This is a genomic window from Gammaproteobacteria bacterium (assembly GCA_034522055.1).
GTDB lineage: Bacteria > Pseudomonadota > Gammaproteobacteria > JAABTG01 > JAABTG01 > JAABTG01.
Map to the genome: position 1 here is coordinate 1 of JAXHLS010000004.1, position 55233 is coordinate 55233.

Below are 55233 nucleotides of genomic sequence, written 5' to 3' on the forward strand. Positions count from 1 at the left end.
CGTCGTCCGGGGCCAATATTCTGAGGGCGATGGTAAGGGAATCGCCCTCACCCGGCCACCGGCCCGTCCTGTCGCTATGCCCGTCCCGGGTATCGGCCTCGCCGACCAGCACGAATCGTTGATCCGCGTCACGTCCGCCAACATGGGCGGTGGAGGTTTAAGGAGATTGGAATATACTGAAATTCCACATTGTAGTATGTGAAGACCTGCCCATGTCCCACACGGGCGCCTGCCGGGAGGTCCCATGTCCGAGTCCCGCACCCTGATCATCGATGGCAACGAGGCCGCCGCCCGTATCGCCTACCTCGCCAGCGAGGTGGTGGCCATCTACCCCATCACCCCCGCTTCGCCCATGGGGGAACTGGCGGATCAGTGGGCCGCCGAGGGCCGGCTCAACCTGTGGGGACGGGTGCCGCGGGTGGTGGAGATGCAGAGCGAGGGCGGTGCCGCGGGCGCGGTCCACGGGGCCCTTCAGGCCGGAGCGTTGACCACCACCTTCACGGCCTCCCAGGGCCTGTTGCTGATGATCCCCGATATGTACCGCATAGCCGGCGAACTCACGCCCGCGGTATTCCACGTGGCGGCCCGCAGCCTGGCGGCCCAAGCCCTGTCCATCTTCGGGGACCACAGCGACGTCATGGCGGCGCGCGCCACGGGCTTCTCCATGCTGAGTTCGGGCTCGGTGCAGGAGGCCATGGACCTGGCCCTCGTCGCCCACGCCGCCACCCTGGCGGCACGCATCCCGGTGGTCCATTTCTTCGATGGCTTCCGCACCTCCCATGAACAGAACACCGTACATGCCATTCCCCTGGGGGTGGTGCGCAGCCTGCTGGACGAGGAGCAGGTGCGGGCCCACCGCCGGCGCGCCCTGTCCCCGGACCATCCGGTGATCCGCGGCACCGCCCAGAACCCGGACGTCTATTTCCAGGCCCGGGAGACGGTGAACCCCTACTACGAGCGCTTCCCCGGAGTGGTGCAGCACACCATGGACCGGCTCCAAGCGCTGACCGGCCGCGCCTACCGGCTGTTCGACTATCGTGGCGCACCCGACGCCGAGCGGGTGCTGGTGGTCATGGGCTCGGGGGCCGAGGCGGCCGAGGAGGCCGTGCGCTGGCTGGCGGCCCGCGGAGAGTGGGTGGGGGTGGTGAAGGTGCGCCTCTATCGGCCCTTCGCCGCAGACCACCTCATCGCCGCCCTGCCGCCCACCGTGCGGCGCATCGCGGTGCTGGATCGCAGCAAGGAGCCCGGCGCCGGCGGCGAGCCCCTGTACAAAGATGTGGTGACCGCCGTGGCCCAGTATGTGGCCGCCGGCGGCAGCCGTTTCGCCGCCATGCCGCGCATCGTGGGCGGGCGTTACGGCCTCTCCTCCAAGGAGTTCACCCCGGCCATGGTCAAGGCGGTGCTGGACGACCTGGCGGCCCCGCAACCCCGCAACGATTTCACCGTCGGGATCCATGACGACGTGGGCCACCACAGCCTGTCCTGGGACCCGGAATTCGTAACCGACGCCCACGATGGTCAGGTGCAGGCGGTGTTCTATGGTCTCGGCAGCGATGGCACCGTGAGCGCCAACAAGAACACCATCAAGATCATCGGCGAGGACACGGCCCACCACGGTCAGGGTTACTTCGTCTACGACTCCAAGAAATCCGGCGCCGTCACCGTCTCTCACCTGCGTTTCGGCCCCCGGCCCATCGCCTCGCCCTATCTCATCGGCGACGGCCAGGCGGACTTCGTGGCCTGCCACCAGCCGGTGCTGCTGGAGCGCCTGGATGTGCTGGCCAAGGCGGCGCCCGGGGCGGTGTTCCTGCTGAACAGCCCCGTGCCGCCGGAGCAGGCATGGGACGGCCTGCCGCGGGGCATGCAGGAGCGCATGATTCGCCTCGGTGTCCGCTTCCATGTCATCGACGCCTATGGCACGGCCCAGGCGGCGGGCCTGGGGCGGCGCATCAACACGGTGATGCAGGCCTGCTTCTTCGCCCTCGCCGGGGTGTTGCCCCGAGACGAGGCCGTGGCGCGCATCAAGGCGGCGGTGCAGAAGAGCTACGGCGCCCGGGGCGAGGCCTTGGTGGACGCCAACTTCGCGGCCATCGATGGCGCCCTGGCCGGGCTTCACCAGGTCCCCCTGCCGGCGGCGGCCACCGGCCCGGAGCGGCTGTCCGGGCCCATCCCCGCCGCTGCCCCGGACTTCGTGCGCGACGTCATCGGCCCCATCATCGCCGGGCGTGGCGACGACCTGCCCGTCAGCCGCCTGCCGGTGGACGGCACCTGGCCCACCGGCACCGCGGCCTGGGAGAAGCGCAACCTGGCGCCGGAGATCCCGGTGTGGGACGCGGATCTGTGCACCCACTGTGGCAAGTGCCCCCTGGTGTGTCCCCACGCCGCCATCCGCAGCAAGGTGTTCCCCGCCGCGGCGGCGGCCGGCGCACCGGCGACCTTCAAGCACGTACCGGTGAAGGGTAAGGATTTCCCTGCGGACATGGATATCAGCTACCAGGTGGCCCCCGAGGACTGCACCGGCTGCGGCCTGTGCGTGGAGGTGTGCCCCATCAGCTCCAAGGAAAAAGCGGAACACAAGGCGCTGAACATGGCGCCCCAGCCGCCCCTGCGCGCCGCCGAGGCCGCCAACTGGGCCTTCTTCCTCGGCTTGCCGGAGTACGATCGTCGCGCCATCAAGTGGGCCACCATCAAGGGCTGCCAGCTGGCCCGGCCCCTGTTCGAGTTCTCCGGCGCCTGCATCGGCTGCGGCGAGACCCCCTACCTCAAGCTGGCCACCCAGCTCTTCGGCGACCGCATGCTGGTGGCCAACGCCACCGGCTGTTCCTCCATCTACGGCGGCAACCTGCCCACCACGCCGTGGACCGTCGATGGGGCCGGGCGCGGGCCCGCGTGGTCCAACTCCCTGTTCGAGGACAATGCCGAGTTCGGCTTCGGCTTCCGGCTGGCGGTGGACAGTCTCGCGGCCCGCGCCCGTGGCTTGGTGGAGGGCTTGGCCAATCGCCTGCCTGCCGGTCTGGCGGCGGCGGTGCTGGAGGCGACCCAGGGCGACGAGGCGGGTATCCAGGATCAGCGGCAGCGGGTGGCGGGGCTGCGCCGGGCCCTGGCCGACGTGGACGGCCCCGAGGCCCGGGAGCTGGAGCAGCTGGCCGACTACCTGGTGAAGAAGAGCGTGTGGATCGTGGGCGGCGACGGCTGGGCCTACGACATCGGTTTCGGTGGCCTCGACCATGTGCTGGCCCAGGACGACGACGTCAACGTGCTGGTGCTGGACACCGAGGTCTATTCCAACACCGGCGGCCAGATGTCCAAGGCCACCCCGAAGGGCGCCGTGGCCAGGTTCGCCGCCGCGGGCAAGCCGGGGGCCAAGAAGGATCTGGCCCTCATGGCCATGGCCTACGGCCACGTCTACGTGGCCACCGTGGCCCTGGGGGGCCGGGACGTGCAGACGGTGCGCGCCTTCCTGGAGGCCGAGTCCTATCCGGGACCTTCCCTCATCCTGGCCTACAGCCCCTGCCTGGCCCACGGCATCGACCTCGGCCGCACCCTGGAGCGCCAGGACCTGGCGGTGCGCAGCGGCCACTGGCCCCTGCTGCGCTTCGATCCGCGCCGCGCCCAGGCCGGCGGCAACCCGCTGCAGTTGGACTCCAAGGCGCCGGAATTGCCCTACGAGGCCTTCACCGCGACGGAGAACCGCTTCAGGACGCCCCCCGGCCAGTCCGCCGCCGCTGCGGCGCGCCTGGCCCGGGAGGCTCAGCAGGTCGTCCTCGACCGTTATCGCCGCTACCGGCAGTTCGCCACGGCCCTGGGCCGGGGGCCGGACGAGGACGGTGACGCCCCGTGAGTGGGAATCCAGGCCGGGTCTGCATCACCCTGCCCAGGCGGGTCGCGGGGGCGGCGAAATCAGGAGCCGCCGCGGCCTCTGATGGCCGCCCCCGGTCAGAAGAAGTAACGCAGCCGCAGCTCGGCGCGCCAGTCGTTCTGGCGCTCGCCGAACTCGCTGTCGCGGCCGCCGGCCAGCAGGCCGATGCGCCCCCGCAGTTCCACGTTCTCGAGTCCCGCGTACACCACCTCGGGGATGACGGAGGCGCTGGCGTCGTGCAGGTTGACGATGGCGGTGAGGCCGGCGTTCCAGTACAGGGCGTCGAAGGGTTCCTTCTGGGATACCTTCAGATACACATAGTCCCGCATGGCCTGGGGCCGGCCGTAGCCGGCCTCGAGGGCCCCGCGGGCGGCGGGGCGCAGGGCCGGGTCGTCGCTGGCGGAGCGCGCGAGGGCGTAGAAGCGGCGCATCTCCTGCGATGAGTAACCGGCCCCGTTGTGATAGTACTCCGCGATCCACGTGGTCTCGGTGGCGGTCAGGTAGCGCAGGCCCAGCAGCCAGTCCGCTCCCTCGGCCTCTCGCGGCCGCAGGCGGTTGGCCGGGTCCAGCACCGGGCGCCGGCGCTCGTGCTGCCACGCCACTTCGCCGTGGATGGCGAAGTGAGGGGCGAGGTTGCGGGAGAAGTCGAGGCCGACGGCATCGGGGCGGCTGTCGCCCGTGCGCACCATCAGGTCGATATCGGTGTCGCGGTAGAGCAGGTACAGGCGCGCCGCCAGGTTGGTGTCGTCGGTGGCGCCGAAGTCGTCGTTGAGGGTGCCACGCACCGGCAGGGCGAGGGCGGTGAGGGACAGGGTCTGCAGCGGGCCGCCGGCGCTCCTCACGTACTCCACCGCGGCCACCTTGAAGCCCTCCCGGGCGAGGTCGGGATCGGTGGCGTCCTTGGCGCGCTCCACGAAACCCACGGTGGTGAAGGCATAGCCCTTGCCCCAGCGCAGGGCCCGCTTGCCGAGGCTCAGGGTCCAGCGGGGGGCGGGCCGGCCCTCCACGTAGCCCTCGTAGAAGGCGGCGTCATCGGTGCTGCCCGCCACGTCGTCCAGGGCCTCGGCGTGGAACAGGCCCTTGAAGGTGAGGCCCTGGAGCCGGTAGAGGCCGGAGACCTCCAATACGCCGCGGTAACGCCGGCCGGCGGCGGGGGCGCCGGCGGGAAAGCGCAGGGCGGAGAGGGCCGCCCCGTCGTCCAGCTCGATGTGTTCGGCACTGCCCTGGAAATAGCCGCCCACCTCGTAGGGTTGCTTCTGGTAGCGCCCCATGTCGAAGCTGAAGTCGGCGGCCGGCGCCGCCGCGGCGGCGGCGATGCAGGACGCCAGCGCGAACCCCTTCATCAGCGCAACTCGCCCACCCTCGGCATGTAATCCAGGGTGAACACCTCGTCGGCCAGCTCCCGGGGGCGGATGCCGTCGAACAGCATCACCGACTGGTAGCCCCGGTAGAGGGGGCTGTCGGTGACGAGGCGGGCGGGACGCACGATGCCGTGGCCGAAGTCCTTGATGTCCCCATAGCGCAGGGTCTTGATGAGCAGGCCGCTGGCGGCGTAGGCCTCGATGGTGACGGGCACTCCCGTGGCCTTGTCCACCCACATCTTGAGGCGGTCGTAGGCCACCGCCGGACCGCGCGCCTCAAGGTCGAGCAGGTAGTGGGTGTCGTCCTCGCCGGCGGGCGCGGCGGTGTATTCGGTGCCGAACTCCAGGCGCATGATGTCGGAGTTGTTGAACACCCCGCCCACCACCGATTGCAGGCTGGTGATGCGGATGGGCTTGCCGACGTTGGGGATGTACAGCCACAGGTTGTCGCCGAGGCGCAGGGTGGTGCGCCCATGCTCGCTGGGCGGGTCCAGGAACAGGGCCACCATCTTGTCCGTGCCCTTCTTGACGGTGTAGAGGACGAACTCCTTGCGGTCGCCGTCGGGCTCGATGTTGATGAGCTTGCGGTACATCTCGTAGGCCGCCGGCGCCATGCGTTCATCCACGCCCGCCAGCACGGCGGTGGCGTCGTAGGCCAGGGCCGCCGGGGCCAGGCCGACGGCCAGCAGCCACAAAAGGGTCGCACGCAACATGGTCTCGTTCCTCATACGTGGCGCAGGGCGGTGATGGGGTTCATGCGCGCCGCCTTCCACGCCGGCTGCAGGCTGGCCAGCCCCGCCGTCACCACCACCATGAGGCCGATCCACAGCACCTCCGTCGCCGCCAGGACCGGCGCCAGGACGATGTGCTGGCGGCCGAAGGCGAAGGCCACCGGCCACAGGTTGAGGGCCTGGACCAGCAGCACGCTGACGGCGGCGCCGATGACGGTGCCCATCAGCCCCAGGAGCAGGCCTTCGGCCACGAACAGGGCGAGGATACGATGGGGCGGCGTGCCGATGGCGGCCACGGTGCCGATCTCGCGGATGCGCTCGTACACCGCCATCACCATCACGTTCATGATGGCGATGAGCACGATGCCCACCAGCATGATGCGGATGAAGAAATCCAGCAGGTCGATCATGCGCGCGATGTTGGCGAAGGGTGACAGCTGGTGCCAGCCATGAACCTCGAACTGGGGCTGGCCGCGGGGATTCACCAGGGTGTCCAGGCTATCCCGCAGCCGCGCCGCCACGGCGTCCACCTGGTCGATGTCCGCCAGCCGTACCGCCAGCTCGTTGACCTCGGGCTGCTCCAGGCGCAGCAGGGTGCGGGCATCGTCCATGTGCAGGTAGCCATCGCGCCCGCCGGGGCCGGTCACCGCCTCCAGCACCCCCTGCACCAGGAAGGTCTGGCCGTTCACCGAGCCGTCGGCATTGGTGGCCACCAGCACCACGGTGTCGCCCGGGGCGATCTTCATTCCCTTGGCCAGCAACTCCGGCAGCAGCAACGCTCCCGGGGCCACCAGGCCATCCTCCAGGCGGCCGGCCACCAGGCGCTCGGCCAGGGCGGGCATGGCGGCCGTCTCCCGCTCGGGCAGGATGCCGTTCAGGCGTATGCTCGTGGTCTCGGTGAAGTTGCTCAGCATGGCGCCGAAGCGGAGCCGTGGCGCCGTGGCCACCACCTCGGGCATGGCGTCCAGGGCCTCCTCGATCTTCTTCAGGGCCTGGGGTTTGATGTTGAGGGTGAGGGGCAGATTCTCCAGGGACGCCACGTAGCCCTTGCGGTGGACCTGCAGGTGGCCAAGCATGGCATCGGTGATCTGGCCCACCATGAGGGTCTTGAAGGAGCCGGAGACCGCCACGAACAGCAGCACCGCCACGACGCCGAGGACGATGAGGCTGGAGGTGAGCAGGGTGCGGCGCCAGTAGCGCCACAGGTTGCGGGTGGCCAGGGCGAGAATACGGCTCATGATCCTGCCCCGTGGTGGTCGGCCAGGCGCCCGTCCTCGAGGGTGAAGACCGTCTCGGCCTCGCCCACGATCTTGGTGTCGTGAGTGGAGAAGATGAAGGTGGTGTCCAGCTCGTCGCGCATCCGTTTCATGAGTTCGAGAATGCGATAGGCGGTGGCGTGATCCAGGTTGGCGGTGGGCTCGTCCGCCAGCACCAGCCTGGGCTCGGTGGCCAGGGCCCGGGCCACCGCCACCCGCTGCTTCTGGCCTCCGGAGAGTTGATCGGGGCGCTTGTGGCCCTGATCCGCCATGCCCACCGCCTCCAGCAGTTCGGCCACGCGGGTGTGGCGCCGGGTCGCCGGCCAGTCCAGCACCATCTGCAGCGGATAGGCGATATTCTCGGCGGCGGACAGCACCGGGATCAGATTGAAGTCCTGGAACACGAAGCCGAGATGGCGGCCGCGAAAGTCGGCGGCGGCGCGCCGGCCGAGGCCGGCCACATCCGTATCCAGCACCGTCAGGCGGCCGCCGCTGGGCTTGTCCAGGCAACCGATGAGGTTAAGCAGGGTACTCTTGCCGCTGCCGGAGGGCCCCACGAAGGCCACGAAGGCCCCGGCCGCGATGGTGAACCCTACGCCCCGCAGGGCGGGCACGTCCACATCCCCGACCCGATAGGTCTTGGTGAGGTCGTGGGCGGAAACCAGATCCATGGCGTTACGGGTCTCGAAGGTTGCGTGCCCCAGTCCCGGAATTCTTCCCCGGCGGGCACGTATCCACTCCGGAGAAATCCTTAACCGACATCGCCGCGGTTCAATCCCGTGTGGGCGGATACCCATGCCGGGCGGCTATTTACATTCCATCACCGCGACAGCCCCTCACCTCACGGTGGCCGAGGCATGAAAACACCGGCCTTGGCAGGTATGGCGCAGTTATCCCGTAACGGAATTGCAGTATAGATCCACGACTCCGGGCAAAGTAGCGATATCTTGCTCTTGCATTTGGGGTCAGAGTAAAAACTATTACCGACGCGCGCGCCTTGTCTTCGGCCCTCGCTTGAGGGGGATCATCCTCCGGCCGCTGAGCCGCTCAATTTCATCTCTGAACCTATCGTTCCCAAGGGCCATCCCGCTATTCGTGGCGTCCCGGATCGCTTTAGTAACCGCCGGCTCCAACTCGCTGGGGAACAAACGCCGGTAGGTATCGGCCCGCTCCGCCACGGTTGTGCCGAGCGTCTGGTAGGCCGGGTGAGGCGTCCACAGCTTGGCCGGATGTCCAAGAGCGTTAGCACGATAGCTGGACCAGGAGTAATCCTCCGGAGTCGCCACCATTCCAGCACGTACCGGGTTTAACTCAATGTACCGCTGGCAGACCAGCAGATATGAATCGGTCTCAACGACGCATGACTTGTAGCGCCCCTCCCACAGCGTCCCCGTCCTTTGATTGGCGTGGTTGAAGTACCGTACGTATTGACGGCCGAGCGTCTGCATCAGGCGGGGCACTCCATCGGCGGACACGGGGGTCACCAGCAGGTGCACGTGGTTTGTCATGAAGACCCAGGCATGAATGGCCACGGTATTCTTTGCCGCATACTCCTCGAGCCAGCGTGCATAGGCGGCAACGTCTTTCTCCGAGGCGAAGCATGCCTGCCGGTTGTTGCCGCGCTGGATGATGTGAAGGGGAATGCCTGGAATACAAACCCTCGGTAACCTTGCCATCTCTCGTCCCTGAAAATTTGCGTGCCCCTTCTGTTTATCAGGACTCTCAGTGCGCCGGCAAGTTTTTACTCTGACCCCAAATATGCTGAATAGGCGGCTGCCCCAGGAGGGTGCCTGGCTTCGGCCGGGCAGGGCCTTTTTGGGGCAACGCCGCCGGCCGCTCCTGCGGCGCTGGCGGGCCCTGCGGTCGATCATGTGCTGGTGCGATTATTGCTTCCAGGATGTTCAGCTCCCCCTTCGAGGGCGAATCGTGGCGCTGGATGACTCACGCCTGTAGACAATGGGATTGGTGCCGAAAACAGCTTCATGACCGGTAGATAATGGAATACAAATATGCTTATGATCCTCACTCTCCCAAGGGCCCATCCTGGTCGTCCGCAAGGATCCTATGACTGATCGAAGCAAGTCCCTGGTGGTGGTGTTCGCCGCCGCCCTGCTGCTGTGGTTGTTGCTGACGGCCAGCCTGGCGTGGCAGGAGTTGCTGGTGGGCGTCGTGGTGGCCCTCACCGTCGCCCTGGCGACCCGGGACCCGGGCGGTTTCTTCGCCGCCCTGCGCTTCGAGCCCCGGGCCCCGCTCCACGCCGTGCGTTTCCTGGGCACCTTCCTGGTGGCCCTGGTGCGGGCCAATGTGGACATGGCGCGCCGCGTCCTCACGCCGGCCCTGCCTATCCGCCCGGCGGTGGTGAAGGTGCGCACCGGGCTGGCATCGGAACTCGGCCGCCTGCTGCTGGCCAACAGCATCACCCTGACCCCCGGCACCCTGGCGGTGGACCTGGAGGGGGACGAACTGCTGGTCCATTGGGTGGATTGCCCCCCGGGGACCGACATGGAGGGCGCCACCCGCCACATCGCCGCGGGTTTCGAGCGCCACCTGGCGGGGTTCGTGCGATGACCGAGCCCATGGTCCTGCTGCCCCTGCTGCTGGTGGGCGCCGGGGTGCTGCTGGCCCTGGGGCGGCTGGTGGCGGGCCCTACGGCGCCCGATCGCGTGGTGGCCGCGGACACCATCGCCGTCATCACTACGGCGGCCATCGTGCTACTGGCGGCGGCCTTCGACAGCGCCCTGTACCTGGACGTGGCCCTGGTCTACGGCGTCCTCGCCTTCGTCGGGGTGGTGGCCATCGCCCGTGCCATCGAGGGCGGGCCATGATGACCTTCCTGGGCAACCTGTTGCTGCTGGTGGGGGGACTGTTCTGCCTGCTGGGGGCCCTCGGCCTGGTGCGCATGCCGGACGTCTACAACCGCATCCAGGCGGGCACCAAGGCAGTCACCATGGGCTCCCTGTGCATACTCGCCGGGGTGGGCCTCCTGTATCCCACCTGGTGGCCCAAGCTGGTGGCAGTGGCCCTGTTCATCCTCCTCACCAACCCCGTGGGCTCGTCGGCCATCGCCCGGGCCCTCTACCGTTCGGGGATCCGGCCCTGGCACAAGGCCGGGGAGGAGGAATCCTGATGTTCTGGCTGCTCCTCGGCATCGTCGTCCTCATGCTCACCAGCGCGGTGCTGGTGCTGGTGCTGGACAACCTCCTGGCGGCCCTGGCGGCCAGTTCCGTGGTGTCCCTGGCCCTGGCCCTGGTGTTCGTGATCCTGCGGGCCCCCGACGTGGCCATGACCGAGGCGGCGGTGGGGGCGGGGCTCAGCGCCCTCATCCTCGTGCTGGCCCTGCGGCGGCTGGGGCTGGTGGCGGTGGGCGGCACCCGGGACGGGGAGGGCGGCGATGCCTAGGTTCGCCACCGTGCTGTTCCTGGCGGGTTTCGCCTTCCTGCTGTTCACCTTGACCCTGACCCTCGGCTTCGGCGAGCCGCCCATGCGCGCGGGGCAGGGGGTGCTGGACCAGGCGGTGGCGGGCACCGGTGCCGCCAACGCGGTGAGCGCGGTGTTGCTGGGCTTCCGCGGCCTCGACACCCTGGGGGAACTGAGCATCCTGTTCGCCGCCGCCACGGCCGGGGGGCTGGTGCTGGGCCGCCGCCGGCCGCCCGCGGAGGGGGCCCCCGCGGGCACCATCCTCCAGGCGGGCACGCGGCTGCTGTTCCCTCTCATGCTGGTGGTGGGCTTCTACATCGTCCTCCACGGCCACCTGACGCCGGGCGGCGGCTTCCAGGGCGGCGTCATCCTGGCCGCCGCCTTCTTCCTGCCGCTGCTCGCGGGCACCGGCGCGGGCCCGGACCATGGCCTGTTGCGGGTGGTGGAGGGTCTCGCCGGCACCGCCTTTATCCTCATCGGCCTCGCCGCCCTGTGGGGCGGCGGCGTGTTCCTGGAGCCCCTGCTGGTGCGCCCGGAGGCCCTCCACGAACTCTTTTCCGCCGGCACCCTGCCCCTGTTGTATCTCGCCGTGGGCCTCAAGGTGGGGGCGGAGCTGGCGGGGCTGCTGGCCCACATGGCCCATGCCGGCGGGGGGGAGGCCTGATGGACGCCTACATCGGCCTGGTGCTGTTCGTGGGGGCCGCCGGCCTCATCGCCATCGGGGTGGTGGGGATCCTGCTGTCCAACCATCTCTTTCGCATGGTGCTGGCCCTGGTCATCGCCGAGGCCGGGGCCAACCTCATGCTGGTGCTGGCGGGTTACCGCTGGGATGCGGTGGCGCCCATTCTCCAACCGGGGGTCGCCGCCCAGCCCATGGTGGACCCCATTCCCCAGGCCCTGGTGCTCACCGCCATCGTCATCGGCGTGGGGGTGCAGGCCCTGGCCCTGACCATGGTCATCCGCATCCGCGAGACCTACGGCACCCTGGACATGGCCGAGGTGCGGGCCCGCATGGAGGCGGACCTGGCGGCGGCGTCCGGCGTCGAGGTCACGGGGAGTTCCGAACGCCCGGCGGGCGGGCGTCCCCTGCCGGGCCCGGACGCCCTGCCGGAGGTGCCGCGATGATGACCTACGCCGTGGCCCTGCCCCTGGTGGCAGCCTTCCTGCTGCCCATACTACACGGCGCCGCGCGCTGGCTGGGGGCCGTGGCGGGGCCCGCGGCCCTGGTGGCGGTGCTGCTGGTGGTGTACCAGAGCTGGCAGCCGGCGGCGTTGCCCTTCGCCATCGATCTCGGCGGCTTCGCACCGCCCTGGGGCATCACCTTCTACGTCGATAGCCTGGCCCTGCTGTTCTGCGCCGCCGTGGCCCTCATGACCCTGCTGCTGTGGCCGCGGGACGAGGGGGAGGGCGACACCGATGCCCTGGTGCGCCGGCGCGTTCTGACCCTGCTGCTGGCCGCCGCCGCCGCCGGCCTCGCCCTGTCGGGGGACCTGTTCAACATCTACGTCTTCTACGAACTGGCGGCGGTGGCCTCCTACGGCCTCGCCGCCGAGCGCGGCACCCCCGCCGCCTACGCCGCCGCCTTCCGTTACCTGATGTTGAGTGCCCTGGGCTCCGTCATCGCGCTATTCGGCATCGCCATCGTCTACTTCCAGACCGGCACCCTCAACCTCGCCCATCTCGCTCTCGTCGCCGAAGAACTCCAGGGGCCGGCGGGGATCGCCGCCTTCCTGTGCCTGCTGGTGGGCTTCGGCGTCAAGGCGGAGCTGTTCCCGGTGAACGCCTGGGTGCCCGAGGTGTACGGCGTCACCACCCGGCGCACCGCCGGCCTGCTGGCGGGCGTGGTATCGAAGCTGGCGGTGCTGGTGCTGGTACGCCTGCTGGTGCTGGTGTTCCCCCAGGAGGAGTTGCGGGACGTGCTGTTGGTGCTGGGGGTCCTCGGCATGGTGGGGGGCGAGCTGGCGGCCTGGAAGGCGCGGGACATGGCCCGCATGCTGGCCTTCTCCTCCATCGGCCAGTTGGGCCTGGTGTTCGTGGCCTTTTCCCTGCCGGGCGATGCCGGGCTGGTGGCGGGCATCATCGTGGCCGTCCATCACCTGGTGCTGAAGCCCGGCCTGTTCATGCTGGCCGGACAGTGGGGCGGCGGCCTCCAGGGCCTGGTGGGGGCGGCGCGGCGCGCGCCCCTGGCGGGCCTGTTGTTCGTGCTCTTCGCCCTGTCCCTGGTGGGGCTGCCGCCGTTGCCCGGGTTCTGGGCCAAGTTCCTGGTGCTCACGGGGCTGGCCGGGGAGGCGGGCGGGCTGGCGTGGCTGGCCATCGTGGCCATCATCGTGGCCACGGTGCTGGAGGTCAGCTACCTGTTCCGGCTGGCGGGGCGCCTGTACAGCCGTGGCGATGAAGGCGCCCCGGCGGGTGCCGCCGGCGGTGGGTACCCCGTCACCGCGGGGTTGCTCGGGGCCCTGCTGGTAGCTGCGGTGGTGTTCGCCGTGCCCCTGTGGGAGGTGGTGCAGGACATGGCGGCCGAGGCCGGCGACGTGGCCCTCTACGTGCGCACGGTGGGCCCGATGACTGGGGGCGGGGCGCCATGACCCATCTCGACCTGCTGCTGCTGGTGGCCTTTCTCAATCTGCCTCTGGCCTGGTGGCTGGCGGGCGGCGTCCGGCGCCGGCATTTCCTGGCCCTTCCCTACGGCCTGATGTTGGGCATGCTGCTCTATCTGGACCCCGGGGCCACATGGCCCAGCGGCGTGTCCTGGGTATTCCTGGGCCAGCCCCTGTCGTGGCGCCTCGATGGCCTCGGCTGGTTCTTCGCCCTGCCCACCATCGGTGCCGCCCTGGCCGCCGCCGCCTATGCCTCGGGGGAGTGGGGCGAGCGCTTCGTGGCCGCCGGCGGCAGCTCGGGCTGGCTGCATCTGGCCCTGGCCGCCAATGTCTTCGCCATGCTGGTGCTGCTGTCGGCGGGGGATCTGCTGACCCTGTTCATCGGCTGGGAGCTGGTGAGCTGGGTGGGCCTGCCCCTGATGGTGCTGGCGGGCGGCGCCGCGGTGGGGGCGGGGATCCGTTACATCACCTACGCCATGGGCGGTGGCATGGCGGTGCTCCTGGGGGTGGTCCTGGTCGACGCCTGGTCGGGCTCTCTGTTGCCGGCGGATTTCATGGCGGTGCTGCCCACCCTGGCTCCCTGGCAGGTGGGGTTGCTGGTGGCCCTGTTCTTCGGCGGCTTCGGCGTCAAGATGGCCATGCTGCCCTTCCACCTGTGGCAGGCCCCGGCCTACGGCCTCAGCGTGGGGCCGGCGGCGGCCTTCCTGGGGGCCATCTCATCGCGCATGGGGCTGTTCGCCATGGCCCTGGTGCTGGTGAAGTTCATCACCCTGGAACGCCTGGTGGATCTGAGCATTATCCCGGGGCTGCTGGACAGCCGCGACGTGCTGGCCTGGATCGCCGCCTTCACCATCATCCTCCCCACCTATACGGCCCTGAAGCAGAATGACGCCCGCCTGCTGCTGGTCTGGCACGGCATCGGCCAGGGGGGCTACATGGTGCTGGGGCTGGTGATGGGGGATGCCTTCGGGACGGCGGGCGGGCTGCTCCACGTCTTCAACTACGCCACCAACCAGGCGGTGCTGCTGCTGGCGGTGTTCGCGGTGATGCACCGCACGGGTACGGCGGACCTCAACCGCATGGGCGGCCTCATCGTGCGCATGCCCCTGTCCTTCCTGGCCCTGCTCATCGGCATCATCGGCTTGGCCGGCCTGCCGCCCATGAACGGCTTCGTGTCCAAGTGGCTGGTGTACCGCTCCCTGGTATTGGAGGGCGAACCGCTGCTGTTCCTGGCCGCCGTCATCGGCACCCTGGGCACCATCCTCAGCGTCTACAAGCTCATCCACAACATGTTCCTCGGTCAGCTGCGGGTGGAGCACGAGGACATCCGCGAGGCCCCGTGGAGCATGACCGGGCCCATGCTGGTGCTGTGCGGCATCATCATCGTCACCGGCACCATGCCGGGCCTGGTGCTGGGGGTGGTGGCCGATGCCCAGCAGGCCATCGGCCTGGCGGCGCCGGACTACCACCTGGGGGGCGTCACCTCGCCGGCGGGGGGCCTCGATATGCTGTGGCTGAACGGTGTCATCATGGCCGGCTTCGCCGTGGGTGCGGTGCTGTTCTACGGTTTCGGCGGCCGCAGCAAGCGGGTCCACCAGCTGGACAACTACGCCGGCGGCCATTTCCTCACCGCCGACGTGCGCTACCAGTACAGTGACAACTTCTATCCTGGCCTCATGCACCACATCGGCGGCTGGTATCGCTCGAGCTTCCAGTGGCTGGAGGGGGCGGTGATCTCCGTCGTAGACCTCCTGGCTACCGCCCTCCAGGGCTTCTATCGCCAAGCCCAGCCGGCGGCCTGGGTGCTGTTCACCATTACCCTCGGTTTCGCCTGGGCGGTCCTGCCATGAGTGTCCTGGAACTGCTGCTTGAACTGGTGCTGATGCCCATCGTGGCCTTCGTCATCGGGCTCTTCATGGTGTTGATGATGCGCAAAATCGGTGCCCGCCTGCAGCGCCGGGTGGGGCCGCCCGTGTTCCAGCCCCTGTACGACATCGTCAAGCTCTACGGCAAGCGCACCCAGGTCTCCCACGGCCTCATGCACGATATCGGCATTATCATGGCGGTGGGGGGCTACGTGGCGGCCGAGACCCTGCTGCCGATGCCGGGCATGAACGGCATCGCCGAGAAGGGCGGGCTCATCGCCCTGCTCTACGTCATCATGATCCCCTCCCTCGGCCTCGCCCTCGGCGTCGGGCAGTGCGCCAACCCCAACGGCTCCATCGGTATCTCCCGGGCCCTGACCGCCATGCTGGCCTACGACATCCCCTTCGTCATCGTCATCTTCGGCGTGGCCTGGCACTTCGGCACCACCAACCTGGTGGACATCATCGCCCTCCAGCAGGCCGGCGGCATCGCCACCTGGGGCGCGGTGGAGATGCCCCTGCTGGCCATCGCCGGCCTGTTCGGCATGCAGGCCATGCTGGGCAAGCAGCCCTTCGAGATCTACGTCGCGCCGGCGGAGATCGCCACCGGGCCCATGGTGGAGATGGGCGGCAAGTACCTGGGCGGTCTGTTCGTGATGCAGTCCTTCCAGCTCTACACCGCCGCGGTGATCTACGTCACTCTGTTCCTGGGGGGCGGCGAGAACTGGCTGTTCTTTCTGATAAAGATATTCGCCGTGGTGGCCATCCCCATGTCCATCGCCTTCCTGTTTCCGCGCTATCGCACCGAAAACCTTGTGGGATTGCTTTGGAAATGGCCGGTGATGGCCGGGTTGATAGGGGTGGCGTTGTTGATGTACTGAGGGCCCTTTGCCGGCCAATCCCAATTTTGAATTTTGAATTTTGAATTATGAATTCCGGTGTTCGCTACGCTCACGTTCTTCTTGATCAAGAGCGGTTTTTTTCGCTGGACCCACGGGGAACCTCGGGCCCCCGGTGGGTTCGAAAGATGGGGTATGTATCAATGAGACGACATGCGAGCGCAGCGAGCGCATCAATTCAAAATTCAAAATTAAGAATTCAAAATTGGCGGTGAGCAAACGATGAAGGAAATCCAACAGATCCCGGTAGCCCAGGCGTCCCGAACTAATCCCTTCGCCCGGGTCTTCGACGAGCTCACCGCCTTCTGTCGGTCGCGTTCCATGTTCATGCTCCATTACTGTACGGGGTGTGGGGCCATCGAGTTGCCGCCGGCCATGACCTCGCGCTTCGACATGGAGCGCCTAGGGATCCAGCCCATGGTGAGTCCCCGCCAGGCGGATATTCTGCTCATCACGGGTTATGTCTCGGTGAAGACCCTGAAGCGGGTGATCCTCACCTACGAGCAGATGGCCTCACCCAAGTACGTCATCGGCATCTGCTCCTGCACCGTCAATGGCGGCATGTACTGGCAGAGCTACGCCACCGCGAAGAAGCTCAACGACTACATGCCCGTGGACATGTACATCGCCGGCTGCATGCCGCGGCCCGAGGCGGTCATCGAGGGCCTGCGGGGCCTGATGGAGCGGGTGCGCACGGGGGAGGCGAACGGTTGGGAGGATTACTACCGGCGCTACGATTACTACCTGGGCCACCAGCAGCGCCTGTTCGGCGAGGCCTGGCAGACCCCCACCAACGTTATCCAGGAGGCCGAGCATTACGGCCTCGCGGGGCCGGAGACCGAGGGCGAGCACACCGCCTTGCTGCGCCAGCACCAGCAGCCCCTGGAACCCCTGGAGATGCGCATCGGCTTGAAGGAGCGGGTATGAATCCAGCCGGCGCGAGGGGTATGCGGAGGTGGCGGCCGTGAGCGGGGGCGAGGGATCCAAGGCCCTCGGGCCCATCCTGCGGGACGTGAAGGGCGCGCACATCACCAGCACCCGCCCACGGCGCTCTCGGGTGGACCTGCCGGCGGATGCCCTGCCGGCCCTGCTGGAGCTCCTCAAGGGGCGGGCCGGCTTCGTCCACCTGTCGGCCATCAGCTGCGTGGACTGGATGGACGACGGGCAGTTCGAGCTGGTCTACCACGTGTGGTCCTACGAGATGTCCATGATGGTGTCCGCCCACATCCGCATCCCCCGGGAGCCGGGGGTGTACCTGTCGGTCTACGACCTCTACCACCCGGCCGCCTTCTTCGAGCGGGACATTCACGAGATGTACGGCCTCTATTTCGAGGGCAGCCCCGACATGGAGAAGTTCATCCTCACCGAGTGGGACGGCCCGCCCCCCATGCGCAAGGATTTCGACTCCGAGGCCTGGGTCAACGACCACTTCGACTGGCAGGACTATAGGCCAGAATGGCTTCAGGAGCTTGAGGAGGACGGAGGGGGGATCGCGATTCGGCCGGATGAGCAGCGGTTCAGTCGCCGGAAGTAACCTGCCTGAGCGCTCCAATTTTGAATTTTGAATTTTGAATTTTGAATTTTGAATTATGAAATCCGGTGTTCGCTACGCTCACCGTTTTATTGAGGAAAAAGAATGATCTCGCCAAGGCGCCAAGTTCGCCAAGAATGCGGTCACGGACCTGGATGGTTTTTGCACCTTGGCGAAGGATTGACCTTTTCCACGACATATTCCCGTGTCGCGCCCGCGCATCGATTCGAAGTTCAGAGTTCAAGATCCAAATCTTACAATCTTGTTGAGGGGAAAGTGATCTGGCCAGGGTGCCAAGTTCGCCAAGAAGGCATTTACGGCTCTTGGCGCTCTTTGCGTCTTGGCGAGAGATTTCCTTTCTCCACGTCAGAGTCGCGCGCGAAGCGCGCACATCAATTCAAAATTCAAAATTCAAAATTCAAAATTGCCGACGCCCAGGAGGCCTCCTGATGCGCCCGGAGAATTACGAGGCCAAGCGGCAGCCGCCGAGCAACGAATACGAACTCAACTTCGGCCCCAACCATCCGGGCATCGAAGGCAACTATGCCCTCAAGGTGAAGCTCCATGGCGATGAGGTGCTGGCGGCGCGGGCCGACGGCGGTTACCTCCATCGGGGCTTCGAGAAGCTCATGGAGCAGCGGCTGTGGATCCAGAACATCGCCCTGGTGCCGCGGATCTGCGTGCCCGATCCCGCGCCCATGGAGGTGTGCTACGCCATGGCGGTGGAGGAGTTGTGCGGCCTCGAGGTGCCGGAGCGAGCCCAGTGGCTCAGGGTGCTGCTGCTAGAGATGTCGCGGGTGGCCGCGCATCTCTTCACCTTCGGCGGCCATGCCGCCACGACAGGCATGTACAGCCCCATGTTCTGGGGGGTGGCGGACCGGGACCTGGTGCTCGACCTGTTCGAGGAACTCACGGGCGGGCGTGTATACAGCATCTACAACATCCCCGGTGGTGTGCGTCGGGACGTGCCCGATGGGTTTCTCGAGCGCCTCGTCCATACCCTGGATTATCTCGATTCCCGGCTGCCCGATTACGACCACCTGTTCTTCACCAACCAGGTGTTCGTGACCCGCTCCCGGGGCGTGGGCGTCCTCAACCAGCAGCAGGCCCTGGAGTGGGGTGTCACGGGGCCGAACCTGCGGGCCACCGGCCTGGCCTTCGACGTGCGCCGCGACGACCCCTATCTGGTGTACGACCAGATCCCCTTCGAGGTGGCCACGGAGCACGCGGGGGATGCCTGGGCGCGTACCCTGGTGCGCCGCCGCGAACTGGTGCAGAGCATCCGGATCCTGCGCCACGTGGCCGAGCGCCTCCCCGGTGTGCCGGGCCCCATCCGCGCGCCCATCCCCAACCCCCTGGCCTGGAAGGTGCCCGCAGGTGATGCCTACGTGCGGGTGGAATCTTCGAAAGGGGAACTTGCCTGGTACGTGGTGTCCGACGGCGGCGTCAAGCCCTACCGCACCCACGTGCGCGGGCCGTCGTCCATGCATGCAGTACAAGTGCTGGAACGGCTGGTGACCGGCTGCCGGTTGGAGGACGTAGCTCAGATCATGTTTTCTTTGGACGCATGTCCTCCGGAAGTGGACCGGTGAACCGGCAGCCGGTCACCAGCCGTTCACCAGCCGTTCAATCTTGAACTTCGAATTTTGAATTGTGAGTTTTGAATTGGAACAGCAGGGAGTTGCTGGATGGACAGGGAGAATGTTGTCCGAGTTCGTTGAGATCGTAGGTTGGGGTGAGGAACGAACCCCAACGGATGTTTATCGGACACCGTTGCTCGAAAACAATGCCGCACATTCCATCCGGCGGGATTGCGAAGAATTCCCCCGCTTGTTGACCTCCATCGTCAAGTCGACTCAAGAGAAGCAGTAAGATGTCCAAGCCAATTCAAAATTCAAAATTCAAAATTCAAAATTCGGGCGAGCGGGCGCCGGATATTGACCCCAACACGAAGGGCTCGATCCTCAACCCCCTCCGTGCTCTTCAGTTCTTCGCCCGCGAGCCCGTAACCGTGCCTCTGGGCCCCCGCGTGGCCGCCATGCGCTACCGCGGCTTCCATATCAACGACTGGGAGGCGTGCATCGGCTGCTCCACCTGCCAGAAGGTGTGCGACAACGCGGCCATCACCATGGTGCGGGTGCCGGGCCTGCCCGAGGACCCCCTGAACGGGGTGCGCAACCTGCGCCCGGCCATCGACTATGGCCGCTGCTGCTGGTGCGCCCTGTGCGTGGACCTGTGCCCCACGGGCTCCATCCGCCTGTCCCGGGAGTACGTGCACACCTGCACCGACGAGGAGCTGTCCAGCTACTTCATCCTGCCGGACCCCAAGGGGATCCATAACGAATATTACGGCGAGGGCTGGACCCAGACCGCCGAGAACGACCTCGTGGATCCCAACCGCCAGGCCATGGCCGAGCGGCCCGCCGCCGAGCGGGTGGACGACTTCAACGAGATCGTCGAAGGCTACGACCTCCAGCAGGCCATCGTGGAGGCCTCGCGCTGCGTGCAGTGCGGCATGTGCCACGATGCCTGCCCGGCCCACATGAACGCGCCGGAGTACATCCGCGCCATCTGGCAGCAGGACCTGGAGGAGGCCGTGCACCAGATCTACCGCACCAATCCCTTCGCCCACACCTGCGGGCGGGTGTGCACCCACCGCTGCGAGACCGCCTGTTCCATCGGCAAGCGCGGCGAGCCCGTGGCCATCCGCTGGCTGAAGCGCTTCGCCATGGACGCGGTGGGTGACGAGCGGGTGCGCTCCATCGTCGCCGAGCGTTTCCCGAAGCAGCCGGCCAGCGGTCGCTCCGTGGGTATCGTGGGGGCAGGGCCGTCGGGCCTCACAGCGGCCTTCGACCTGGCCCGCCACGGCCATAAGGTGGTGGTCTACGAGGGCCTGGAGAAGGCGGGCGGCATGGCGCGCTACGGCATCCCCGCCTACCGCATGCCTTACGATCGGCTGGACGCGGACATCGGCGTCATCGAGGCCATGGGGGTGGAGATCCGCTGCAACACCCGGGTGGGGCACGACGTGTCCATGGAGCAGTTGCGGGACGAGCATGATGCCGTGCTGCTGGGGTTGGGGCTGCAGTGGGCGCGCTCCACCCGCATCCCCGGCGCCGACCATCCCAACGTGTTGAAGGCGGTGGATTTGCTGCGGCGGGTGACGGAGGAGGACACCTTCGAGGTACCCCGCCGCGCCGTGATCATCGGCGGCGGCAACGTGGCCATGGATATCGCCCGCACCCTGGCCCGCCTGCAGCGAAAACAACACGGCGAGGTGGCCGTGACCCTGACGGCCCTGGAGGACCTGGAACATTTCCTGGCCGACGCCGACGAGGTGCGGGAGGCGGGCGAGGAGGGCATCGAGATCTTCGACGCCCGCGGCCCGCGCGAGTGCGTGGTGGAGGGGGATATGCTCCGCGGCCTGCGCACCTGGGGGGTGCGCTCCATCTTCGATGCCGACGGCCGCTTCGCACCGAGCTACGACGAAGAGGACGAGCAGTTCCACCCCGGAGACATGATCGTGGAGGCCATCGGCCAGCAGGCGGACACCGCGCTGCTGGGGGAGGCCCTGACGGAGGCCCTGGAATGGCAGCGCGGGCGGCTCGCGGTGGACGACGCCTGCCGTACCTCCGAGCCCTGGCTGTGGGCGGCGGGGGACATGGTCCACGGCCCCGACGTCATCCACGCCGTGGCCGACGGCCACCGCGCGGCGGCGGATATCCAGGGCCATTTCGAAGATATGGACCGCAGGAGCAAGGCATCATGACTGAACACCGGGAAGGCCATCCCAGCGGTAAGGAGCGCCTGCAGGCGGCTCAGACCCTGGGCGAGATCCTCGCCACCGCGACCTCCTTCGAGGAGACGGCGCGGGACTTCTACCGCGACCTGGCGCCGCGGGTGAGCAAACGCATCCGCTGGCTAGTGGACGAGCTGGCGGAGGAGGAACAACGTCACTACGATCTATTCGGGGAACTCGCCACCCGCGACGACGTCCTGGAGCAGGTGGAGGAACGGGTGGCGACCCCGGCCGCCAACCGGCGCTTCTCCGACTGTGTGCAGTCGGCGGATCTGGGCGACAACCCCGACGACCAGGCCGTGTTGCAGTACGCCCTCTATCGCGAGCAGGCGGCCATGGACCAGTACACGGAGCTGGCCCAAAGCACGTCCCCGGGTCCCGTCCAGGAGCTGTTCCAGTTCCTCGCCAACGAAGAGACCCAGCACAAGGCGGAGCTGGAGAAGCTCTATTACGAGGTGGTCCACAGCGGGGGCGTGTAAGCCCCCGCGGCATCGCCACTCGCGCGGCGCCGACCTCGAGTGCCTCAGCCCGGTGCCGGGGCCGGCTCCACCGACAGGGGGGCGTCCGCAGGGGCGGCGCCCCGTTCCCGGACCAGCTCGGCGATCAGGGCCTCCAGGTTCTGCGCGGCTTCGCTGTCGTCACCGAAGGCCTTCAGCCTTTCCAGGGCCTCGGTGGCGGAGTCGGGGGCCTCGAGGATGTAGTAGAGGGCCGCGTTCATGAAGGCCTCGTCCTGCCCCTCAACCGGCGAGTAGGCCGCCAGCACCTCTTCCAGGCGCGGGCGCAACTCGTCGTCCACCTCCAGGTAGTGGAGGCCGTCGGCATCGATGCGGAAGGCCCGCCGCATGGCCCATACCCCGCGGGACAGGTCCCCCGTGGCCGCCGCCGCCACCGCATAACCGGCCTTGGGCTGGCCGCTGTCGGGGGCCGCCTCCGCCGCCAGGCCGAAGCTCCGCAGGGCACCCCGGGCATCACCCGCCGCCAGCCGCGACCAGCCATCGCCCCCCTGGACTACCGTGTTGGTTTCATCGTTGCTGTCATAGTTCGACGATGAGATGTCGGTGGTGTCCCTGGAGGTCGTGGTGGTGGTGCCGTAATCCCGCAAACCGACATGGCTGCGATAACGGTAGGAGGGCGAGTAGCTCCGGTAACCGTGGCGCCGATGGCTCCGGTAAAGCCCATAGCGATGGCCGCCGTAGTAGGGGGAGTAATGACGACCGTAGTGGTGACCATAGCCGTAGCCCCAGGCCGCGGCGGGCGGCGCCACGAGAGACAGGGCGAGACCGACCACAAGAACGGCGGCGAGGCCGCCGCCGGCATGGATGATGCGAGGGTGTGACATGGCGGATCCTCCATTCAGGCCGCATGACGCGGCTGCTTCGTGCCTGGCCATCCCCGTTCAGGAGACCCCGTAGAAAGTGGCTTCCTTACAGGGCGCAGCCGTCGCCGGTATCTCCATTGCCGTCAAGCCCAGGGGGCGGCGGTCCCGCTCGTCCGGCTGTTGGATTTTGTGGGGAAATGGCGAGAGAATGACCACCAATCGCACGTCGCAGGGACCGAAGACATGGACGAAGACACCTCACCGGCCACGACCACCGCCCCCATCCGCACCATCCCCGGCGCACCGCGCCCACCCTGCGCAATACATTTCTCTGTAGATAAGTCCGCGCCGGTCTGAGGGGCGGCTTGGTCCGACAGACATTTCTCCGAAATGCCGAAGCTTGTAACGATTTCAGGGAAACTCGAAGACGATGCCAGGAAATACCAGATCCGGGCCGTAGAAAAGGCAGTCCAGGAGGCTGAGAAATGAAGAAAAGCGCACTGTACGCCAAAATCGTGGAATGGTCCGAAGAGGATCAGTGTTTCGTGGGTAGCGCACCAGGGCTGGTGTATGGGGGTTGTCACGGCGCAGACGAAAAGGAAGTTTTTACCGAGCTTTGCCGAATCGTTGATGAAGCCATTGAGCTTTACCACCAAAAGGGAAAGCCTCTTCCTTCCCCGACGGCTGGCCGTGACCTTGCCAACACATTGCAACGAATCGCATAACAAGCGGTGTATAAGTGGACAGACGATCATATCCGCGATATCCGAAGCGCGCGTAACCGTGGTCTGTCCGCTGTTATTCTGTCCCCTGTTGTTCGCCGTAAGCTAAGTGAGGCAAATGAATGACTAAGATTGTAGCTTTATACAATAACAAAGGAGGGGTCTCTAAGACGACCACCACGTTTAATCTGGCCGTATTTCTTTCCCAAAAAGGAAGCCAAGTCCTCGTAGCCGATTGCGATCCACAGTGTAATATGACCGAGCTATTTCTCGCGATGAGAGATGATCTAGACGACCCGAGCAAGGAACTCCCTGGTACTTCAATCTATGAGGCCCTCCTTCCCCGTTTTCGCGGCCAACAGTCCGAGATAAGCCAGGCGGATATAGAGATTGTGCCGCATGAGCGATATGAAGGATTGCACCTTTTCAAAGGAGATTTGGCTTTTTCTCAAGCGGAAACGTATTTTGGAACTGCTTGGAATCAGGCGGTTACAGAAAACATCCATGAGAAGAATACTTATGTTGCTCTACATCGCCTTTTTGAGTCCATGGGATCAGCGCGAGGTTTTGACTATATCCTATGTGACGTTGGTCCGAGTACTGGCGCTATTACTCGTACCGTTGTCCTATCTTGTGACGAAATTGTGATTCCCTTGGTGCCTGATAGATTCTGTTATCAGGCGGTTCAGCTTCTCGGAACCGTTGTGAAACAGTGGGTATCTCAGCACAAAGTGATTTGCTCAAGTTTGACTCCGTTCGGTATCGCGCCGTTTCCTGGCAGGCCGAAGCTAGCCGGCACAGTTTTGCAGAACTTCAAGGTTCACCAAGGGTCTCGGGTCAAAGCGTCTTACATTAAATGGCAAGAGCGCATAGCAGCGGAGATAAGCAACTGTCTCGTCGGAGATGATGGTCTTGAAGCGAAATCCACTTTTGATCCGTGCAACCCGTACACTGCCTCGATCAAGGATGTCGCGGTGCTTGCCCCTGTGGCTCAGCTTTTCGGTAGGGCAATTTTCGACATCGAGCAAGAACATACAAAGGAAGCGTCGAGCGACGGACGGATGTACTACGGTACAGTTTGGGAGCCGTGGCTGAGACGGATGGAAGAGTACAAACAGGAAATTGCGAAAATCGCAGAAGCCTTAGAATGAGTGAGCAGTATATTTATACAGCCCTAATTGATGTCTTGGGCTACAGAGCTCGGCTGGAGTCGGACATGAGGCGCGGCATGTCTTCTATGAAAGATGATCTAGAAGGGGCTCTATCGATATTTGATACCGTCAATAATGCGGTCTTTGGAGTCCAGGCTATATCGGACACTGTCATTCTTACGTGCAACACTCACACTAATTTTGAAGAATTTCTCGGAATCATAAAATTGGTTTTCCTTTCGTTTCTGAAGCGGAAATTATTCATTCGAGGCGCAATTGCCTACTCAAAGCATTTCCAGAGCGGTCGGCTAACCTACAGTCATGCAATAACGCGTGCCTACGAGATCGAAAGTACATCGGCCATTTACCCAAGAATCATCGTCGATAACAACATCGTTGATATGTTTAGGTCGGGCTCGAACCTTCCAGATATTTTTGGAAAAGGTCATCTCTGCCACTGTAATGGCACTGCATTTGTCAATGTTGTAACATCGGTCTCGTGGAACGATGCATATCAATCGGCCCGAAATATGTACGAGCGAGATCGAGGGGATTTACAATACAATGAGGTGGCTTTTGCGAAGCATGTCTGGTTTGAGGAGTACCTTTTTTCATCCTCAGCTGTTGATCCGGATGCTAAGAGGTATGTAGAACAAATTGAGGACCTATAGCCCAACAAAAATTACGGTGACGCTTTACTGTTTGAATTACGGTGACGCTTTACTGTTTGCACCACTTCCCTCTCGGCTTACGCTACGCACATGTCTCGGCTCCCACGGATCATCTTACCCGGCGTTCCCCACCACGTGACGCAACGAGGGAACAGGCGGCAACGGATCTTTAATAATTGGCAATGCCGCACATTCTAGCGGGTGGGGGAATCCCGCCCGGGTAACCGCTAGCCACGGGCCCGGTATCGAGCCTTGCAGTCAGCCCGGTGACGGGCTGGTTGATGCGTAGGTATGAAGGCAGGCGAGGTGCAAGGGTAACGGGTGAAGCCGACCTTGAAGGTGTAGAGCTCCGAAAAGTTCGTTGGTGAGTGCCGATGGGTTTGTCCCACCAGCAGGCAACAGCCGTCATGCGCCCTGGCAAGCATGACGGGCACTCCCCGGGGTCCGAGGCCGTGTCGAGCCTGACATTGCGAATGTGCGGTAACCAAGGAGATCCCATCATCGGTGTGCAGGAGGCGCGCATCCGTGGACAAGCCGTAACAAGCGAGGAAGCGGGCGGTGGTGATGGGAAGTCGGAGGCTCCCATAGTAGCTCCGTGAAAATAGATCTGTCCCGTTTCTCCGCTTGACGACCACCGCATGACGTTGCACCTTGCGGATGTCATGGTAGGGTGTTAACTGCTTCTGGAGACAGTCGGCGGCAACAGCCTGTAAATGAGCTAAATTCATGGGGATCCCACAGGGTCAGATCCCATTTTTTATTCCCCAAAATCCGCGCCGCCTTTCCCGAAAATGCGCGATGAACCATAAAAAAACCCAGGTTGAACAAGGCTTCTTCATTAGCATTTCTTTCAGACTAGGCTTTTTTATGTCTAGCCAAACTTATCAGACCAAGCAGCCCTGAACCAAAAAGCCACACTCCGGCCGGTACTGGCACAGGAGAAACATCACGATCATCTCAAGAGTCCCGAGTTCTCGGCGGTTATTGCTCCCCGTGCTGACCCTCGAGCTCGTCGAGCCAGTCTTCGGTGAGCGCATCGAGCTCGTCTAGTTGTTCCTGGGAGTAATCTTCCGGGGCGTAGTGCTCGAGCCAGGAGATCAGGAAGCTCGTAATACGCTCACGAGGGAAGTCCGGATACGCCTTCTGTATGCATTCGATGGACTGATCGAAGCTGAGGCGTTGGGCCTCGGGCCAGATGATCTCGCGTCGTCCGGGATCGAGCTGCACGCCGTCCATGAGCGCCCAGAGAGCGTCTGAGACTTCGATGGAGCGCTGGCCCTGGGGCGAGCCCATGTAGTCGAGTAGCCCGCCGACGAAGGGATGCTTCTCACTCATGTCGATAGCATAACACTGGCGGACGTTCGATCATCAGGTACGCAAGGCGCTGCCCCGAGTCATCGACGTCGTTTGACACCCTAGCTGAATGAGGCTAGTCTGCTGGTCGTCACGGACACGGATCGGCAGCGATGGGTAGCTACTTCGGATCGAAGGCGACGTCGGGCTTGTGCCAGGCGATCATCGCCCTGATGCCGCCCCACGACACCTACATCGAGAGCCACCTCGGCGGCGGGGCGATCATGCAGCGCAAGCTGCCGGCGCTCGTCAACATCGGCATCGACCGCAATCGGCGAGCGCTCGCGAAGTTCGAGTGCCCCTATCCGGTCGAGCTGGTGCATGGCTGCGCGCACCGATTCCTGGCCGAGTATGCGTATCGGGGGCGAGAGCTCATCTACAGCGACCCGCCCTATCTGCAGCCGACCCGCCGCGGCGAGCGCCGATACCGTTTCGACTACGAAGAGCACGACCACGTGGCGTTGCTCGAGCTGCTCAAGCGCCTGCCCTGTCACGTGATCCTCTCCGGCTACCCCTCGGCGCTCTACGACGAGCGGCTGGCCGGGTGGCGCAGCCTCGAGCTTCAGGTGATGAACCAGGCGGGCGTCGTCACCGAGAAGCTGTGGTTCAACTTCAGCGTCGATCGCCTGCACTGGGCGCGCTATGCGGGCAAGAACTTCACGGACCGCCAACGCATCAAGCGTAAGGCGGTGAGCTGGGCCCGCCGCTACGAGGCCATGCCGCCCGCCGAGCGCCTGGCGGTGCTCGCGGCCGTGATGGCCGTGGAAGTCCAGGAGCCCGAGCCCGGCATGCCTTCTCCATAACCGGCCCCGCGCGGCGGGCCAAATCACCGTTTCATTCTCTTCATGGGAGGTGGACGATGTCGCTATGGGAGTCCTGGTGGAAAGCAATCTGGCTGCTGCGTCCGGCGTTCTCGCGCCTGCGCACCTTCCTGTGGTTCGCCACCGCCGTGGCCGGTCTCACCGTGCGAGGCGATCTTTTAGGCGTGACCAGCCTCGTGCGGGCGCTCGCCCTCAAGCCCCGCTTCTACGACAACCTGCTGGATTCGTTCCACAGCCGCGCCATCAAGCTCGAGCGGCTCGCGGCGCTGTGGACCCAAGCCGTGCTGCGGCTCTTTCCCGCGCCGCTGCTCGTCAACGGCCGCCGCGTCATGGTCGGGGACGGAATCAAAGTCCCCAAGCGCGGCAAGAAGATGCCCGCCGTGAAGCTATTGCATCAGCAGTCCGACGCCAACACCAAGCCCGAATACATCATGGGACACTCCCTTCAGGCGGTGAGCCTGCTGGTTGAGGCCGACCAAAGCGTCTTCGCTGTCCCCCTCGCCGTGCGCATCCACGAGGGCCTCGTCTTCTCCAATCGCGACCGGCGCACCCTGCTCGACAAGATGCTCGCCCTGATTCAGACCGTGGCGATCACGGAACCCTTCTACTACGTTGCCGATGCCTACTACGCCGCCGGCAAGATGGTTCGCGGCCTCATCGCCGAGGGCAACCATCTCGTCACCCGCGTCCGATCCAATGCCGTCGCTTACACCCCCTATCGCCAGCGCGGCCCGAGGAAAAGAGGCCGGCCGAGACGCTACGGGAAGAAGCTCAAGCTCAGGTCACTGCTGAACGACACGAACGACTTCCAATCCGGGCCAAGCCCCGTCTACGGCGAGGACAACGTCACGATTCGGTACCAGGTCCGAGACCTGCTCTGGCGGCCCGCCGGACAGCTCGTGCGCTTCGTCGCCGTCATCCACCCGACCAGAGGCTCTTGCCTGCTGATGTGCACCGACGTCGCCCTGGACGCCGTCGAGATCATTCGCCTCTACGGCCTGCGCTTCAAGATCGAGCACAGCTTCAAGCAGGCCGTCCGACAGATCGGCACCTTCGCCTATCACTTCTGGATGCAGGACATGAAGCCGCTCAAACGCCGCAACGGCAATCAATACCTGCACCGGGAAACGCTCAGGTATCGCGAGAACGTCAAACGCAAGATCCACGCCTACCACGTCTTCATGCAGGCCGGCGTCGTCGCTCAAGGCTTGCTTCAGTATCTGTCGGTGGTTTTCCCGCAGCTCATCTGGCAATCCTTCGGCTCGTGGCTGCGGACGATCCGACCCGGTATTCCCCCGTCGGAGCTCGTCGTCACTCATGCGCTACGCAACACGCTGCCGGAATTTCTCTTGAGTTCCGCCAAAACCCATTCCCTGGCAAAATTCATCACCGAACGGCAGGACACTGAAAGAATCAGCATGTTCCGCCTCGCGTCCTGACGAGAAGTCGGGACTCATGAGGATCATGAACAGCCCACGCATAGTAATAAACGAGTTCCTTATTAGCGTCTCCCGGACCACCTGAAGCAAAAGAAAAGGATTTCGCATCATTTGTGGGATTGGATGGCCTTTCTGAGCCAGACCAATAACGACTGTCACCCATGACGTTGGCAAATGGCCCCGGTGATCCAGCCGTGATGCCGGTGTAGGTATACAGATGATCGTACTCGTTATCCATACAATTGGCTTCAGACTCCTGAGGCGCGCCGCTACAGTCATACACCTGCAAATCCCCATCAAGATTCATACTTGGCAGGCGCCAGCCGCTGACGCCATCAACAGTCAAGGCAGCCGCCCAGTCTATCGCATTGGGCCAGGACATCCGACCATCACCAGGTGAAAACCCATTGTCGTAGGCAGTACCGACTGCTGCATTGGCATCGGCCAGCCAAGTGATATCCAGAACATCATCGTAGTACGCCAATCCATTCAGGCGTGAATACAAAGCCGCGTGGGCTACAGAGGAAACTGAAAGCAGGATAAAGGCGGGCACGAGCCAGGAAAGGAATATTCTCTTCACAATCAATCAACCTCCGTATTTAATCATTCGTCGGTTGGTAAATCTTAGACTCAATTCATTCGTTTTCCAACTCGATCGCGAGGCACCGTATGAGGATGTATAAACCACCTTTTCGGCGGCTCGTAGCGGGCAGTCTTCCTTGACCTGCGTCGGCATCCGTCGTCGGTAGGCTGCTGTGGCTCGCTTATCAGCGTGCTGATCGGGTTCACGTACCCGGATCCAGCCCGGAGACGGACTCGCCGACACAAATCTCCCCCGCCCACCGCTTTTCCGGACAGGCAACGCCGTTGTCGCGCCGCTGACGGCACATGTTCAAACGAAGTGAGCGTGCGCTTACCTCATCTCGTCGAACAGCCCCCGCTGCGGTGGCGCCCGACTCAGCGGCCGCCGAGTAATAATAGGGGACGGCAGCGGCTTGGCAATGCCGCACATTCTAGCGGGTGGGAATCCCGCCCGGGTAGCCGCTAGCCACGGGCCCGGTATCGAGCCTTGCAGTCAGTCCGGTGACGGGCTGGTTGATGCGTAGGTACGAAAGCAGGCGAGGTGCAAGGGTAACGGGTGAAGCCGACCTTGAAGGTGTAGAGCTCCGAAAAATTCGTTGGTGGGGGAGTGCCGATGGGTTTGTCCCACCAGCAGGCAACAGCCGTCATGCGCCCTGGCAAGCATGACGGGCACTCCCCGGAGTCCGAGGCCGTGTCGAGCCTGACATTGCGAATGTGCGGTAACCAAGGAGATCCCATCATCGGTGTGTGAGAGCGGTCACCCGATTTGATGGACTGATTTTCACGATTGGTGATGGTTCCATCGACAGCGGTGGCGGCTGCGTTGCCGCCGCGGTCACGCGCACAGATCAGGACGAGGGGTCGAGGGGCAAGGTCAGTTGATTGTCGTGGGGGCGCTGGTCGTGGTACCAGCGGTGCAGTTGTGAGAAGTAGTGGTTCTGGAAGGCGGTATAGAAGTCTTCGAGGAACTCATTGAGTGCAACGACGGCTTCGTCGGGCAGTTCGGGGAAGGCGAAGCGATCGGCATCGTCGTGCATGTCAGCGGGCTCCAGCGGCGCTGCGTCGAGGCGGTTGCGTTGCGGGCGCAGCGAAGACCTGCAGATAGAGTTTTTCGTCGAGCACGGTGATGTCGCGCTGCGCGGCGGCCATGAGCAGTTCGGCGGCCATACTGATGAAGATGCGGTAGTTGCCGGCGGCGTGATCGGCGAGCGTGTGGCGCAGTTCCTGGGTCATGAGGCCGGCGTTGCCGGCGGCGGCGAGCAGGTGTTCGAGGCAGGCGAGGAGTTCTTCACGGGTTGCGACGCCGGTGGCGAGGCGTGTGCGAATGCGCGAGCCCAAGGGGATGAGTTCCTCGCGGCGGAGTTTGTCGAGCAGGCGAGCATCGCCTGAGAGCACCACGCACAGGAGCGATTGGGAATCGAAGCGTGCGCTGGCCAGCAGGCGCAGCTCACTCAAGACCATGGGGGTCATTTCCTGGGCTTCGTCGATGAGGATGACGGGGCGTCGATTGGCGGAGCCGAGATGGTCGAGCCAGCGGGCGCGCAGCGCCTTGAAGCCACCCCAGCGGTTGCTCATGCGCATGGCGATCCCGAAGATGTCACCGAGCTCGCGGTAGAAGTCGCTCAAGTTGCTTTGCGGATGGTGGATGACGCCGACCGACAAGTCCGTCAGGCGTGAGAGGCGCTCGGCAAGCAGTCGCATGACGACGCTTTTGCCGGAGCCGGGATCACCATGGACAAGCGCGAAGCCGCCCTCGCGCAGGTGCGCCTGCTCGATACGCCAGCAGAAGTTCTCGATCTGGGGCGGCACATAGAGCGCTTCGGTCGGCACGTCAGGGGTAAAGGGGTTCCACTTGAGGCCATAGAGCGCCAGGAGTTTCTGGTTCATGCGGGGTCAATCCTTCTCGTTGGTGGGTAAATAGGCCGGCGGCAGGCCGGTGGCGGCGTAGTCGGCGATCATTTGTTTCATCAGCGGTGCGATGCCGGTGTTGGTCGCGGCGCTCGGCGCTGGGTGGGTCGGCTCGACGCGCCGGCGCAGGGCGTCGGCGTTGGCCGTTTTATCGAGCGGGCGCACCGGGCAGAGGATGGTGCCCGTGCGCGCATCGACCAGGTCGACGCGGCTCAAGTCCCAGCGGGCATAGCGCAGATGCACCTCGCTCAGATGACGATAGCGCGACGGCAGCTCGAAGCGCTGGCCGTCGAGACTGACGGTGCCGTCAGAGCGGCGTTGCTTGCGCTTGACCTCAAGGCGGAAGGCGGCGCGCAAGTCGTCGCTGCCGGGGCACTCGCGCGCGACGTTGGGGCCGGCGAGTAAGCGATCGAGCGGTGTCTCGCCGAGCTCGCTGTGCACGGTGCAATGATATTCCTGGGTAATCCAGGCTTGGGTCGCCACGTTGAGCTGCTCGAGTGTGAGGTTCGGTTCGCCCTCGAGCATGGCGAGCAGGCGCCCTTCGACGCGGCCCCAGAGGTTCTCCTGCTTACCATTCACATGCGGCGAATACGGCAACGTTGGCAGGTGCACAATACCCAGGTGATGAAGCCCCGCGGTGAACTCGGCCGAGATCATCGCCGCGCCGCGGTCGGTCATCAGCGAGCGCGGCAACCCGACCTTTTGCAAGGCCTGGCACAGGCCGTGGACCAGCTCCTCGGTGCGCTCGTTCGTGTACCACTGGGCATGGCACAAGAACCGTGAGCGATCGTCGATGAAGCCGACCAGCAGCGGTTTGACGTACTCGCCACGGCGGGTCAGGACCTTGCGCGAGCCGTGATGGAAGTCCAGATGCATGAGCTGCAGCACATGCGCGACTTCGTAGCTGCGCACTTCGCGCTGTTCGAGCCAGTCGCGGGCGGCCATCGCCCCGTCAGTGGCGCGCTTGGGCGTTCGTTGGCGCACGAGTCCCTGGGCTTTCAGATAGCGCCGCACGCTCGGATACGAGGGCGACTTCGCGTCGGCGAGGGTCACGCGTAAGTTGTCATGGTGTAACTGGGCGGTCCAGCCCGGGTGTTCGCGGTACTGGGTCGTCAGCGCCTGCACGGCCTCGGCTGACAGGCTCGGAAAGCGGCCGATGTCGCGCCGCACCTGATTGCGCAGCGCCCGCACCGGATCGGCGGCATGCCTGGCGGCGTAGAACCAACGCTCCAGAGTCGAGGCGGCGAACCGCATCTCCAGCCCCGTGAACGGATGACGCCAAGTCTTGGCAGCCAAGTCCTTCAGCGCGGCGCGCAACTGGCCCGGGGCCGGCGGCGCGGCGAGCAGCGGTCCGATGATCGCAAAGCGCAGTCGCGCCCAACGATCGCGTTGCGGTAGTTCGTCCTCGTTGCTCATGCTCGCTCCCATGGTGGCCTTGTTGATGGGAACGCAGGCTACAAAGTGCCTGATCGGCAGTCTATCGACATCCTCTGCGGGTAGTGGGCAACCCGCGAATTACCTGACCATGGCACGGGTGCTCAAGGGCGCAATGAAGCGCAGCGCTTGTACCAGACGATCGCTCAGCGCGCTCGCCTCGAAGCGTTGCAACAGGCTCTGCGGCAACTGGTGAATCGCCACCGGTGGCATGAAGTGCTGGCAGGTCGATCGCCAGAACGGTGTCGCGGGAAAAGTGGTGCACCACCACGCCCGCCAGCGCTTCAGCGTGACCGCCGCGATGCGCAACCGAGCGCACACGGTTCGAGCCGAAGCGCTGCCCGGCGGCGAGAGCAACATAAACACCACCGCCAGATACACACGACGGCCCGCAAACCGCACCGACGGCGGCGTCGTGCGGTGATCACAGCGACCGCAGGTGAAGCTCAAACGCCGGGAATAAGCCTCCTGTAGCGCCGCCGGACAGCCACGTGGTTTACGCGGATAGTCCGCCACATGCAGTGGCCCCCCGCACGCCCGGCAACCCTGCAGCCGCGTCGTCGCGGCGAGTTCTTGGTCGATGGAGATAAGGAGATGAAAAAAAGCGGGATCTTGCAGTAGGACGTGGCACACTTACGGGGTCTCCTGGCTTGGTAACCGGAGACTCCCCGGAGGGGATCTTCTAGTCAAGATCCCCGATGGGGATCCCCCTCAAACCATCACCAAACTAGACCTCAGAAAGCAAAATCACCATCAAAATAGGTGGCGCTACTCAGGTGTGCAGGAGGCACGCACCCGTGGACAAGCGATAACAAGCGAGGAAGCGGGCGGTGTTGATGGGAAGTCGGAGGCACCCATAGTAGCGAGGAGTCCCGGTAATGCGGGAGGAGCCAAGGGGTGTCGGCTTGAGATAACGGGAGAGGGGCAACACGGCCCTACGCTGAGAGGACTATGCCCGTGAGCACACGACTCGAACGTTTCACACAGAAGGCGCGTGCCGAGCCGCAGTTGCGGTTCACGTCCCTGATGGGGATGCTGTTCGATCCCGAGGGGCTGCACGCCAGCTTCGAGCGCGGAATTACGGTGACACTTTACTGTTTTCACCACTTCCCTCTCGAATTACGGTGACACTTTACTGTTTTCACCACTTCCCTCTCGGAATTACGGTGACACTTTACTGTTTTCACCACTTCCCTCTCGGCTTACGCTATGCACATGTCTCGGCTCCCACGGATCATCTTACCCGGCGTTCCCCACCACGTGGGGCAACGAGGGAACAGGCGGCAACGGATCTTTAATAATTGGCAATGCCGCACATTTTAGCGGGTGGGAATCCCGCCCGGGTAACCGCTAGCCACGGGCCCGGTATCGAGCCTTGCAGTCAGCCCGGTGACGGGCTGGTTGATGCGTAGGTATGAAGGCAGGCGAGGTGCAAGGGTAACGGGTGAAGCCGACCTTGAAGGTGTAGAGCTCCGAAAAGTTCGTTGGTGAGTGCCGATGGGTTTGTCCCACCAGCAGGCAACAGCCGTCATGCGCCCTGGCAAGCATGACGGGCACTCCCCGCGATCCGAGGCCGTGTCGAGCCTGACATTGCGAATGTGCGGTAACCAAGGAGATCCCATCATCGGTGTGCAGGAGGCGCGCATCCGTGGACAAGCCGTAACAAGCGAGGAAGCGGGCGGTGGTGATGGGAAGTCGGAGGCGCCCATAGTAGCTCCGTGAAAATAGATCTGTCCCGTTTCTCTGGGCGGCTTCGCTACCACCGCCGGTATCTCCATTGCCGTCAAGCGCAGGAAGGCGGCAGTCCCGCTTGTCCGGGCGTTGGATTTTGCGCAGAAATGGCGAGAGAATGACCACCCATCGCACGTCGCAGGGACCGAAGACATGGACGAAGAGGCCTCGCCGGTCACGACCACCACCCCGATCAGCGCCATCCCCGGCGCACCGCGCCCACCCACCCTGCGCAATACATTTCTCGGTAGATCAGTCCGCGCCGGTCTGATGGGCGGCTTGGTCCAACAGACATTTCTCCGCCATGCTGCGCACGGGGGAGAAATGCTTATTAGTTATCGCGCCGAGCAAAGCTCGGCGTCTCTTGCGGGGTGGAAGTCCCCGTCGGGCAAGGGTTAGCCACCCACCCGTATCGAGTGTTGATCTCAATGAGGAGCGGGGCAACCCGCGAACGATAAGTGAGGTAAGCGTACACAGAGAATCCTGTAGGCCGTAGGGGTGGTCGCGCACCCTGAAGTGCTGGTACAGCTTCGAAATAAGCTTATTGCGGATGTCGACAGTTTTAACTTGCTGGAAGACAACACGAAGCGCCCGGAATGGCTTGGGTGTGGAGGTCCGCCGGAGTCCACAGGCCGTGGCATGCAGGAAGAGAGGCGCCGTAGAACTCGGGAAGCCCCGCAAGCTCCTGAACGAGGTGAAGCCATGAAACCGACAGAGCTGGGACACGCAAGGGTGAAGAGCCTGGACACGGCGTATGCTCCGGTGGAGGGGCCGAACAGGGAACGGACAGGCAGGCCGGGAACGGCCGCATGCGAACGGGGTGTCTTATCGGGCATAGTAGTCGGAGGTTGGGAAAGCCAGCCACAAGGCGAAGGACCCGACGGGAGTACGCAGCCCGCAAAGGAAACTCGTGCCGGACACGTTGGATCGGATCAACATGAGCCCACCTCACTGCGGGGAATAGCCAAACGGGCGAAAGCCTGTAAACACCATCGCTTTCGCGACCTTTACCGGGAAGTGAATGCCGAACTTCTGCTGCATTGCTGGCAGGCACTGAACAAGGATGCTGCCAGCGGTGTGGATGGACTGACGGCGGCGGCCTATGGTGAGAACCTGATGGCCAATATTGCTGACCTGGCGGAGCGTGTGAAAGCTAAACGCTATCGAGCAAAGCTCGTACGGCGTGTTTACATCCCCAAGGAGAATGGAAAACAAAGGCCGCTGGGTATCCCGGCGCTGGAAGACAAGCTCGTGCAACTGGCCTGTGCCAAGCTGCTGACGGCGATCTACGAAAGCGACTTTCTGGATAGCAGTTACGGCTACCGGCCGGGTCGAAGCGCCAAGGAAGCAGTGTGTGACCTCACGTTTCGTCTGCAATTCGGGAGCTATGGCTACCTGGTCGAGGCGGACATACGGGGGTTTTTCGATCACATGGACCACGACTGGCTTCTGGAGATGTTGTCGTTACGGATCGACGACCGCGCCTTTGTGCACTTGATCCGGAAATGGCTGAAAGCCGGGATACTGGAGACCGATGGACAGGTACTCCATCCCGGAGCGGGCACCCCGCAAGGCGGGATCATCTCCCCGGTGCTTGCCAACCTCTACCTGCATCACGTGCTGGACCTCTGGTTCGAACGTGTATTCAGGCCCCGTTGCCGGGGCGAGGTAATGCTGTGCCGATATGCCGATGATTTTGTCTGTGCGTTTCGTTATCAGGAAGATGCGGAGCGGTTCTTCGAGATGCTACCGCTACGGCTGGGAAAGTTCGGCCTGGAGGTGGCGCCGGAGAAGACGCGGATCGTGCGCTTTAGTCGATTTCATCTGAGCATGGAACGCCGGGTCACCTTTCTGGGTTTCGAACTGTACTGGTTCCGGGACCGCAAGGGTAAGCCGCGCGTCATGCGTCGAACCGCTCGCAAGAAGTTGCAAGGCGCGTGTCGTCGCATCAAGGTGTGGATTAAGGGCAACCGGCATCTGCCGGGCAGGGAGTTTGTACGGGGACTGAATCGTCGCCTGGTGGGGCATTACAACTACTACGGTCTGCGGGGCAACTCGCGGTCGTTATGGCGGTTCTATCAATGGGCCATGGAGTGTGCATTCAAGTGGCTGAATCGGAGAGGCGGGAAGCGCAAGAGTTTCACCTGGCAGGCATTCGCCGGTGCCGTGGAAAAGCTCGGAATCGCCAAACCCCGCATTACCGAACGGCCCTCTGCACGGCGGGTGTTTGCATGAAGCCTATCGACCGCGCGAAAGCGAGTACAACCGAGGAACCGGATGCGGGAAAACCGCACGTCCGGGACTGTGCCGGGGGCGCCGGGTAACCGGCGTCCCTACGGCGGATGCGGCTGGATCGTTGTAGATGGCTGTAAAAACCCGCGCATTATGTCACGCAATACATAATGCACGGTTTTGCTCAGCCGTTAACAATCGTGAACCCTGGGGCAATGGAGTACAACATACATGGATAAGTGCAAATTCACGGAGTATTTTGAGAAGGAAGTGCTGCGGAAGCGCCCCTACTTGAAAAAAGAGTGGTGTATCTATGTGATTGAAAACGCTATTAAGTCGGAGTCCCAAGAGCACAATCGCTATCGCTATTGGGCCGCGATTCCCGAGCTTGAAGGGCGCTACTTGCGGGTTGTTACCCTGGAAGAGAAGGTGACAATTCACAACGCATTCCCGGACCGAGGATTTAAGTCATGAAGCTAAATTATTATCCGGAAACTGACTCGCTTTATATCGATCTGTCCGAACGACCCAGTGCGGAGAGTCGTGAAATCTCGGAAGGGGTGGTTCTTGATTACGACTCCGACGGTAAGGAGAGTGATCGATATTAACTTGCCAAGTTGGCATTACTCGGTACGCGGATGGATCTCATAGTTCCAGTCACCTTGGAAGTCGTTGCGCGTGAGCGCAATGGCCTTCATCTGAGCATCGGTGATTTTCGCACCGGTGGGGTATTTGCGCTCGTCCAGCTTCGCCTTGACGCGAAGCCCCTTGGCAGTACGCGTATGGCCGATGAGGTCGACGATGGTCTCGAAGGTACGCAAAGGCTTGCCTCGCCAGTTCTGCGTGATGTGACAGAACAGGCGGTGCTCTATCTTGTTCCACTTGCTCGTGCCCGGAGGAAAGTGGCTCACGCGGATACGCAGGCCCGTCTCGTCGGCGAATCCTTGCAATTCATGTTTCCATACCCTCGAACGGTAGCCGTTCGATCCCCCAGCATCAGCCGTGATGAACAGCTCCTCGGCCTTTGGATAGGCCGCGCGGCCCATCTCCTGCCACCACTGACGAATGGAGGCCACCGCAAAGGCAGGGGTGTCGTGGTCACGCCCGACGTTGACCCAGGCTTCGTTGCGCCCCATGTCGTAAATCCCGTAGGGGATCGCCTTGCCGAGCCCATCGCTGGGGAAGTCGTGCACCAGTGCCTTCTCCGGGGCGCCCTTGGGCTGCCATTCCCGCCCCCCATTGCGAAAATCGCCCATCAACTCCTTCTTCTTCCTTCTTCGTGTCCACCGAGATGACCGGCTGGCCCGCGCCGAGCAGGCCCTCGGCCGTCGCGTTGATGTACTCGAACTGCGCGTGGCGCTCGGGATGCGAGACCCCTTCGCGACTCTTGCGCACCGACTGCAACCGGTAGCCCGCTTCGTTGAGCAACCGTCCGACCGTGGTCGAACTCACCTTCCAGCCTTGCGCCGTCAGCGCGGCCGCGAGTTTCGCCCGGCTCTTGCAGGTCCAGCGCAGTGGCGACTCCGGGTCGCCGCGCGTCAGCGGGTCCACCAATCGCTCCAGCGCCTCCAGGAGCCCCGGTTGGCTCGCCTCAATTCCGGGGCGACCGGCACCCGCGCGGCGTACCCGCGCACTCGGCTGCACGCCGGACTCGATCTCACGCCGTCCCTTGCGAATGGTTTCGCGGGCAAGCCCGGTGGCCGACGACACCAGCGCATCGCCTCCCCAACCGATGCTGCGCGATTCCGCCGCCGCCCACAACCGCCGGCCACGTTCGTTGAGTTCCGGCGAAACGGCGACGTATTTCTCAACGATTGCGGCTTCCAGCAAGAGGTTTCGTTTCATCCCCGTAGGAGATCACAGATCCCACCATTTGGCAAGTTAATTTGCGACAGAGGCCTAAGCTAGTTGGTATCGACATCGACAATGCCACTAACAAAGTGGAGATGAAGAGGCTCATTCTTCGCAAACTGCCCGGCAAGATTGAAACTGCTGCCGCATAACAACCGGATCCAAGCGACGCAAAAAGCCGCGCGCTTGAGACGGAACGTTGAACTAAACCGCTCCGCGGTAGCTCCCCTTCGATAAACGCCGGCGGTTCTTCCGTCGTCAATAAAAAAAAGGGGTCAGATCTTAGGCATCCCCTCATTTTTAACTCAAATAATACCGAAGGCATCGCGGAACACGCGTTGCTCGTGGAGGAGTTCGGTGAACTTCTCGAATAACGGGCGCAATCGCTCCTCAGGCCAATTCGGAATATGTTCGTAGAGCATCAGTCCCTGGCGAAACAGCGAGTGGGTACGCCGCTTAACGGTATTTGCCTTCAGCCAGCGATCGTAGCCCAACGCCTCTCCCGCGGCACCGAGCAGCGACAGCAAGGCGATGGCCAGTGCACTGATCAGCAACAACCGGTCGCGGCGCTCCGGGCGACCGATCCGCAGCGAGGACATCCCCATGCCGAAGCGCAGATCCTTGATGTCGCGGAAGCTCGTCTCAATCCCCCAGCGCTTGGCGTAGTAACCGATGAGCGTCTTCGCCTTCGCCTCGCGGTCACTGGCAGCCAGGCACCACGGCTCCTTCATGTCCTTGGCCTGCACACACACGACCGTGGCCACGGGCAGGGCTTGGGAGTCGGTCAGCGTCGCATCGCGCAACGTGCGCGCCCGGCCATGGGTACCCACCCACTTCGCTGCCTTGCGCCGCTCGCCCTTGGCGTTGGTGATGTAATACTGGCTGCGCAACCGCACCACATAGCCGAAACCCAACTCCTCGCTCAGCAGCTTCAACAGCTTGCAGTCCGCAAAGCCCCGATCGGCCACGATCGTCACCGCCACCCCCGCCGGCAGCACCTCATAGAGCCGACACAGCAACGCATCCTCGTAATCCGTCTGCCGGCCCTTGAGGGTGGCAGCCTCCACCGTCTGCCACAGCAACGGTGTGGCACGACCATGACGGGTCAGCATCGACAGCACCAGCGTCTCGTGCCCGTCATTGGCAAAGCTCGTCCAGTCCAGCGCCACCACCACCTTGGTACGTGCGCCGATAACATAGGGCACCCAGCACGCAAAGAACCTAGCGAGTTTGATGCCGCGGTTGCTCAGCAGCCGGTCCACCTGCTTCACACCATGCTTGCTCAGCGTCCCCTGGGCATGCGCCAGACCCTGACCGATGGCGTGCACTGCCAGCGAAGCGCTGGCCAGCACTCCCCAAGCCGCGTTCGCCAGCGACAACACGCGCTTGGCGTGCAAGTCGCCGTCGAAAAGCGTATCAATGAACTCGATGATGTCATCCTGCCGAAGCGCCTGTGCTGCTTTCATCGCCGGTCCTCATGGTGATTGTGAGGACTCCAAGAATGATCTTCAGATCAACAAGTTGCAAGCCATTGTTGAGATTAAAAATGAGGGGATCCCTGAGGGGTCAGATACGATATTGTGCCAGGCTTTTACCACCAAGTCTTCAGGTATGTGCCACTCATGGCCCGTTTCGCCCGCTACGTCATTCCCGGTCAGCTCCAGCACATTATGCGGTGGGGTAACGACCACGAAGTGATTTTACCGCGGATGCGGACCGCCAAGTTTTCCGTGATTCGCTGGTGGAAGCGACCTCCAAGCACGGTCTGGCCATTTATGCCTATGTTTGGATGACCAATCACGTCCATGGGCAGGCGACGCCGGCGTTCGTTCACAGTGTTAGCAAAGTGTTCCAGTTGGGGGCGGTGGGCGATTGTCGCCTTGACAATACGCACACGATAATTACAATGTAATGCGTGAGCCATCTTAACTTTGACTGGGATCCACGTAAGGATGCCGCTAATCGCAAGAAGCATGATGTCTCGTTTCACGAGGCCAAAACTGCCTACGGACGAGTTCGGTCGGCTTATAGCGGACCCCGACCATTCTGAAGAGGAGGATCGGTTCATACTACTCGGAACGAGTATTCATTCTCGTTTGCTGGTGGTGTGCCACTGCGTTAGAGATGGTGAGACCATTCGAATCATCTCTGCGCGTAAGGCGGATAAGCGAGAACGAAAGACTTTTGAAGGGTATAGACATGCGTGATCATTACGATTTTTCAGATTCCGTCAAGAACCCATACGCTAAGAAGCTCAAGAAGCAGGTTACGATCCGGCTTGATGAAGATACCATTGCGTATTTCAAGAATCTTGCCGAGAAGAAAGACCTTCCGTATCAGAGCCTTATTAACCTCTATTTGAGAGATTGTGCCCAGTCGCGGAAAGATCTCAAAATTGAGTGGCAATAGGGACCGAAGATTGCTGGGTCACCGGGGGACACGCAAACAATGGCGCGCTGCTGGTGGTGGTGCGTTGCTTCCAGGAAATCGACGAACGTAATGCCGCCGTGCGGATGATCATTTCAACGAGGTTACCGAACTCGTCAATGACGTGCTACGCAAGGATATCGAAATGGTCGAAGGCGTGAAGTGGGAAACGGGGTCCCAGGAAGAACAACACATTCGCGGCAGATAATACTGAAGCTGAACATATCGTGAGGGAATGCCGAAAGAGGACACAGACCACGATGCTGGGAGCGCACGCTACCGTGGTCTGTCCCTATTGGCGTGTCCCTATTGGCGGCGCCGGATGCTCCTTTCGGTCGCGCCGTTGTTTGCGACGTTAGGGCTGATCGTAGTGCCCCCCAAGAGCGAAGATGTAGATGTAGGCATCGTCAAATTTGTAAACCACCCGGTCCTTTTGAGAAATCCGCCTCGACCACAACCCAGATAGGTTGTGCTTCAGCGGCTCAGGCTTTCCTGTATCTTCGCTGGGGTCGTCGGACCGGAGCATTTCTTTGAGAAGCTTGCGCAATGACCTATGCAGGTTCTTGTCGCTCTCCCGCATGGCCTCGTATGCTTCCCAGGTGTTGCCTTCAAATACGAGTGATCTCATCCATCTGCTCTTTCGTAGGCTTGTATCCCTTCTTCTTGCTGTGCGTGGCCGAGGATGCAGCAATCTGCTTCATGAGGTCACTATTCTGCAAAATGTAAAGAGTCTCCTGCTCCCTTTCCCAGTCTTCGGCACTGAGCACAACAAAGTCCTCGCCAGAGCGGCGAGTAACCCGAAGCGGCTCATGCTTGCTAAGTGCTTGTTCTACAAGGCGTTTCAGGTTGTCCCTGAATTGATTAACGCTTACGGTATCCATAGCATCTGCCCTCAGTTGTACGGAAGTGCCGTACGTTACACCAAAAGCCCTCACAAAACACTCCAGACGGACCAAAACATGCTGTCATGCCTTGCGCAAAAAGCGCAAAAAGCGCAAAAAGCGCAAAAGCCCCGCCAACATGCTTTGGCCGCTGAGTAGCGGCGTTAGAAGCCGCCGGGAAGCGCGTCGACGGCGTCGGGGATTGAGCCATAAGGTATAGTTTTTAGCCATGTTTGAGTTCGATGAACGGAAGAGCCGTGCCAACACCAAGAAGCACGGCATCGATTGCATCGAGGCTCAGGAACTCTGGGCCGATCCGGACTTTATAGAGATCCCGGCGACGACGATGGATGAGCCGTGGTTCCTCGTGATTGGTCGAATCGGTGGCAAGCACGAATCAGCCGTTAGCGGTGCTGGGCTTCTGCCTCGCGCTATTCGGGAAGCTGGTGGTGAGCGGCGCGCCCGGGGGCTGAGGGAAGGAACCCCCGGCCGCCAGCCCTGTCTCGTCCCCGCCGGTTGACCGCCAAGCGCCCTTGGGGCAGCATCTATAACCTATGACTTTCCTTTCCCCCATCGCCCGCGCTTTCGTATGGTGGTCCCACGCGCGACTGCCCATGGGTGTGTGTGCCCTCGGGGGTGATGCGGGACCGTAGACCGATACCAGGACGAAGTCCCTCCCGAGAGGCCGCAATTCCCAAAGGATTGCGGCCTTTTTGTTTTCTGATGTGCAGAGTGCCAAGGAGAATCGAGATGTCCGTGCCGGCGGCCTACCTCGGCGTCATCATCATCTGGGCCTTCACGCCCGCGCGCCTCGGCGGCATGGTGCTGGGGCTGGCGGGGCTGGTGGTGATATTCGGTACCGCCCTGGACATCGATACCGGGGTGGCGATGGGGGTGGCGGCGGTGTTCTGCGCCACGGTGTTCCACTCGGCCAGTGCGGTGTGGGTGAAGCGGCTCGACGCGGGGTTGTCGGGACTCGCCGTCACCACGGGCGGGCTGGTCGTGGCGGTGCCCCTGTTCCTTCTCACCTGGTTCCTCACGGGGGCCGCTTGGCCGGAGGAGGTGCCGGCCCGGGCGGGCGCAGCCATCCTCTATCTCGGGGTGGTGGGCTCGGTGCTGGGTTTCGCCCTCTACTACTACGTGCTCGGTCACCTGGCGGTGACCCGGGTGGCCCTCATCACCCTGGTGACGCCGGTGTGCGCCCTGTTCCTCGGGGCCGCCCTCAACGGCGAGCCCCTGACGGGCGAGGTGTGGGCCGGTACGGCCCTCATCGGCCTGGGCCTGGCCACCTACCAGTTCGGCAGCCAGGCCGGCGGCCTGCGGCTGCGGAGATAATGCGCCCTTGACAACTACGCCATTGGCGTACATTTTCCAGCGATGATCACGATCGCCGAGACTGCCCCATTTCAGCGCAAGATTGGGGCTTTGCTCTTCGATGAAGACCGTGCGGATCTGTTCGCTTATCTCGCTGAACATCCCGGTGCTGGCGTATTGATTCAAGGTACGGGCGGTATTCGTAAACTTAGGTGGGTCCGTCGAGGTAGCGGTAAGAGTGGCGGTGTTCGCGTGATCTACTACTTTCACAGTGAACTGATGCCCCTCTACCTATTGGCGGCGTTCGGAAAGAACGAAAAGGCAAATATTTCGGCTGAAGAGAAGCGGCGGTTGGCGAAAGCGGTAAACGACTTGGTGGTATTTTGGAGGCGGAGTAATGGGCAAGGCATTCACTGAAATAGCTGAGGGGCTCACAGATGCGGCAAACCACGCCAAAGGGAAGAAATCCGGCGTGGTGGAACATACTCCGGAAACCCTTGATGTGCGGGCAATTCGGGAGAAAACGGGTATGAGCCAAGAACGCTTCTGCGCGACGTTTGGCATCTCCATCGGCACGCTTCGGCATTGGGAGCAAGGGCTGCGCACGCCGCGAGGAACAGCAAGGGTTCTGTTGAAGGTGGTCGATCAGAATCCCCATGCCGTAATAGCCGCCGTGAAAGAATAAACGGCTCGTCCGCAGAATCTGTGGGTGAATGTTTCGCTCGCGGCGAGCGCCAACCAGTGATGTACATGGATAAATGATGGCGGCGTGGCGCTACTTTGGGTTGGTTTTTCCGCAACGAACAACAGGCTCTCGCCAAGAACGCGAAGGACGCCAAGAAAGCTTCAGCTTATGTTTTTCGTTGTATTCGTGCCCTGTGCAATATCCCGTGGCCCCGGGGGCAATACGAGCGCCATCTATCGTGACCGAGGGGTACCAAGGATGATCCTGACTTGGCGCTCTTGGCGACTTGGCGAGAGGAAATTCTCCTCATCTACACCCACGAATTCTGCTGACGAGCCGACTTTTCTAACGTTGAGCGCGGCAAGTTCTATCGGCCCAACGCCAAAATGAACCTGCCGGTATATCTGGATGAGGACGTGTGCAGCTACCTGGTGGATAAGGCCGATAACAAAGGCGTCGAGGTTACCGAACTCGTCAATGACCTGCTACGCAAGGATATTGAAATGACCGAAGGCGTGAAGTGAGAAACTGGACGCCAGGACACCACATTCTCGGCGGATAGTGCTGAAGCGGAACATGTCGTGAGGAAATGCCGAAAGAGGGCACAGACCACGATGCTGGGAGCGCACGCAACCGGGGGCTATCCCTTATTACCCCTTTATTAGTTATGGCTTATCGGCTTTCTCGCGTGAAAGAGCCAGATCATAAACTTCACTTCGATTTCTTTTGCCGACCGCAAGAACAGTGACCGTGACGGTAGTATCGAAGACCGAATAGACCAACCGATATCCAAGTTGACGCAGTTTGATTTTGTGCAGGTTTGTTCCTCCGCTAACTGCTGCGGAAGGAACATGTGGATTGGAAAGCCGCTCTTTGAGTTTTTTAGCGAAAAGTTCTCGCGCATTGGGACCGAGCTTTTTCCATTCTTTCAGGGCACTTTTCAGCCAACCGGCTCCCCAGCGACCGATTGTCCGCCGTTTCGCTTCATCCGGGCTAGACTCCTGCTATTCACTATTCACTATTCACTATTCACTATTCACTATTCACTATTCACTATTCACTACCCCCGATCTCCTATCCCCAACCACCTCCCCCTGCCTCTCCAGCCCTTCCAGTATCCCCCAATAGCTCTCCAGCCGCCGCCGCGCGATGTGGCCGCGGGCGACGGCTGCGGTCACGGCGCAGCCGGGCTCGTCGCGATGGCGGCAGTCGCGGAAGCGGCACTCGGGTATATGGGGCCTGAACTCGATGAAACCCCAGGCCACATCGCGGGCGGGGATGTGCCAGAGGCCGAAGTCCCGTACCCCGGGGGAATCGATGATGGCGCCGCCGCCGGGCAGGGAGTAGAGGGTGGTGGCGGTGGTGGTGTGGCGGCCCATGGTGTCCACCCCCAGCTCGCCTACGGGGATGTCGAGGTCCGGGATCAGACTTCGGGTGATGGAGGATTTACCCACCCCGGACTGGCCCACGAGGATCCCTGCGGCGCCGGCCATGGCCGCCGTCAGTTCGTCGAGGCCATGGTCCGTGGCGGTGCTGGTGTATACCAAGGGGTAACCCAGCCCCTCATACAGGGATAGTTCCCGGCGCAGGGCGATGAGGGTTTCCGGATCCGGCAGGTCCGCCTTGTTGAGTACCACCGTGCCGGCGAGGCCCAGGTGCTCTATGGCCACCAGATAGCGGTCGAGGAGGGGCAGTTGAAAAGGCGGTGCGGTAGCGATGACCACGTAGACGCGGTCGATGTTGGCTGCCATGGGCCGGGAGTGGCGGTTGAAGTCGGGCCGCGCCAGCAGGCTGGTGCGCGGGGCGATGGCCGTGATGCGGCCTTGGCCGCTGCCGGTGAGGGCCCAGCGTACTCGGTCTCCGCACACCGGGCGCTCATGGCGGTGGACCGTGGTGCAGCGATGCACCCGTCCCGTCGCATCTTCCACGCGGCTGATATGGCCGTGGTTGGAGAGCACCCGGCCTTCCAGCTCGCCGACCTCGCCGGTGGCGGTCGCAGGCCGCCTGCGCCCCGCGCCGCGGGATGGCCGGGTCAGCGTGCCATCCTCGCGCCTCGTGTCACTGTCCGAACTTGTAGAACCGGTCGTTCAGAAAATCCGTGACGGCGGCCACCTCGTCGTCGAACCATTTGAGACCGAGGCTGTGCTCGCAGCGCCGTACCTGGGCCTCCAGGCCGTCGAGGCTGGTGACCCGGCGGTTGTCGCGAGTGTAGATGTCGTTGGGATCGCCACTCATCATGGATTCATGACAGGACATGCAGTTGGCGTCATGGAGCGCCTTGCCGTCGGCGGCCATGGCGACCGGGACGGTAGTGGCGGCGAGCAGGACGGCCAGCAGGGGATGGCGGAGGTACGTGTTCATGGGCAGAGTCTCCAAGAGATTAAATTCGTCGTGTTGGAAATCACAGGGAATCTCGAAACCAATCGAGGGCATGGCCCTGGTACAGGCGCATTTCAGCTCCAGACAGGCGATGAGACCCTAAGGTGCCACCACCGGGTGGACTTAAAGAACGCCTTTTCTCTAAGGTCTTCCAAGAAGATGCTGAATTATTCGGCGCTTCCCCCAATCCTCCGGGGTCAACGGCCGGCCGGCTGCGGTTCATCCGGATGCCTGGCCGATGGCCTTGAGATGGGCCACCCGCAGGGGGGCGGGGGGATGGCTGTCGTGAAACGCCGAGTAGAGGGGATCCGGGGTGAGGGTGGCGGCATTCTCCTGATACAGCTTAACCAGGGCGTTGATCAGGGCACCGCCATCCGCCTGACGGGCGGCGAACTCGTCGGCCTCGAACTCGTGGCGCCGCGACAGCCAGGCGCCGAGGGGCTGTAGGACGAAGGTGAACACCGGCAACACCAGGAAGAACAGGGCCAGGGCGGCATAACCGCTGGGGTTCGAGACCCCGAGGCCATGGTAGAACCAGGGCTGGTTCATGAGCCAGCCCACCAGGGCCAGCCCCGCCAGGCTGGTGACGGTGGACATGGCTATACGCTTGATGACGTGACGGCGCTTGAAGTGGCCCACCTCGTGGGCCAGCACCGCCTCCACCTCGTCGGGGGCCAGGCTTTTCAGCAGGGTGTCGAAGAAGACGATGCGCTTATGCTTGCCGAAGCCGGTGAAGTAGGCATTGCCGTGGCCCGAGCGCCGCGAGCCGTCCATCACGAAGATGCCATCGCTGGACAGGTCGTTGCGCGCCAGCAGGTCCTCCACGCGACTGCGCACCTCACCCTCGTCCAGGGGCTCGAAGCGATTGAACAGAGGAGCGATGAGTACCGGGTAGGCCCACACCAGGGTGAGGCTGAAGCCCAGCCAGATGAGCCACGCGTAGAACCACCACAGGGAGCCGGCGTTGTCGAGTATCCACAGCACGGCGTAGAGCAGGGGCGCCATCAGGGCCACCAGCAACACCAACTGCTTGGCGTGGTCCGCCAGGAAGACCCGCGGCGTGGTGCGATTGAAGCCGAATTGCTCCTCGATGACGAAGGTCTGGTAGGCGGCCACCGGCAGGTCGATGAGCATGCTGATGAGGGCTATGCTGAGAAGCACGGCCACCCCGGTGTGGAGGGGGCCGAGCTCCAGGGCACGCCAGGCACCGTCCAGCAGGTCCAGGCCGCCGCCGAGGGTCCAGGTGAGCAGGATGAGGGCCTCCACCACCAGGTCCCAGCGGTTGAAGCGGAGCTTGGTGGCGGTGTAGTCGGCGGCCTTCTGATGCTCCACCAGGGTAATGCGGTCGCGGAAGTCCGCAGGCACCGCGCCACGGTGGCCGAGGATATGGCCGAGATGGCGGTGGAGCAGCCACTGGCGCACGGCCAGGGAGGCCACCAGGAAAACAAGGAATATGACGGTCAGGGTATTCATGGATCCGGTCTGGGTGGCGCGACCGCATTGGGGCCGCCGTTTGTTAGAATGCCAAGATTACTACGAGTTCAAGGAAATCATGCGCCATGGCAGCGGATCCCAACAACCTGATCTGGATCGACCTGGAGATGACCGGCCTCGATCCGGCCCGGGATTATATCATCGAGGTGGCCACCCTCATCACCGATGCCCATCTCAACATCCTCGCCGAGGGACCGGTGCTGGCCATCCATCAGCCGCCCGCCGTCATCGCCGCCATGGACGAGTGGAATACCGAGCACCATGGTGCATCGGGCCTCATCCGGCGAGTGCAGGAGACCGACATCCGCGACCGCGATGCCGAGGGCATGACCCTGGATTTCCTGCGCGACTACGTGCCGCCGGGCGAATCCCCCATGTGTGGCAACAGCATCTGCCAGGATCGCCGTTTCATGGCCCGCCTCATGCCGGAGCTGGAGGGCTATTTCCATTATCGCAACCTGGACGTGAGCACCCTGAAGGAGCTGGCCGCACGCTGGAAGCCCGAGATCATGGACAAGCTCCAGAAGAAATCCGCCCATCGCGCCCTGGATGACATCCGCGAGTCGGTGGATGAACTCAGGTTCTATCGCCAGGAACTGTTCAGTATCTAATCGCCCATGTCCAACGCTACCACACGCCTGCCCCGGGAACTCTATCGCGCCGCCGATGTACGGCGGCTGGATGCCCTGGCCATCGAAGGCCATGGCATCCCGGGGCTGACCCTGATGGGGCGTGCCGGCGGCGCCGTTTTCAACACCCTCATGACTCGCTGGCCCGAGGCCCGGCGGGTACTGGTGTGTTGTGGGTCGGGCAACAACGGCGGCGATGGCTACATCGTGGCGACCCTGGCGCAGCAACGGGGGCTGGCGGTGACCGTGCTGGCCGCCACCGATCCGGCGCGCCTGCAGGGGGACGCGGCCAGCGTCTGGGAAGACGCCCGGGCCGCCGGTGTACCCGTCGTCCCCTGGGAGGGACGGTTGATGGACAGGCCCGACGTCATCGTCGATGCCCTTCTGGGCACCGGTCTGGACCGTGCCGTGGAGGGGACCTACGCCGAGGTCATCGACGCCATCAACGACGCCGGTGCGCCGCGGCTGGCGGTGGATATCCCCTCCGGGCTTCATGCCGACAGCGGCCGCGTTCTGGGGCGGGCGGTGAAGGCCGATGTCACGGTCAGTTTCATCGGCCTCAAACAGGGTCTGTTCACCGGTGACGGCCCCGATCACGCCGGTACCGTCGCCTATCATGACTTGGAGGTGCCCGAAGACGTGCGGGCCGCCGTGGCGCCGGCGGCGCTGCGCCTCGGCCCCGGGCCCGGGCAGCCCCTCATGACGTCGCGCCCGCGCAACGCTCACAAGGGCCTGTTCGGCCACGTGCTGGTGGTGGGGGGCAACACGGGCATGGCGGGTGCCTCCCGCATGGCCGGCGTGGCCGCCCTGCGTGCCGGGGCCGGGCTGGTGTCTGTGGCCACGGTGCCGCAGGCCCCGGCACCCCCCGAGCCCGAATTGATGGCTCGCGGCGTGGCCGGCGCGCGGGACCTGGAGCCGCTGCTCGAACGCGCCACGGTGGTGGCCGTGGGGCCGGGGCTGGGCACCGATGATTGGGGGCGGGAGATGTTCGAGGCCTGCCTGGGAGCGGAACGGCCCCTGGTGGTGGACGCCGATGCCTTGAATCTGCTGGCCTTCGAGGGTGGCAGCCGGGACGACTGGGTGCTCACCCCCCACCCCGGTGAGGCAGGGCGCTTGCTGGGCACATCGGCGGCGGCCGTGCAGGCGGACCGTTTCGCGGCGGTGGCGGAGCTGCGCCGGCGCTACGGTGGCACGGTGGTGCTCAAGGGTTGCGGCACCCTGGTGGCCGGCCCCGGTCTGCCGGTGGGGGTGTGCACCGCCGGCAATCCCGGCATGGCCAGCGGCGGCATGGGAGACCTGCTCACCGGTGTCATCGCCGGGCTCATGGCCCAGAGGCTGGGAGCGCCGGAGGCGGCCCGTGCCGGGGTGTGGATCCATGGCGCCGCCGGCGATCGCGCGGCCCGTCGCGGCGAGCGGGGCCTGGTGGCCACCGATCTGCTGGAGGGGATACGGGAGGGGGTCAACGGTCATGGCGGGTGACGCCGCAGTCGGGGTCGGAGAGGGCGCCATCCGGGTGGGCATCAGCGCCTGCCTGCTGGGTGAGGAGGTGCGATTCGATGGCGGACACAAACATGACGCCTACGTCACGGGTACCCTCGGTCGCTATTTCGAGTTCGTGCCCTTCTGCCCGGAGGTGGCGGTGGGGCTGGGGACCCCGCGTCAACCCATCCGCCTGGTGCACCATGAGGGCGGGGTGCGGGCGCGGGGCGTCAAGGATCCCACCATCGACCCCACCGAGGGCCTCATCGCTTACGGTAGCGCCGTGGCCGATCAGGCCGCCGGATTCAGCGGCTTCATCCTCAAGCGGGCGTCACCGAGCTGCGGCATGGAGCGGGTCAAGGTCTATCGCGACAACGGCCATCCCACTCACGATGGCAGCGGCCTGTTCGCCGCCGCCCTCATGGCCGCGCGACCCCTGCTGCCGGTGGAAGAGGAAGGGCGCCTCGGCGACCCGGTGCTGCGGGAGAACTTCATCGAGCGGGTATTCCTGTTCAACCGCTGGCAGCGGCTGGTGGCCGATGGGCTGACGCCCAAGGCCCTGGTGCGCTTCCACACCGCCCACAAGCTCATGCTCATGGCCCACTGCCAGCAGACTTACCGGGACCTCGGCCGGCTGGTGGCCGAGGCCGGCCGCCGCCCCATGGCGGAGCTGGCCCAGGAGTACATCACCCGCCTCATGGCGGCCTTCAAGAAGAAGGTGACCCGCGGCCGGCACGTCAACGTACTGCTGCATCTCATGGGCTATCTGAAGGACCATCTGGACAGTGGCGACAAGGCCGAGCTGGTGGACGCCTTCGAGACCTACCGCGCCGGTCGCCTGCCCCTCATCGTGCCCATCACCCTCCTCAGGCACCACTTCCGCCGCCATCCCGACCCCTACATCGACGCCCAGTTCTATCTGACGCCGCATCCGGATGAGTTGATGTTGAGGAATACGATTTAGGGGAAAAGTGAATGGTGAATGGTGAATGGTGAATGGTGAATGGTGTGTGGGTGAATAGTGAATGGTATGAGCTACGGTGGTGCCGGTGGCAAGGGCGGTTACCGGTTTCAGCACGGCGCCGTGCCCATGCTTTTCCCTCGGCCCAGCGCGACTATTCACTATTCACTATTCCCTATTCACTTTCTTCTCCATTCCCCCCTTCACCTCCCCATAGGCCTCCAACGCCCGCTCCCGGGACGCCTTGAGGTCGACCATGGGCGCCGGGTATTCGCGGTCCAGGGTCACGCCGGCGACCTGTAGCGCGGTGGCCGGGGCCTCCCAGGGGCAGTGGAGGTAACGGTCGGGCAGGCCCGCCAGTTCCGGCACCCAGCGGCGCACGTAGAGTCCCTTGGGGTCGAAGCGCTGGCCCTGGCGCACCGGGTTGAATATCCGGAAGTAGGGGGCGGCGTCGGCGCCGGAACCGGCGGTCCACTGCCAGCCCATGACGTTGTTGGCCACGTCGGCGTCCACCAGGGTATCGCGAAACCAGGCCTCGCCCTGCCGCCAGTGGATAAGCAGGTTCTTGGTGAGCAGGGAGGCGACGGCCATGCGCACGCGGTTGTGCATCCAGCCCGTGTGCCACAGCTCGCGCATGCCGGCGTCCACGAGGGGGATGCCGGTGCGGCCGCGCTGCCAGCGTTCCAGATCTTCGGCGGCATCCTGGCGCCACGGAAAGGCGGCGAAGCGGGGGTTGAAGGGCTCCGTCACGGTATGGGGGAAATGGTGCAGCAGGTGATGGGCGAAGTCCCGCCACACCAGTTGGCGCAGGAAGGGCTCGGCGGCGGCGTCGCTGGCGGCATTCTGTATCGCCAGGGCCACCTGGCCGGGGGTGATCTCGCCGAAGTGCAGATGGGGTGACAGGCGGGAGGTGCCGGCATGGTCCGGGCGGTCCCGGTCCTCGCCGTAGCGACCGATGGCCCGGCAGTCGAAGGCGGCGAGGGCGTCAAAGGCCCCCCGTTCGCCGGCGCACCAGTGATCCGCGAGGCCCGCGTACCAGGGTATGGCGGGCAGCAGGTCCAGGTGGTCCACCGAGATGGCACCCGGCAGGTCCGGCGGCGCCGGCAGTGCCGCGGGGGCCTCCAGGGGTAGTGGTCGGGTCACGTCACGACGGTGGGCCTTCCAGTACGGTGTGTAGACCCGGTAAGGGGTGCCGGTGGCGGTGTGGAGTTCCGTGGGTTCCGCCAACAGCGCCCCGGGATGGTGGCTGACGGCGACGCCCTGGCGCGTCAGGGCCGCCTCCACCGTGGCGTCCCGCGCCACCGAGGCAGGTTCGTAGAGGCGATTCCACGTCACCGTGTGCGCCTGGACGTGGCGGGCGAGGGCCGGGAGTCGTTCCACGGCCGGGCCGTCGATGATCTGGAGGCGGGAACCGAGGCGCCGGAGTTCCTGATCCAGGGCGAGGAGACTGCGGTGCAGCCACCACCGGGAGGCCGCCCCCGGAACGCCGTGATGGTCCACGTCGGGGTCGTGGATATAGACGGGGATCACCGTCTGGTGTTGTGCCAGGGCCAGGCTCAGGGCGGGGTTGTCGGCGAGGCGCAGGTCCCGCCTGAACCACACCAAGGCAGTGGATCCCCTCATGGCAGACGGTCGCGGTCCTCCCGGATGCCGCCATTGGTCATGGAGAGGGCGTACCCGTCGCCGCGATTCCGTGATGAAATGGCGTCATGGTAGAGCAACAGCAGTTGGAGTTGGGGGACGCCGAGGCTATGGAGGCGCTGGGCGCCCGCATCGTGGACGCCCTCGGTGGCCGCGGGCTGGTGTTCCTGGCGGGTGAGCTGGGGACGGGCAAAACTACGTTGGTCAGGGGCGCGCTGAGGCATATGGGGCACCAGGGTTCCGTGAAGAGTCCTACATTTACGCTGGTGGAGCCCTACGAGATCAACTCCCAAATGGTGTTCCATTTCGACCTCTATCGCCTCGGCGACGCGGGCGAACTGGAGTTCATGGGCTTCCGTGATTACATCGCCGGCGACACCCTGTGTTTCGTGGAATGGCCCGAGCGTGGCGCGGGTGGCCTGCCGCCGCCTGACATCGAGGTGAGGCTGGAGTATCGGGGCAGCGGCCGCGGCGCCGTCGTCGGTGCGGCGACGGCGCGGGGGGCCGAAGTGCTCGCCGGCATCGCCGGCGGAGAGCATTAAGCCTATGATGGATAAGGGATATTTGCTGGCCAGAGGGGCTGGCGGACGCGCAGCTGGTGTTAATTAAAAATATTAGATAAAACATCTATCTGCATAAAAATTATAGAAAAACTTGAATTATCTCGTGGTTGGGTCAAGAATGGTTTCAGGACCATACCCGTCGAAGCGCCATGCGAGTTCTGTGCATTCTGCTGTTGCTGACCGCCACCGCCGCCCACGCGGCGACCCGGGTGGACGGCCTGCGTATGTGGCCCTCACCGGAGCGGGCACGGCTGGTATTCGATATCAGCGCACCCCTGGAGCATCGTGTGTTCACCCTGGCCGACCCCCACCGCGTGGTGGTCGACCTCTCGGGGGCCTCCCTGGCCAGGCCCCTGGAGCAGCCCGCCGCCGATGATCGTTCCCTGAAGCGCATCCGCAGTGCCGTGCGTAAGAAGGGGGACCTGCGCATCGTACTGGACCTCAAGCACAAGATGCGGCCCAAGACCTTTATGCTCCAACCCAGCGACAACTACGGACACCGGCTGGTGCTGGACCTTTACCCCAGTGACGGCGCCACTGCCCCTGCGCCCACGGTGAAACGGGTACAGCAGGGCAGGGCCCTGCGGGACGTGGTCATCGCCATCGATGCGGGCCACGGTGGCGAGGATCCCGGGGCCATCGGCCCCCGGGGGACGCGGGAGAAGGACGTGGTGTTCGAAATCGCCAGGGAACTGGAACGGGCCATCGCGGCCGAACGGGGCATGAGGCCCGTACTGACGCGTACAGGCGATTATTTCCTCTCCCTGCGCAAGCGTATCGAGCGCGCCCGCCAGCACCAGGCGGACTTCTTCATCTCCATCCACGCCGATGCCTTCCGCGATCGTCGCGTGCGGGGGGCGTCGGTCTACGCCTTGTCCCAGCGGGGGGCTACCAGCGAGGCGGCGCGCTGGCTGGCGAAGCGGGAGAACGCCTCGGACCTCATCGGCGGCGTATCCCTGGAGGACAAGGACAACCTGCTGGCCTCGGTACTGCTGGACCTGTCCCAGACCGCCACCATCGAGGCGAGCCTGGGGGCGGGCAACTACATGCTCAAGGGCCTCGGGCGCCTCGGCAAGTTGCACAAGACGTCTGTCCAGCAGGCGGGCTTCGTGGTGCTCAAGTCACCGGACATTCCCTCCCTGCTGGTGGAGACGGGCTTCATCTCCAATCCCACCGAAGAGGAGCGCCTGATGCAGCACCGCCACCGCTCCGCCATCGCTCGCGCCCTGGTGGACGGCCTGCGGCGGTATTTCAGCGAGCACCCGCCCCCCGGGACCATACTGGCGGCCCGCCGGCACATCATCACCCGCGGCGAGACCCTGTCGGAGGTGGCCCAACACTACAAGGTCAGCGTGGACCTGTTGCGGGCCACCAATGAACTCAAGAGTGACCGCATCCAGGTGGGACAGGAACTGCGCATCCCGGCGTCTAACGAAGGTTAGGCACCGTACGTCACTAACATCGGACCACCCTGGTCCCTCCGGGCATCGCCGGCCGGCCTCAGGGCAGGTGCCGCCGGCCTTCATCGCTGACATTGACCACCACGGCCTCGCGTAACAGCTGCTCGCTGGTCTCGTGGAGGGTGCGGCGGCTGAAGATGAGCTTGTAGGGCTTGCCGCCTTTCTGGCGCCACAACACGGCCGAGCGCACGGCGGCCAGCAACAGGGCGCGTATGCGCTCCGCGATATCCCGGCGTTGCAGCAGTTGCGGTTCGCCGTTGACGATGACCCGTGGCGGCAGGCCGCTGAGGTTGTCGCTGTAGATGCGCGCCAGTTCTGCCACGTTGCCCTCGTCGGTGATGGGTTCCTCCATGCCCGTGGCGAAGGCCCGCAGTTGATTCCCGAGGGACTCCAGGGTGGCGGGGCTGCGGGACAGGCGCCGCTCGAGCTTGAGGACCGCCATCCCGTAGACGCCTGCCGGTTGGGCGGCGAGGGCGGTGGGGGTCTCCAGCAGTTTGCGCAACAGACGCAGGCCATTCTCGAGGCCCGGCAGCCCCCCGTAGACGGATTCCGTGGCGGGGGCGTCGAAGATCACCAGGCTCCTCAGGCTCACCGCCATGGGCTCCACATCGCTCAGGCCCGTGCGGGCCACCTGGTCCACCAGGGAGGTGGCCTGCAGCACGCCCGCGAGGGCCATGACCTGATCGGCGGAGTGGGTCTTCAAGGCGTCAGTGGTCGTCTTTCATGGAGCGGTTGAACCTCGTCGTCGTCGGGCTGCGCCGGCGGCATCGGGCGCCGCCGTCCATGGGCAAC

57 protein-coding genes and 4 pseudogenes are annotated in these 55233 nt (G+C 63.9%); 37 read left to right on the forward strand and 24 right to left on the reverse strand.

Annotation, left to right across the window (positions count from 1 at the left end; translation table 11 throughout):
• Positions 1–244 precede the first annotated feature (244 nt).
• Positions 245–3841 (forward strand): pyruvate:ferredoxin (flavodoxin) oxidoreductase, encoded by a 3597-nt coding sequence (gene nifJ, locus U5S82_18125; protein ID MDZ7753503.1) that lies wholly within the window; start codon positions 245–247, stop codon positions 3839–3841.
• Positions 3842–3936: 95 nt separating this feature from the next.
• Here the strand turns inward: nifJ and U5S82_18130 are convergent, their stop codons facing one another.
• From U5S82_18130 to U5S82_18150, 5 genes are all read right to left on the reverse strand, one after another.
• Positions 3937–5202, reverse strand: coding sequence for a hypothetical protein (locus U5S82_18130; protein MDZ7753504.1), 1266 nt, complete (start codon positions 5200–5202; stop codon positions 3937–3939).
• Positions 5202–5933, reverse strand: a complete 732-nt coding sequence (locus U5S82_18135; GenBank protein MDZ7753505.1) for an outer membrane lipoprotein-sorting protein — start codon at positions 5931–5933, stop codon at positions 5202–5204. The genes U5S82_18130 and U5S82_18135 overlap by 1 nt, the downstream gene beginning before the upstream one ends.
• Positions 5934–5944: 11 nt before the next feature.
• Positions 5945–7189, reverse strand: coding sequence for an ABC transporter permease (locus U5S82_18140; GenBank protein ID MDZ7753506.1), 1245 nt, complete (start codon positions 7187–7189; stop codon positions 5945–5947).
• The gene (locus U5S82_18145) at positions 7186–7878 is read right to left on the reverse strand and encodes an ABC transporter ATP-binding protein (protein MDZ7753507.1); all 693 of its coding nucleotides are present in this window, start codon (positions 7876–7878) and stop codon (positions 7186–7188) included. The genes U5S82_18140 and U5S82_18145 overlap by 4 nt, the downstream gene beginning before the upstream one ends.
• Before the next feature lie 309 nt (positions 7879–8187).
• Positions 8188–8883 (reverse strand): transposase, encoded by a 696-nt coding sequence (locus U5S82_18150; protein ID MDZ7753508.1) that lies wholly within the window; start codon positions 8881–8883, stop codon positions 8188–8190.
• A gap of 388 nt (positions 8884–9271) precedes the next feature.
• Here U5S82_18150 and U5S82_18155 point away from each other — a divergent pair, with 388 nt between their 5' ends.
• The 11 genes from U5S82_18155 (at position 9272) to U5S82_18205 (ending at position 17519) form a co-directional block, all read left to right on the forward strand.
• Positions 9272–9775 carry a Na+/H+ antiporter subunit E gene (locus U5S82_18155; protein ID MDZ7753509.1) on the forward strand — a complete coding sequence of 168 codons (504 nt, stop codon included), beginning with the start codon at positions 9272–9274 and terminating at the stop codon, positions 9773–9775.
• On the forward strand, positions 9772–10032 hold the full coding sequence (locus U5S82_18160; GenBank protein MDZ7753510.1) for a monovalent cation/H+ antiporter complex subunit F: 261 nt from the start codon (positions 9772–9774) through the stop codon (positions 10030–10032). The genes U5S82_18155 and U5S82_18160 overlap by 4 nt, the downstream gene beginning before the upstream one ends.
• Positions 10029–10334 carry a monovalent cation/H(+) antiporter subunit G gene (mnhG, locus tag U5S82_18165; protein MDZ7753511.1) on the forward strand — a complete coding sequence of 102 codons (306 nt, stop codon included), beginning with the start codon at positions 10029–10031 and terminating at the stop codon, positions 10332–10334. Before U5S82_18160 ends, mnhG begins: the two co-directional genes overlap by 4 nt.
• Entirely contained in the window at positions 10334–10606 is a 273-nt protein-coding gene (locus U5S82_18170; GenBank protein ID MDZ7753512.1) for a hydrogenase subunit MbhD domain-containing protein, read from the forward strand. Before mnhG ends, U5S82_18170 begins: the two co-directional genes overlap by 1 nt.
• A complete protein-coding gene (mbhE, locus tag U5S82_18175) occupies positions 10599–11288 on the forward strand; it encodes a hydrogen gas-evolving membrane-bound hydrogenase subunit E (GenBank protein MDZ7753513.1) in 690 nt (229 codons plus the stop codon). Before U5S82_18170 ends, mbhE begins: the two co-directional genes overlap by 8 nt.
• Positions 11288–11749, forward strand: a complete 462-nt coding sequence (locus U5S82_18180; GenBank protein ID MDZ7753514.1) for an NADH-quinone oxidoreductase subunit K — start codon at positions 11288–11290, stop codon at positions 11747–11749. The genes mbhE and U5S82_18180 overlap by 1 nt, the downstream gene beginning before the upstream one ends.
• A complete protein-coding gene (locus tag U5S82_18185; GenBank protein ID MDZ7753515.1) occupies positions 11746–13209 on the forward strand; it encodes a proton-conducting transporter membrane subunit in 1464 nt (487 codons plus the stop codon). Before U5S82_18180 ends, U5S82_18185 begins: the two co-directional genes overlap by 4 nt.
• On the forward strand, positions 13206–15071 hold the full coding sequence (locus tag U5S82_18190) for a proton-conducting transporter membrane subunit (protein ID MDZ7753516.1): 1866 nt from the start codon (positions 13206–13208) through the stop codon (positions 15069–15071). The genes U5S82_18185 and U5S82_18190 overlap by 4 nt, the downstream gene beginning before the upstream one ends.
• Entirely contained in the window at positions 15068–15967 is a 900-nt protein-coding gene (locus U5S82_18195) for an NADH-quinone oxidoreductase subunit H (protein ID MDZ7753517.1), read from the forward strand. The genes U5S82_18190 and U5S82_18195 overlap by 4 nt, the downstream gene beginning before the upstream one ends.
• Positions 15968–16207: 240 nt before the next feature.
• Complete coding sequence (gene nuoB / locus U5S82_18200) at positions 16208–16912, forward strand: NADH-quinone oxidoreductase subunit NuoB (GenBank protein ID MDZ7753518.1); 705 nt, start codon at positions 16208–16210, stop codon at positions 16910–16912.
• A gap of 37 nt (positions 16913–16949) precedes the next feature.
• Positions 16950–17519 (forward strand): NADH-quinone oxidoreductase subunit C, encoded by a 570-nt coding sequence (locus U5S82_18205; GenBank protein MDZ7753519.1) that lies wholly within the window; start codon positions 16950–16952, stop codon positions 17517–17519.
• Here U5S82_18205 and U5S82_18210 read toward each other — a convergent pair.
• Positions 17503–17760 (reverse strand): hypothetical protein, encoded by a 258-nt coding sequence (locus tag U5S82_18210; GenBank protein MDZ7753520.1) that lies wholly within the window; start codon positions 17758–17760, stop codon positions 17503–17505. The two genes, U5S82_18205 and U5S82_18210, sit on opposite strands and share 17 nt — an antisense overlap.
• Before the next feature lie 205 nt (positions 17761–17965).
• Here U5S82_18210 and U5S82_18215 point away from each other — a divergent pair, with 205 nt between their 5' ends.
• From U5S82_18215 to U5S82_18225, 3 genes are all read left to right on the forward strand, one after another.
• Complete coding sequence (locus tag U5S82_18215) at positions 17966–19108, forward strand: NADH-quinone oxidoreductase subunit D (GenBank protein MDZ7753521.1); 1143 nt, start codon at positions 17966–17968, stop codon at positions 19106–19108.
• 419 nt (positions 19109–19527) lie between these two features.
• A complete protein-coding gene (locus U5S82_18220; protein ID MDZ7753522.1) occupies positions 19528–21285 on the forward strand; it encodes an FAD-dependent oxidoreductase in 1758 nt (585 codons plus the stop codon).
• Positions 21282–21794, forward strand: coding sequence for a ferritin family protein (locus U5S82_18225; GenBank protein MDZ7753523.1), 513 nt, complete (start codon positions 21282–21284; stop codon positions 21792–21794). Before U5S82_18220 ends, U5S82_18225 begins: the two co-directional genes overlap by 4 nt.
• A gap of 44 nt (positions 21795–21838) precedes the next feature.
• On the opposite strand, the gene U5S82_18230 is transcribed toward U5S82_18225, so the two are convergent.
• Complete coding sequence (locus U5S82_18230; protein ID MDZ7753524.1) at positions 21839–22654, reverse strand: hypothetical protein; 816 nt, start codon at positions 22652–22654, stop codon at positions 21839–21841.
• Between the two features lie 464 nt (positions 22655–23118).
• Between U5S82_18230 and U5S82_18235 the strand changes: the two genes are divergently transcribed.
• The 4 genes and pseudogenes from U5S82_18235 to U5S82_18250 all read left to right on the forward strand — a co-directional run bounded on the left by U5S82_18235 (position 23119) and on the right by U5S82_18250 (position 25348).
• Positions 23119–23358, forward strand: coding sequence for a hypothetical protein (locus U5S82_18235; GenBank protein ID MDZ7753525.1), 240 nt, complete (start codon positions 23119–23121; stop codon positions 23356–23358).
• 119 nt (positions 23359–23477) lie between these two features.
• A complete protein-coding gene (locus U5S82_18240) occupies positions 23478–24506 on the forward strand; it encodes an AAA family ATPase (GenBank protein ID MDZ7753526.1) in 1029 nt (342 codons plus the stop codon).
• Positions 24503–25177: a hypothetical protein gene (locus U5S82_18245; protein ID MDZ7753527.1), complete on the forward strand. Its 675-nt coding sequence runs from the start codon at positions 24503–24505 to the stop codon at positions 25175–25177. Before U5S82_18240 ends, U5S82_18245 begins: the two co-directional genes overlap by 4 nt.
• Positions 25178–25267: 90 nt before the next feature.
• Positions 25268–25348: pseudogene (locus U5S82_18250) on the forward strand (transposase).
• A gap of 810 nt (positions 25349–26158) precedes the next feature.
• On the opposite strand, the gene U5S82_18255 reads toward U5S82_18250, so the two are convergent.
• Positions 26159–26512 (reverse strand): hypothetical protein, encoded by a 354-nt coding sequence (locus U5S82_18255; protein MDZ7753528.1) that lies wholly within the window; start codon positions 26510–26512, stop codon positions 26159–26161.
• Positions 26513–26643: 131 nt separating this feature from the next.
• Between U5S82_18255 and U5S82_18260 the strand changes: the two genes are divergently transcribed.
• Together U5S82_18260 and U5S82_18265 are read left to right on the forward strand one after the other, a co-directional pair.
• Entirely contained in the window at positions 26644–27333 is a 690-nt protein-coding gene (locus tag U5S82_18260) for a DNA methylase (GenBank protein MDZ7753529.1), read from the forward strand.
• A gap of 56 nt (positions 27334–27389) precedes the next feature.
• Positions 27390–28790, forward strand: coding sequence for a transposase (locus U5S82_18265; protein MDZ7753530.1), 1401 nt, complete (start codon positions 27390–27392; stop codon positions 28788–28790).
• Here U5S82_18265 and U5S82_18270 read toward each other — a convergent pair.
• The 5 genes from U5S82_18270 to U5S82_18290 form a co-directional block, all read right to left on the reverse strand.
• The gene (locus tag U5S82_18270) at positions 28765–29376 is read right to left on the reverse strand and encodes a hypothetical protein (protein MDZ7753531.1); all 612 of its coding nucleotides are present in this window, start codon (positions 29374–29376) and stop codon (positions 28765–28767) included. The genes U5S82_18265 and U5S82_18270 overlap by 26 nt on opposite strands.
• An 844-nt stretch (positions 29377–30220) precedes the next feature.
• Positions 30221–30409 (reverse strand): hypothetical protein, encoded by a 189-nt coding sequence (locus tag U5S82_18275; GenBank protein MDZ7753532.1) that lies wholly within the window; start codon positions 30407–30409, stop codon positions 30221–30223.
• A 1-nt stretch (position 30410) separates the two neighbouring features.
• A complete protein-coding gene (locus U5S82_18280; protein ID MDZ7753533.1) occupies positions 30411–31259 on the reverse strand; it encodes an ATP-binding protein in 849 nt (282 codons plus the stop codon).
• Between the two features lie 6 nt (positions 31260–31265).
• A complete protein-coding gene (locus tag U5S82_18285) occupies positions 31266–32696 on the reverse strand; it encodes a DDE-type integrase/transposase/recombinase (protein MDZ7753534.1) in 1431 nt (476 codons plus the stop codon).
• Between the two features lie 99 nt (positions 32697–32795).
• A complete protein-coding gene (locus U5S82_18290) occupies positions 32796–33164 on the reverse strand; it encodes a hypothetical protein (protein MDZ7753535.1) in 369 nt (122 codons plus the stop codon).
• A gap of 507 nt (positions 33165–33671) precedes the next feature.
• On the opposite strand from U5S82_18290, the gene U5S82_18295 reads away from it, so the two are divergent.
• The 4 genes and pseudogenes from U5S82_18295 (at position 33672) to U5S82_18310 (ending at position 37255) form a co-directional block, all read left to right on the forward strand.
• The gene (locus tag U5S82_18295; protein ID MDZ7753536.1) at positions 33672–33842 is read left to right on the forward strand and encodes a hypothetical protein; all 171 of its coding nucleotides are present in this window, start codon (positions 33672–33674) and stop codon (positions 33840–33842) included.
• A gap of 1620 nt (positions 33843–35462) precedes the next feature.
• Positions 35463–36680 (forward strand): group II intron reverse transcriptase/maturase, encoded by a 1218-nt coding sequence (ltrA, locus tag U5S82_18300; GenBank protein MDZ7753537.1) that lies wholly within the window; start codon positions 35463–35465, stop codon positions 36678–36680.
• A gap of 228 nt (positions 36681–36908) precedes the next feature.
• Positions 36909–37151, forward strand: a complete 243-nt coding sequence (locus U5S82_18305) for a hypothetical protein (protein MDZ7753538.1) — start codon at positions 36909–36911, stop codon at positions 37149–37151.
• A pseudogene (locus U5S82_18310) lies at positions 37148–37255 on the forward strand (DUF2283 domain-containing protein). The gene U5S82_18305 and the pseudogene U5S82_18310 overlap by 4 nt, the downstream one beginning before the upstream one ends.
• Positions 37256–37300: 45 nt before the next feature.
• Here U5S82_18310 and U5S82_18315 read toward each other — a convergent pair.
• From U5S82_18315 to U5S82_18325, 3 genes and pseudogenes are all read right to left on the reverse strand, one after another.
• Positions 37301–37933: an ISAzo13 family transposase gene (locus U5S82_18315; protein ID MDZ7753539.1), complete on the reverse strand. Its 633-nt coding sequence runs from the start codon at positions 37931–37933 to the stop codon at positions 37301–37303.
• A 10-nt stretch (positions 37934–37943) separates the two neighbouring features.
• Positions 37944–38522, reverse strand: a pseudogene (locus tag U5S82_18320) (ISAzo13 family transposase).
• 311 nt (positions 38523–38833) lie between these two features.
• A complete protein-coding gene (locus U5S82_18325; GenBank protein MDZ7753540.1) occupies positions 38834–39994 on the reverse strand; it encodes an IS4 family transposase in 1161 nt (386 codons plus the stop codon).
• Between the two features lie 449 nt (positions 39995–40443).
• Here U5S82_18325 and U5S82_18330 point away from each other — a divergent pair.
• Together U5S82_18330 and U5S82_18335 are read left to right on the forward strand one after the other, a co-directional pair.
• Positions 40444–40735, forward strand: a pseudogene (locus tag U5S82_18330) (BrnT family toxin).
• A complete protein-coding gene (locus U5S82_18335) occupies positions 40728–40937 on the forward strand; it encodes a BrnA antitoxin family protein (GenBank protein ID MDZ7753541.1) in 210 nt (69 codons plus the stop codon). The pseudogene U5S82_18330 and the gene U5S82_18335 overlap by 8 nt, the downstream one beginning before the upstream one ends.
• Before the next feature lie 373 nt (positions 40938–41310).
• Here the strand turns inward: U5S82_18335 and U5S82_18340 are convergent, their stop codons facing one another.
• Positions 41311–41583, reverse strand: a complete 273-nt coding sequence (locus U5S82_18340; protein MDZ7753542.1) for a Txe/YoeB family addiction module toxin — start codon at positions 41581–41583, stop codon at positions 41311–41313.
• A complete protein-coding gene (locus U5S82_18345; protein ID MDZ7753543.1) occupies positions 41564–41836 on the reverse strand; it encodes a type II toxin-antitoxin system Phd/YefM family antitoxin in 273 nt (90 codons plus the stop codon). Before U5S82_18345 ends, U5S82_18340 begins: the two co-directional genes overlap by 20 nt.
• Positions 41837–42065: 229 nt before the next feature.
• Between U5S82_18345 and U5S82_18350 the strand changes: the two genes are divergently transcribed.
• From U5S82_18350 to U5S82_18370, 5 genes are all read left to right on the forward strand, one after another.
• Positions 42066–42356: a BrnT family toxin gene (locus tag U5S82_18350; GenBank protein ID MDZ7753544.1), complete on the forward strand. Its 291-nt coding sequence runs from the start codon at positions 42066–42068 to the stop codon at positions 42354–42356.
• Between the two features lie 230 nt (positions 42357–42586).
• Positions 42587–43171, forward strand: a complete 585-nt coding sequence (locus tag U5S82_18355) for a DMT family transporter (GenBank protein MDZ7753545.1) — start codon at positions 42587–42589, stop codon at positions 43169–43171.
• 42 nt (positions 43172–43213) lie between these two features.
• Complete coding sequence (locus tag U5S82_18360) at positions 43214–43567, forward strand: type II toxin-antitoxin system RelE/ParE family toxin (GenBank protein MDZ7753546.1); 354 nt, start codon at positions 43214–43216, stop codon at positions 43565–43567.
• Positions 43548–43835, forward strand: a complete 288-nt coding sequence (locus tag U5S82_18365) for a helix-turn-helix domain-containing protein (GenBank protein ID MDZ7753547.1) — start codon at positions 43548–43550, stop codon at positions 43833–43835. Before U5S82_18360 ends, U5S82_18365 begins: the two co-directional genes overlap by 20 nt.
• Positions 43836–44221: 386 nt before the next feature.
• Positions 44222–44359 carry a hypothetical protein gene (locus U5S82_18370; protein MDZ7753548.1) on the forward strand — a complete coding sequence of 46 codons (138 nt, stop codon included), beginning with the start codon at positions 44222–44224 and terminating at the stop codon, positions 44357–44359.
• Between the two features lie 141 nt (positions 44360–44500).
• On the opposite strand, the gene U5S82_18375 is transcribed toward U5S82_18370, so the two are convergent.
• The 4 genes from U5S82_18375 to U5S82_18390 form a co-directional block, all read right to left on the reverse strand.
• On the reverse strand, positions 44501–44803 hold the full coding sequence (locus tag U5S82_18375; protein ID MDZ7753549.1) for a type II toxin-antitoxin system RelE/ParE family toxin: 303 nt from the start codon (positions 44801–44803) through the stop codon (positions 44501–44503).
• A gap of 78 nt (positions 44804–44881) precedes the next feature.
• Positions 44882–45793, reverse strand: a complete 912-nt coding sequence (gene rsgA, locus U5S82_18380) for a ribosome small subunit-dependent GTPase A (GenBank protein ID MDZ7753550.1) — start codon at positions 45791–45793, stop codon at positions 44882–44884.
• 100 nt (positions 45794–45893) lie between these two features.
• Positions 45894–46196 (reverse strand): cytochrome c, encoded by a 303-nt coding sequence (locus U5S82_18385; GenBank protein ID MDZ7753551.1) that lies wholly within the window; start codon positions 46194–46196, stop codon positions 45894–45896.
• A 237-nt stretch (positions 46197–46433) separates the two neighbouring features.
• Positions 46434–47687, reverse strand: a complete 1254-nt coding sequence (locus U5S82_18390) for a M48 family metallopeptidase (protein MDZ7753552.1) — start codon at positions 47685–47687, stop codon at positions 46434–46436.
• Between the two features lie 86 nt (positions 47688–47773).
• On the opposite strand from U5S82_18390, the gene orn reads away from it, so the two are divergent.
• The 3 genes from orn to U5S82_18405 are packed head-to-tail and all read left to right on the forward strand — an operon-like array spanning position 47774 to position 50780.
• Complete coding sequence (gene orn / locus U5S82_18395; GenBank protein MDZ7753553.1) at positions 47774–48319, forward strand: oligoribonuclease; 546 nt, start codon at positions 47774–47776, stop codon at positions 48317–48319.
• A gap of 6 nt (positions 48320–48325) precedes the next feature.
• Complete coding sequence (locus U5S82_18400) at positions 48326–49816, forward strand: NAD(P)H-hydrate dehydratase (GenBank protein MDZ7753554.1); 1491 nt, start codon at positions 48326–48328, stop codon at positions 49814–49816.
• Entirely contained in the window at positions 49806–50780 is a 975-nt protein-coding gene (locus U5S82_18405; GenBank protein MDZ7753555.1) for a DUF523 and DUF1722 domain-containing protein, read from the forward strand. The genes U5S82_18400 and U5S82_18405 overlap by 11 nt, the downstream gene beginning before the upstream one ends.
• Before the next feature lie 165 nt (positions 50781–50945).
• Here the strand turns inward: U5S82_18405 and U5S82_18410 are convergent, their stop codons facing one another.
• Positions 50946–52400 carry a deoxyribodipyrimidine photo-lyase gene (locus U5S82_18410; GenBank protein ID MDZ7753556.1) on the reverse strand — a complete coding sequence of 485 codons (1455 nt, stop codon included), beginning with the start codon at positions 52398–52400 and terminating at the stop codon, positions 50946–50948.
• 86 nt (positions 52401–52486) lie between these two features.
• Between U5S82_18410 and tsaE the strand changes: the two genes are divergently transcribed.
• Both tsaE and U5S82_18420 read left to right on the forward strand, forming a co-directional pair.
• Positions 52487–52960, forward strand: a complete 474-nt coding sequence (tsaE, locus tag U5S82_18415) for a tRNA (adenosine(37)-N6)-threonylcarbamoyltransferase complex ATPase subunit type 1 TsaE (protein MDZ7753557.1) — start codon at positions 52487–52489, stop codon at positions 52958–52960.
• A gap of 170 nt (positions 52961–53130) precedes the next feature.
• Positions 53131–54423, forward strand: coding sequence for an N-acetylmuramoyl-L-alanine amidase (locus U5S82_18420; GenBank protein MDZ7753558.1), 1293 nt, complete (start codon positions 53131–53133; stop codon positions 54421–54423).
• Between the two features lie 58 nt (positions 54424–54481).
• Here the strand turns inward: U5S82_18420 and hflD are convergent, their stop codons facing one another.
• Positions 54482–55144, reverse strand: coding sequence for a high frequency lysogenization protein HflD (gene hflD, locus U5S82_18425; GenBank protein ID MDZ7753559.1), 663 nt, complete (start codon positions 55142–55144; stop codon positions 54482–54484).
• Positions 55145–55233 lie beyond the last annotated feature (89 nt).

Bases quoted from the DNA above. Each gene is read 5' to 3' on its own strand.
- nifJ (MDZ7753503.1), top strand. From the start codon at position 245: ATGTCCGAGTCCCGCACCCTGATCATCGATGGCAACGAGGCCGCCGCC.
- U5S82_18130 (MDZ7753504.1), bottom strand. From the start codon at position 5,202: ATGAAGGGGTTCGCGCTGGCGTCCTGCATCGCCGCCGCCGCGGCGGCG.
- U5S82_18135 (MDZ7753505.1), bottom strand. From the start codon at position 5,933: ATGTTGCGTGCGACCCTTTTGTGGCTGCTGGCCGTCGGCCTGGCCCCG.
- U5S82_18140 (MDZ7753506.1), bottom strand. From the start codon at position 7,189: ATGAGCCGTATTCTCGCCCTGGCCACCCGCAACCTGTGGCGCTACTGG.
- U5S82_18145 (MDZ7753507.1), bottom strand. From the start codon at position 7,878: ATGGATCTGGTTTCCGCCCACGACCTCACCAAGACCTATCGGGTCGGG.
- U5S82_18150 (MDZ7753508.1), bottom strand. From the start codon at position 8,883: ATGGCAAGGTTACCGAGGGTTTGTATTCCAGGCATTCCCCTTCACATC.
- U5S82_18155 (MDZ7753509.1), top strand. From the start codon at position 9,272: ATGACTGATCGAAGCAAGTCCCTGGTGGTGGTGTTCGCCGCCGCCCTG.
- U5S82_18160 (MDZ7753510.1), top strand. From the start codon at position 9,772: ATGACCGAGCCCATGGTCCTGCTGCCCCTGCTGCTGGTGGGCGCCGGG.
- mnhG (MDZ7753511.1), top strand. From the start codon at position 10,029: ATGATGACCTTCCTGGGCAACCTGTTGCTGCTGGTGGGGGGACTGTTC.
- U5S82_18170 (MDZ7753512.1), top strand. From the start codon at position 10,334: ATGTTCTGGCTGCTCCTCGGCATCGTCGTCCTCATGCTCACCAGCGCG.
- mbhE (MDZ7753513.1), top strand. From the start codon at position 10,599: ATGCCTAGGTTCGCCACCGTGCTGTTCCTGGCGGGTTTCGCCTTCCTG.
- U5S82_18180 (MDZ7753514.1), top strand. From the start codon at position 11,288: ATGGACGCCTACATCGGCCTGGTGCTGTTCGTGGGGGCCGCCGGCCTC.
- U5S82_18185 (MDZ7753515.1), top strand. From the start codon at position 11,746: ATGATGACCTACGCCGTGGCCCTGCCCCTGGTGGCAGCCTTCCTGCTG.
- U5S82_18190 (MDZ7753516.1), top strand. From the start codon at position 13,206: ATGACCCATCTCGACCTGCTGCTGCTGGTGGCCTTTCTCAATCTGCCT.
- U5S82_18195 (MDZ7753517.1), top strand. From the start codon at position 15,068: ATGAGTGTCCTGGAACTGCTGCTTGAACTGGTGCTGATGCCCATCGTG.
- nuoB (MDZ7753518.1), top strand. From the start codon at position 16,208: ATGAAGGAAATCCAACAGATCCCGGTAGCCCAGGCGTCCCGAACTAAT.
- U5S82_18215 (MDZ7753521.1), top strand. From the start codon at position 17,966: ATGCGCCCGGAGAATTACGAGGCCAAGCGGCAGCCGCCGAGCAACGAA.
- U5S82_18225 (MDZ7753523.1), top strand. From the start codon at position 21,282: ATGACTGAACACCGGGAAGGCCATCCCAGCGGTAAGGAGCGCCTGCAG.
- U5S82_18230 (MDZ7753524.1), bottom strand. From the start codon at position 22,654: ATGTCACACCCTCGCATCATCCATGCCGGCGGCGGCCTCGCCGCCGTT.
- U5S82_18235 (MDZ7753525.1), top strand. From the start codon at position 23,119: ATGAAGAAAAGCGCACTGTACGCCAAAATCGTGGAATGGTCCGAAGAG.
- U5S82_18240 (MDZ7753526.1), top strand. From the start codon at position 23,478: ATGACTAAGATTGTAGCTTTATACAATAACAAAGGAGGGGTCTCTAAG.
- U5S82_18245 (MDZ7753527.1), top strand. From the start codon at position 24,503: ATGAGTGAGCAGTATATTTATACAGCCCTAATTGATGTCTTGGGCTAC.
- U5S82_18255 (MDZ7753528.1), bottom strand. From the start codon at position 26,512: ATGAGTGAGAAGCATCCCTTCGTCGGCGGGCTACTCGACTACATGGGC.
- U5S82_18260 (MDZ7753529.1), top strand. From the start codon at position 26,644: ATGGGTAGCTACTTCGGATCGAAGGCGACGTCGGGCTTGTGCCAGGCG.
- U5S82_18265 (MDZ7753530.1), top strand. From the start codon at position 27,390: ATGTCGCTATGGGAGTCCTGGTGGAAAGCAATCTGGCTGCTGCGTCCG.
- U5S82_18275 (MDZ7753532.1), bottom strand. From the start codon at position 30,409: ATGCACGACGATGCCGATCGCTTCGCCTTCCCCGAACTGCCCGACGAA.
- U5S82_18280 (MDZ7753533.1), bottom strand. From the start codon at position 31,259: ATGAACCAGAAACTCCTGGCGCTCTATGGCCTCAAGTGGAACCCCTTT.
- U5S82_18285 (MDZ7753534.1), bottom strand. From the start codon at position 32,696: ATGAGCAACGAGGACGAACTACCGCAACGCGATCGTTGGGCGCGACTG.
- U5S82_18305 (MDZ7753538.1), top strand. From the start codon at position 36,909: ATGGATAAGTGCAAATTCACGGAGTATTTTGAGAAGGAAGTGCTGCGG.
- U5S82_18315 (MDZ7753539.1), bottom strand. From the start codon at position 37,933: ATGGGCGATTTTCGCAATGGGGGGCGGGAATGGCAGCCCAAGGGCGCC.
- U5S82_18325 (MDZ7753540.1), bottom strand. From the start codon at position 39,994: ATGAAAGCAGCACAGGCGCTTCGGCAGGATGACATCATCGAGTTCATT.
- U5S82_18335 (MDZ7753541.1), top strand. From the start codon at position 40,728: ATGCGTGATCATTACGATTTTTCAGATTCCGTCAAGAACCCATACGCT.
- U5S82_18340 (MDZ7753542.1), bottom strand. From the start codon at position 41,583: ATGAGATCACTCGTATTTGAAGGCAACACCTGGGAAGCATACGAGGCC.
- U5S82_18345 (MDZ7753543.1), bottom strand. From the start codon at position 41,836: ATGGATACCGTAAGCGTTAATCAATTCAGGGACAACCTGAAACGCCTT.
- U5S82_18350 (MDZ7753544.1), top strand. From the start codon at position 42,066: ATGTTTGAGTTCGATGAACGGAAGAGCCGTGCCAACACCAAGAAGCAC.
- U5S82_18355 (MDZ7753545.1), top strand. From the start codon at position 42,587: ATGTCCGTGCCGGCGGCCTACCTCGGCGTCATCATCATCTGGGCCTTC.
- U5S82_18360 (MDZ7753546.1), top strand. From the start codon at position 43,214: ATGATCACGATCGCCGAGACTGCCCCATTTCAGCGCAAGATTGGGGCT.
- U5S82_18365 (MDZ7753547.1), top strand. From the start codon at position 43,548: ATGGGCAAGGCATTCACTGAAATAGCTGAGGGGCTCACAGATGCGGCA.
- U5S82_18370 (MDZ7753548.1), top strand. From the start codon at position 44,222: ATGAACCTGCCGGTATATCTGGATGAGGACGTGTGCAGCTACCTGGTG.
- U5S82_18385 (MDZ7753551.1), bottom strand. From the start codon at position 46,196: ATGAACACGTACCTCCGCCATCCCCTGCTGGCCGTCCTGCTCGCCGCC.
- U5S82_18390 (MDZ7753552.1), bottom strand. From the start codon at position 47,687: ATGAATACCCTGACCGTCATATTCCTTGTTTTCCTGGTGGCCTCCCTG.
- orn (MDZ7753553.1), top strand. From the start codon at position 47,774: ATGGCAGCGGATCCCAACAACCTGATCTGGATCGACCTGGAGATGACC.
- U5S82_18400 (MDZ7753554.1), top strand. From the start codon at position 48,326: ATGTCCAACGCTACCACACGCCTGCCCCGGGAACTCTATCGCGCCGCC.
- U5S82_18405 (MDZ7753555.1), top strand. From the start codon at position 49,806: ATGGCGGGTGACGCCGCAGTCGGGGTCGGAGAGGGCGCCATCCGGGTG.
- U5S82_18410 (MDZ7753556.1), bottom strand. From the start codon at position 52,400: ATGAGGGGATCCACTGCCTTGGTGTGGTTCAGGCGGGACCTGCGCCTC.
- tsaE (MDZ7753557.1), top strand. From the start codon at position 52,487: ATGGTAGAGCAACAGCAGTTGGAGTTGGGGGACGCCGAGGCTATGGAG.
- U5S82_18420 (MDZ7753558.1), top strand. From the start codon at position 53,131: ATGCGAGTTCTGTGCATTCTGCTGTTGCTGACCGCCACCGCCGCCCAC.